The following is a 57,671-nucleotide window of genomic DNA, read 5'->3' as shown; positions in this document are numbered from 1 at the left end:
TGACCAGCCAGGCCGCCACGGTCGGCTTGCGCAGCGCGGCAAGGCGTTTCGCCGTCTCCTTGTCGCCGGCCCGCCGCGCCTCGGCCACCGCCGCGGCCCGGCCCGCGACGAACCCGTCCGGCGGCGCCTCATAGAGCGCCCGGATCAGCTCCTCGGTGCTGGCCGGCACGTCAGTCGAGGGTCGTGCCCGGCGCGACGTGCGCGTACCTGGTGCCGCCCAGCCGCTCCAGGTGCCCGTCGGAGATCTGCGCGCCGGTGCCGGTGAGCAGGTGGTCGTGCAGCGCGAAGGCCCGGTCCGGCCGGACCGCGCGAACGAAGTCGATCGCCTCGCTCAGCTTCATCCAGGGCGCGTTCAGCGGCACGAAGAGGGTGTCGACGTGCTCGTCGGGCACCGTGAACGAGTCGCCAGGCGTGTAGACCGAGCCGGTGCCGTCGGAGATCAGGTAGCCCAGGTTGGCGATCCGCGGTATGTCCGGATGGATGACCGCGTGCTGACCGCCGTACGCGCGGACGCTGAGGCCCGCCGCCGTGAACTCCGTTCCGGGCTCCACGGCCGTGACCACGTCGGCGAACGCGGTCAGCTTGGGCAGCACCTGCGGATGGGCGTACACCCGCAGGCCGGGGCGCTGGGCGAGCGCATCGGCCAGCCCCTCGATGTCCAGGTGGTCGAAGTGCTCGTGCGTTATCAGCACCGCGTCCGCCCCGGCAAGGGCGGACCGTTCGCTGAACGCGCCCGGATCGACGACGAGGACGGCGCCGCCGTCTTCGATGCGTAGGCAGGAATGCGTGAACTTCGTGACGCGCACGGGACCCCTCCGGTGCCGAATCGTGACCGCTCACCCCGCAGTCTGCCGGAACCGGCGCAGGCGCGCCGCGCGTCCCAGGGTGCAGCGCTCAACCGGCATCGGAGGATCCATGCGTGCAGGACGAAAGATAACGGCGGCCATAGGTGCCGCCGGACTGGCCTTGACACTCGCGCTGGCGGGTTGTGGCGGCGACGGCGCGGACGACGCGCAGTCTTCCTCCGCGGGCGGCGCGCCCGACCTCGCCGGGCCCGCGGCCGAGGCTCCCGCGGCCGCGCAGGGGCAGGACAGCGCCGAGCAGGGCAAGGACACGACGGCGCAGGCACCGAACCTGAGCGTCGACCAACGGTCGATCATCTACACCGGCTCGATCACCGTACGCGTCGACGACGTGAACATCGCCGCGGCGAGAGCGTCCGGCATCGCCACGGCGTCGGGTGGCTTCATCGGCGGCGACAAGCGCAACAGCGGCACCGGCTCGTCGGACGCCACCCTGGAGTTGCGCATTCCGGCGGCGAAGTTCTCCGCCGTGGTGAACCAGCTCGCGGAGCTGGGCGTCGAGGAGCAGCGCGGCATCAACACCGAGGACGTCACCGAGCAGACCATCGACCTGAACGCCCGCATCGCCACCCAGCAGGCCCGGGTGGACAGCGGCCGCAAGCTGCTCGCACAGGCGAACTCCCTGAGCGACCTGGTGATGCTGGAGCGCGAGGTGGCCACGCGCGAGGCGGACCTGGCGTCGCTGCAGGCGAAGAAGCGCCACCTGGCCGACCTGACGGCCCTGTCGACGATCACCGTGATCCTGCTCGACCCGGAGGCGGCGGCGAAGCAGGCGGAGGACGGCCCGCCCGGCTTCCTCGCGGGCCTGGAGAACGGCTGGAAGGGCCTGCTTGCCTCGCTGGCCGTACTGCTGACCGTTCTCGGCTGGCTGCTGCCCTGGGCGCTCGCCATCGGGCTGCCGGCCTGGGCGATCCTGCTGGCCTACCGGCGCTACCGCCGTTCACACCCGGCCGTGCCCGCCTACGCGACGCACGGCCCGCTACCGGGGTACCCGGTCTACCCGGCGCACCCCCAGTCGGCGCCCACGGCACCGCAGTCGGCGCCCCCGGCTCCCCCGGCCTCGCCGGACCCGACGGACGAGGAGGACTCGAAGTAGCCGCCGGCCCTGTCGCTTCACGCCGAAGCGGCAGGGCCCTGTTCTGTCGGCGCGCAGCGGCGACGAGCGCGACCACTCACGCACCCGGAAGGGAGCGGAGCGACCGGGGCCCGCGGGAGCGACGGCCGGTGCCATGCACGACCGTGGCAAAAAGGCTCTTGACCGGCTTAAAAGGCCCCGGTCGACAGGGCGGCGAGCGCGGTGTGCACCATCACCCGCACCCCGTAGCCGATGCACCTCTCGTCGACGTCGAAGTTCGACTGGTGGAGATCGGCGTGCACGTCCTGGCCCGGCGACCCGGTCCCGAGCCGGATCATCGCGCCCGGCACGTCCTCCAGGTAGAAGGCGAAGTCCTCGCCGCCCATGCTGATCTCGGCCTCGACGACCCGGTCGGGGCCGAGCGCCGCACCGGCCGCGCCCGCGATCACCGCCGCCGCCATCCGGTCGTTGATCACCGGCGGGACGCCGCGGTTGTACTTGACCTCGACCTCGGCGCCGGTCGCGGCGACCACGTCGTGGATCAGCTTGGTGATCAGCTCGGGGGCCTCGCGCCAGGCCTCGCGGTTGAGGATGCGGACGGTGCCGAGCACCGAGCCCTCGCCGGGGATCGCGTTGAACGCCTGCCCGGCCCGCACCGCACCCCAGACCATCGAGACGCCGGCGCGCGGGTCGACCCGGCGGTCGAGCAGGGCGGGCACGTCGACGATGACCCGGCCCAGCGCGTGCACCAGGTCGGCCGTCAGATGCGGGCGGGCGGTGTGCCCGCCGGGGCCGCTGAGGCACACCTCGACGGTGTCGGCCGCGGCCGTGAACGGGCCCGAGCGAACCCCGACCAGGCCGGCCGGCAGCTGGGGGTAGCAGTGCAGCGCGTAGATCGCCGCGACGTCCTTGAGCGCGCCGGACGCGATGACCTCGGGCGCGCCGGACGGGACGCACTCCTCGGCGGGCTGGAAGATCAGCCGGACCCGGCCGGGGAGCTCGCCCTGCTCGTTCAGCTGGGCCAGGGCGAGGCCGAGGCCGAGCAGCACGGTCGTGTGCACGTCGTGACCGCAGGCGTGCGCGACCCGCTCGACCGTCGAGCGGTACGGCACGTCCTTGGTGTCCTGCAGCGGCAGCGCGTCCAGGTCGGCGCGGAACGCGATCACCCGGTCGCCCTCGCCGATGTCGCAGATCAGGCCGTTGCCCTTGGGCAGCAGCTGCGGGCTCAGGCCGGCGACGGCGAGCTCGCGGGCGACCAGCGCGGCGGTCTCGAACTCCGCGTGCGAAGGCTCCGGGTGCGCGTGGATGTGCCGCCGGATCGCTACCAGCTCGGCGCCCCGGGAGGCGAGCCAGCGGTCGAGCTGGCCGGGCAGGGGGTCGGCGCCGGGAGGCGGGCCCGGGAACGGCCCCAGCTGGGAGCTGTCGGGCACGGTCAATGCACTCGTCACGTCGGAATCTCTATCGCTCTCGTCAACTGAACCGGTTTCCGCAACGCGCGACAGCTTAGACCTCATTAGGTGACGCTGTGCAACGCCATTCCCGCAATGATCAACCCTCGCCGTGTCACTAAAGCCCTGATAAGGGCCTTTTGCGGGCGGCATCAGTTCACCATCTCCTACAACGGGTAACGAAACGCGAAGGAAACGCGGTTCAGGGCCGGCCGGAGACCTCGATCAGAAGTGTTCCACCGGGTGATACACGCCCCACACGTCGCGAAGTGTGCGGCACACCTCGCCCACGGTGGCACGCAGCCGCAAGGCGGCCCGCATCGGGGGCAGGACGTTCTCTGTGCCCTGTGCCGCCTTCCGCAAATCCTCGAGTGCCGCCTCGACGGCGGAGGAGTCGCGCTCGGCGCGCAGCCTTGCCAGGCGGCCGGCCTGATCCGCCTCGATCGCGGGGTCGACCCGCAGCGGCTCGTACTTCTCTTCCTCGTCGATGCCATACCGGTTTACGCCGACGACGACCCGTTCCCCGCTGTCGATCTGCTGAGAGATCTTGTACGCCGAGGTCTCGATCTCCTGCTTCTGGAAGCCCTGCTCGATCGCCTCGACGGACGAGCCGAAGCTGAAGACCCGCTCGATAAGCGCGGTCGCGGCGGCCTCGACCTCGTCGGTCATGGCCTCGATGACGTACGAGCCGGCGAACGGGTCGACGGTGTCCACCAGGCCGCTCTCGTAGGCGAGCACCTGCTGGGTGCGCAGGGCGAGCCGGGCCGACTTCTGCGTCGGCAGCGCGATGGCCTCGTCGTAGGCGTTGGTGTGCAGCGACTGGGTGCCGCCGGCGACCGCGCCCAGCGCCTGCACGGCGACCCGGACCAGGTTGACCTCCGGCTGCTGCGCGGTGAGCTGCACGCCGGCGGTCTGGGTGTGGAACCGCAGCATCAGCGACTTCGGGTTCTTCGCGCCGAAGTCGTCGCGCATGATCCGGGCCCACATCCGCCGGGCCGCGCGGAACTTGGCGATCTCCTCGAGCAGCGTGGTGCGTGCGACGAAGAAGAACGAGAGCCGGGGTGCGAAGTCGTCGACGGCGAGCCCGGCCGCGATCGCGGCGCGCACGTACTCGATGCCGTTGGCCAGCGTGAACGCGATCTCCTGCGCGGGCGTCGCACCGGCCTCCGCCATGTGGTAGCCGGAGATCGAGATGGTGTTCCACTTCGGGATCTCGGCGCGGCAGTACGCGAAGGTGTCGGCGACCAGGCGCAGCGACGGCTTCGGCGGGAAGATGTACGTCCCGCGGGCGATGTACTCCTTCAGGATGTCGTTCTGGATCGTGCCGGTCAGCGCGGAGCCGGGCACGCCCTGCTCCTCGGCGACGAGCTGGTAGAGCAGCAGCAGCAGCGAGCCGGGCGCGTTGATCGTCATCGACGTGGAGACCTTGTCGAGCGGGATGCCGTCGAAGAGCTGCCGCATGTCGTCGATCGAGTCGATGGCCACGCCGACCTTGCCGACCTCGCCGTGCGCGATGGGGTCGTCGGAGTCGTAGCCCATCTGGGTCGGCAGGTCGAAGGCGACGGAGAGGCCCATCGTCCCGGCCGCCAGCAGCTGGTGGTAGCGGGCGTTGGACTCGGCCGCGGTGCCGAAGCCCGCGTACTGCCGCATCGTCCACGGGCGCTGGGTGTACATCGTCGGGTAGACGCCCCGGGTGTACGGGTACTGCCCGGGCTCGCCGAGCCTCCGGTCGACGTCGGGCGCCACGTCACCGCTGCCGTAGACCGGCTTGATCTCGAACCCGGATTCTGCGTTCACAATGGCGATCCTAAAGCAGCGTTAAGCACGCGCGCGTGAGGTATTTTGCACTCTCCGTCCGAAAAGTTCCACCCTGTGCGACAGGACGGCTACCCACGGTCGAGTTCTGGATAACACCCCCTCGGCGACTTTCCGAAAAGGGGTGGGAACCGGCAAGATAGCCTGGTTGGCCGACAGCCCCCCTACCCCCTTCGGTGGCATCTCACGTGACTCAGATTCCGACCTGGAGCGGTGGCAACTCTGCTCCGACCAGCGGACGCGCGGCCCCGGGCACGCTCATCGGCGGGCGCTACACGCTGCGCGCCGCGGTCGGCCATGGCGGCATGGGCACGGTCTGGCGGGCCGCGGACACGCTGCTGCGCCGCGATGTGGCCATCAAGGAGGTCATCCTCCCGCCCGGCCTGGCACCCACCGACCGCGACTCGATGTATGAGCGGACGATGCGCGAGGCGCGGGCCGCCGCCGCCCTGCAGCACCCGGCGGTCGTGCAGGTCTACGACGTGGTGCACGAGAACGGCCGCCCGTGGATCGTCATGGAGCTGCTCGAGGCGCGCAGCCTCGCCGACATGGTCATCGAGGACGGCCCGGTCGCGCCCCGCGTGGTTGCGAAGATCGGCATCGCGCTGCTCGGCGCGCTCGAGGTGGCGCACGCGCACGGCGTGCTGCACCGCGACGTCAAGCCCGCCAACGTCCTGATCTGCACCGACGGCCGCTGCGTGCTCACCGACTTCGGTGTCGCCCGGATGCCGACCGACGTTCAGCTGACCACGCCCGGCATGGTGCTGGGCTCGCCGCACTTCATCTCGCCCGAGCGGGCGATGGGCAGCGAGTTCGGGCCGCCCAGCGACCTGTTCTCGCTCGGCGTCACGCTCTACACCGCGATCGAGGGCCGCCCGCCGTTCGACAAGGGCGACCCGATCGAGACGATGCACGCCGTCGTCGAGGACCCGCCGACCCCGGCGGTGCGCGCGGGCTCGCTGACCCCGGTGCTGATGGGGCTCCTGGAGAAGGACCCGGCCCGGCGCTTCGACGTGCAGAACGCGCGGACGATGCTGCGCCAGCAGCTGGCCGGCCCGCTGGCCAGCAAGGCACCGCCGCACATGATGACGGACCCCTACTCGGTGGTCCCGTCGCAGCGCCCGCCGGCGGCCGAGACCCAGCCGATCCCCCCGCCGCAGCAGCCGAAGCCGTCCGGCCAGATCGGCGGCCGGGCCATGCTCGCGCCCGGCGAGTCGCTGACCGGGCGCCTGTCCAAGCTCAAGCAGGGCGGCACCGGCGGTGGCCGGCGCCGCGCACCCGAGGCGGAGCCCGCGGACACGCCGACCGGCGCCTACCCACCGCCGCCCGGCCTCGACAACAACCGGACCAGCGTCATCCCGCCGCCGGGCGCCTCGGAGAGCGACGCGACAAGCGTGCTGCCGCCTCGGCGGCAGTGGGACGGCGCCCGCGCGGCCCGCGATCCGATGCCCGGCACGGTCGTGACGAGCCCGGCCGCGAAGCGCCGCGCCATGATCGACAACGCGGTCGTCACCGTCCGCGAGACCACCGCGAAGGCCGTCGCCACCGCGAAGGGCTGGCCGCGCCGCACCCAGCTGGCCGCCGGTGGCGGCGCGCTGGCCGTGCTCGTGGTGCTGGTGCTGGTGTTCTCGCTGGCCGGCGGCGGCGACCCGGCACCCCCGCCCGACCAGCCGGCGACCGGCGACCAGGTCGTGCCGGCATCGCTCGCGACCCAGGACTACAAGGGCGACAAGGCCGTCACGGTCAAGGTTCCGAAGGGCTGGACCCGCGCCGCGACCGGCAACTGGGTGGACTACGCCGACCCGGACGACAAGTCGACAAAGGTCCGGATCCTGATCGAGCCGGGTTCCATCGCGCCCCGCAAGTTCGTCGAGACCACGGCGCCGGGCACGCTGAAGAAGTCGAAGGCCTGCGCGAAGCCGTTCAACCACCTCGGCGCGACCGACGTCGAGATCTCCGGGCTCCCGGCCGCCCAGTTCGAGTACACGTGCGGCGAGGGCGACGGCATGCGGCACGGCATCTGGCGGCAGACCACCACCGACGGCAAGATGTACTCCTTCTACCTCACCACCACCGAGGCACAGTTCGCCGACCGCCGCCAGTACTTCGACGAGATGGCCAAGACCTTCACCCTCAAGGCAGGCTGACCCGGCTCGCCGTGCTATCCACTGAGCATGGCAACTGACGACCTTCGCAGGCTGGCCGAGACCTGGCTCGCCGACGATCCCGACCCGGCCGCGCGCGACGAGATCCGGGAACTGCTCTCCCGGCTACCCGGCAGCGCGGATGAGCTCGCCGACCGGTTCGCCGGCCCGCTGACCTTCGGGACGGCCGGCCTGCGCGGCCGGCTGCGCGCCGGGCCGAACGGCATGAACCTCGCGGTCGTCACCCGGGCGGCCACCGGCCTGGTCGGCTGGCTGGGCGCGCAGGGCGGCCAGGGGCCGCTCATCATCGGGTACGACGCCCGCCACGGCTCACGGGAGTTCGCAGAGCAGACCGCGCGGGTGGCCACCGGCGCCGGGCGGGCGGCGCTGCTGCTGCCCCGGCCGCTGCCGACGCCGGTGCTGGCGTACGCCGTGCGGGCCCTGGACGCGGTCGCCGGGGTCATGGTCACCGCCAGCCACAACCCGCCGCAGGACAACGGCTACAAGGTCTACCTGGGCGCGCAGCTCGGCGGGCCGGGCGGTGCCGGTGCGCAGATCGTCCCGCCGGCCGACACGGGCATCGAGGCCGCCATCCAGGCCGTCGGCTCGGTCGCCCGGGTACCGCTCGGCGAGCCCGGCACGGTCCTCGGCGAAGACATCGTCCAGGGGTACGTGGACAGCGCGGCCGCCGTGGTCGCGCCCGGCGCGCGCGACCTGAGGGTGGCCTACACGCCCCTGCACGGCGTCGGCGGCGAGGTGCTGGCGGCGGCGTTCGCCCGCGCGGGCTTCCCGGCACCCGGCGTGGTCGCCGAGCAGGCCGAGCCGGACCCGGAGTTCCCGACCGTCGCGTTCCCCAACCCGGAGGAGCCGGGCGCGATGGACCTGCTGCTCGCCCTCGCCTCGGCGCTGGACGCCGACCTGGCCATCGCCAGCGACCCCGACGCCGACCGCTGCGCCGTGGCCCTGCCGGGCGCGGAGCCGGGCAGCTGGCGCCCGCTCAGCGGCGACGAGCTCGGCATCCTGCTCGCCGACCACCTGATCCGCCGTGGCGCGGCCGGCACCTACGCCACCACGATCGTCTCGTCCACGCTGCTGCGCGCGCTCTGCGCCGCCCGCGGCGTGCCGTACGCCGAGACCCTGACCGGCTTCAAGTGGATCGTGCGCGGCGCCGAGAAGCTCGCGTACGGCTACGAGGAGGCGCTCGGCTACTGCGTGGCGCCCGACCTCGTACGCGACAAGGACGGCATCACGGCCGCGCTGACCGTGGCCGAGATGGCAGCCGCGCTCAAGGCCGACGGAAAGTCCCTCGCCGACCGGCTCGCCGACCTGGACACCGAGTTCGGCGTCCACCGCACCGGCCAGTTGTCGATGCGGGTGGAGGACCTCGGCGAGATCACTCGCGCGATGGCCCGGGTCCGCGCGAACCCGCCCCGGACGCTGCTCGGCGACGAGGTCACCGGAGTCGAGGACCGGCTGCCGGACGCCGACGTGCTGACCCTGCGGACGGCGCGGGCCCGCGTGGTGATCCGCCCGTCGGGCACCGAGCCGAAGCTCAAGGCGTACCTCGAGGTGGTGGAACCGGTCGCCGACGGCGACCTGGCCGCGGCCCGGCTCCGCGCCGAGGCCGCGCTGGACCGCGGGCTGCGCCCGGAGGTCGCCACCGCGCTCGGTCTGGACTGACGAGGGGCGGGTCCGGGGCCGCCCGGCCCCGGGACCGCCGTCAGGCCTTCGGGGCGCCCAGGGCCGCGGAGATCGCGCGGCCCAGGGTGGCCACGACGAGTGCGACGCTCGGGCGCACGATGGAGTCCTCGAGGTTCATGGTGCCGTAGAAGCCGGCGCCGCTGGCGATCTGCTCCAGCCGCTGGTGTGCCCGCGCCGCCTCCTCGGGCGGCAGGCGCAGGGCCGGCTCCATCCGGGCCGCGATGAGCAGGGTGGCCAGGGCCGCCGTCCGCTCGTCCGGCGGCGCGTCGGTGATCAGGGCCTCGGCCAGCCGCTTGCGGATCTCGGCCTCGAAAGCGGGGTCCGCCGTCGGGTAGCGGTGCACGTGGATGTGACCCATCTGGGTCTCGTCCACGTCGCGCACGACGCCGCGGGCGATCAGGTCCTGCAGGACCCGGTTGCGCAGGTTGTGCCGCAGCCGCTGTACCCACTGCGCCGGGGTGTGTGGCTCGTCCGCCGCGGCCTTGGCGAGCACCAGGTCCGCGATCGGCTCGCCGATCGGCGTGGGGTCGTTGACGACCAGGTTCCCGTTCACGTAGGCGATCCGGCCAGCCAGCGCAAGGTCCACCAGCACGGCCGCGGACATGCCGAGGTCGAGCCCGATGCGGGAACCGGTCGCCTTGCCGGTCTGGTCGTCGTACGCGAGGAGGAGGAGTTCCTCAGCGAGCGCGATGGAGGTCATGGCGAAAACGATAGTGGCCGGTGTCACCAGAGCAACGACCAGCCGTCTGGATAAACGGCTACTTCTTCACCACGCCCATTGCCTCGGGCCATTTGCCGCCCTCGAACACGTTCGCATAGCTCTCGCTGATGTGCCCGATGTCGATCGCCCAGCGGCCCGCCTGCGCCAGCTTCGCCGCCAGGAGGGTGCCCGTGGGGCCCAGCGCGATCAGGAACAGCTTGTCCGGATCAGCCGCCTCCAGCAGCGGCATCAGCCGCGGCAGGTCCGCGTACGCGTTGACCGGCTTCGAGTACACGAACTCGATCGACTTCGCGTTGTCGAACAGCGCCGGCTCGAGGACGAACCGCGAGCCCTCGCCGGTGACGATCACGATTTCCTTGGCGTCCCAGACGTCCCGCCACAGCTGCACGCCCTGGCGGCCGAGGTGGATGAAGTACTGCGGGCGGGAGACGTGCGCCATGCCCCAGGTGAGCGAGGTGTCCAGCAGCGGCTTCACCTCGGGCCAGATGTCCAGCCACACCCCGGTCCAGTGCACGTTGCGGAACGTGTACGGGAACGCGACCATCAGCTTGTCGCGGTCGTAGCCGTCCATCCGCAGCACCTGCCGCAGGTCACCGGCGAGCGCCGCCGACCAGGGCTGGAAACGCAGGTTGAACTCCGGCCGCAGCATGGTCTTGAGCTCGCCGTCGCCGAAGCGGGCCAGGCTGATCCGCTCCCGGGCGACCTTGCGCACGGTGTCCTCGAAGCCGAGCTGGCAGGCCTCGGTGAACTCGCGGATCTCGGCGAACGTCTCCCGGGCCGCCAGCGCCCGGAAGCCCTCGAGGTACTTGCGCTGCTCGCGCATCTCCCAGCGGATGTCCGTGAGCAGCTGGGTGGTGGACTTCTCGTGCTTGCGAACCTCGGCGGCCTGCTTCTTCGCCTCCGCCGACTGCTCCTTGAGGGCCTTCAGCAGGCGGGTCTCCGGCCGCGGGCTCCCGGCGATGCGGCGGCGGACCTTGTGCCATACCGTCGCCTTCGTCGGTTCGCTCATCTCGTTCTCTCCTGCTTTCCGGCGGCCAGCATGCCGTCGATCAGACGCCCGGTGGCGGCGCCGTCGTCAAGGTCGCAGCCCTTGGCCGCGAAGGCCGTGTATCGGTCGGTGTAGCGGGCGGCGACGGCGTCGATGTCCCGGATCGCAGCCACCACCTCCTCCGACGTCGAGAGCAGCGGGCCGGGGGCCTCCTGCTCGAAGTCGAAGTAGAACCCGCGAAGCTCGTCACGGTAGTGCGCGAGGTCGTACGTGAAGAACAGCATCGGGCGCCCGGTGTTGGCGAAGTCGAACATCACCGAGGAGTAGTCGGTGATCAACAGATCCGCCGCGGCAAGCAGGTCGGCCATGTCCGGGTACGTCGACATGTCGTAGACGAAGCCGTCGCCGTTGCCCGGGATCTCGTCGATGACGTTCGGGTGCCGGCGCACGAGAAGCGCGTGGTCGTCACCGAGCTTCTCCGCGGCGTCCACGATATCGATCTTCATGGAGATCTGGTAGCTGCCGGCGCTGTACTCGTCGTCGCGCCAGGTCGGCGCGTACAGCACGAGCTTGCGGCCCTCGGGGATCCCGGCCGCCTTCCGGACCCGCTCCTTGATCTCGTCCCGGTCCTTGAACAGCAGGTCGTTGCGGGGGTAACCGATCTCCATCAGCTCGCCGTCGTACTTGAAGGCGCGGCGCAGGATCGGCGTGCTGAAGGTGTTCGGCGAGACCAGGAAGCTCCAGTTCGGGGCCTCCAGCTCCAGCTTCTCCAGGTAGCGGCGGTCGGTGAACTGCACGTCCGCGATGTCGAAGCCGATCCGCTTGAGCGGCGTGCCGTGCCACGTCTGCACCACGACCTGGCCGGGGCGGCGCTCGAACCACTCCGGCAGGTGCTGGTTGGTGACGATGTAGCGGGAGGTGGCCAGCGACTCGTACCAGCGGCGGCTCCAGAGCGCGACCGGCTCGGCACTGTGCGGCAGGGGTGCCTGACCGTCGACCGTGACCCACTGGTGCTCCAGCTTGGCTCCGCGCGCGACCAGCTCCTCGTGCACCGCCCGCGGGCTGTCCGAGTACTGCCGGCCGGTGAAGCTGTTGTAGAGCACGACATCGCGCAGCGGCTGCGCGCGCAGCGCCGGATATTCCTTGTCGCGCAGCCGGGCCTGGTGGGCGCGGCCGCGTTCGTCGTCCTCGAGCGCCGGACGGACCCGCATCACGACCCGCTCGTCGGTCAGCCACTCGAGCGAGACCCGGGGCGCGTCCCCGGCCAGCGGCAGCGGCAGGCTCGCCATCGCCTCGGCGACGGCCGGCAACGGCTGCACCGGCCCGTTGCCGTCGCGGTACAGCACGTTCCACATGCCGGTCCGGACCCGGACGTGTGCGTCGAAGTTCGGCACCGCGATCGGGTCGACCTCGGCGTGCCAGGTGTCGCCGTCGACCTGCGCGGGGAAGGTCCAGGTCTCGCGCGCGTTGAACGGCCGCAGCACCAGCTTGAACTGATCGACCTGGCCGTGGATCCGGCCGGTGAACCGGAACTTGCGGTCCGCGGTGCTCACCCCGGTCAGCACCGGGCCGGTCGGCATGGTGACCAGCTGGGCCTCGCCGGAGAGCGCGGCGTGCACGTGAGCGCTGAGGACGCCGAGGTCGACCGGCTCCCAGGCGAAGTCGTCGGCGACACCGCAGGCGACCATCCCGCTGCGCTTGGTGCCGACCGCGAGGTCGATCCGGAACCGGTCGGTCGGCTCGGCGATTCGCAGCGGCTGGTAGGTGACACCGTCACGTTGCAGGTCACGCACCGGGATCCGGAAGCGGAACCGCTCGCCGTCGAGCTCGACGGGGTAGCGGCGCCAGGTCAGGCCCTCGATGCGGGACAGGGTCACGCTGGTGACCGGGGCGTCGCCATGCAGCCTGCCCTCGACCTCCAGGTGGTCGTCGCGCAGGCGTCCGCCGGTCAGCCGGGCCGGGACGCGCTCGACCCGGACCCGCAGCCGGCCCTGCTTGATGAACGGGGTGATCCGGACGTCGTCGCCGACGTCCAGGCCGGTGAGCTTGACCGGGTTGGCGGGCTGGCCCACCTCCAGCGAGCCCTTGCTCATCCGGCCCAGGCCGACGACGCCGGTCACCACGGTCCAGGTGCCGGTCTTCCAACCACCCTCGGGGGTACGCAGCCACTGCGGGTCGATGACGGCGTCGAAGCCGGACCAGTCGTAGTTGTTCTGCGGGGTGCCGTGGTCGGCGGTGGCGTCGGCGCAGCGCCGGGTGATCAGCGGCGTGCGCTTGGTACGCCGGCCCGAGCCCTCCTTCAGCCAGATGAGCCGGGACGTGCTCCACGGCCGCGGCGAGGACTGTCCGGGGATGAACGCGTGCCCGCGGATGTGCAGCTTGCCGTCGCGCCAGGAGACGTCGTGCACCTTGGTACGCGGCCGCGGCGTGCCGGCCGCGAACAGCTCGGGCGGCAGCTGCGGCAGCTTCTCGTGGTACAGGTCCATGTCGTGGTAGCGGCGCAGGCCCTTGCGGGCGATCCGGCGCTGCTTCTTCATGACCGGTACGAGCTCGATGACCTCGCGCAGCATCCGGTTGCGGATCAGGGTCCAAAGCACCCGCTGGTTCGCCGGCAGCTCGAGGATCGCCTCCGGGTCGATCGTGTCGAGGTACTCGTTGGTCCGCTCCATGAAGATCCGGCGGTACTCGTCGTCGACGGTCGGCAGCACCTTGGCGAAGATGAACAGGTCGCCGGTCAGCACGGACTCGTCGTAGAGCCGCTTGGTCGCGTGGTGGCCCGACTCGCCCAGCAGGCGGCTCACCTGCCAGCAGCCCTCCAGCCGGTCGATGAAGTTCTTGAGCTCCTCGCGGCGCTGGGTGATCGACTTGTCGTCGCCCTCGCGCTCGCGCCAGTAGTAGATCGGTGCGTCGATGACGTCGACGCTCTTGGCGAGCACGTGCAGGGGGACGGTGACCGGGGTGTCCTCGTACAGCACGCCCTCGGGGAAGCGCAGGCCCTGCGCGTCCCAGAAGGTCCGGCGGTAGACCTTGTTCCACGCCGTGCGGTCGCCGAGCAGCACCGGCTGCTGGTCGACGTGGGTGCGCAGCTTGGTGTTGTTGAAGATGTCGCGGTGCATGCCGGACTGGATCAGGCCCTTGCTGCTGAGCCGCATCACGTTGCCGCAGGCGAAGTCCGAGCCGGTCTTCTCGAGGATGCCGACGAGCAGCTCCGCGGTGTACGCCGGCAGCGCGTCGTCGCTGTCCATGAACATCAGGTAGTCGCCGGTGATGTGCTCCAGGCCGGTGTTCCGCGCCGCGCCGAGGCCCGCGTTCGCCTTGTGCACCACCTTGAACCGGGGGTCCTTGGCCGCGAACCGCTCGGCGATGTCACCGCTCGAGTCCTTCGAACCGTCGTTGACCAGGATTACTTCCAGCTGATCACGGGTCTGCGCGGCGATGGACTCAAGGCACTCGTCGAGGTACGGCGCCACGTTGTAGATGGGCACCACGATGCTCAGCACGGAACTCGCCATTCCAGCAGGATAGGGGGCCGCTACACCCGCTACACAGACACCGTCTACGTGAGTGACTTTCAGTCGATGTATTAAGGTGCGCCGCCGTGCACGCGATTCTCGCAACCCTGGGTTACCTGACGTCTCCGGACCGCCGGAAGGTATTGATGATCCGCCGGGACACCCGGCCGGACGACATCCACTTCGGTTACTACAACGGCCTCGGCGGCAAGCTCGAGCCCGACGAGGACGTCGTTGCGGGTATGCGCCGGGAGATCCGCGAGGAGGCCGGCCTGGAAGCCCTCTCCGTGGAGCTCGCCGGCACCATCTCGTGGCCCGGTTTCGGCCGCAACGGCGAGAACTGGTTCGGCTTCCTCTTCCGCGTCCCGTCCTGGAGCGGCACCCCGCTGCCCGGCAACGAGGAGGGCAGCCTGCACTGGGTGGACGTCGCCGACGTGCTGGCCGGCAGGCTGCCGATGTGGGAGTCCGACCGGCACTTCCTGCCGCTGGTCTTCGCGGCCGATCCCAAGCCGTTCCACGGCGTCATGCCGTTCGCCGGCGGCCGGGCGCAGAGCTGGTCCTACGCGACCTAGCGGCTAGAACCGGGGCATGCCGCCGAACTGTCGGTCGCCGGCGTCGCCGAGGCCCGGGACGATGTACATCTTCTCGTTCAGGCCCTCGTCGATGCTCGCGGTGACCAGGCGCAGCGGCAGCCCCGAGTCGCGCAGCCGCTCGATGCCCTCGGGGGCGGCGAGCACGCAGCAGACGATGACGTCGGTGCAGCCCCGGTCGACCAGCAGCTGACAGCAGTGCACCAGCGAGCCGCCGGTCGCCAGCATCGGGTCCAGGACCAGCACGGGCAGGCCGGCCAGATCGCCGGGCAGCGACTCCATGTAGGCGCGCGGCTCGTAGGTCGCCTCGTCGCGGGCCAGGCCGACGAAGCCCATGGACGACTCGGGCAGCAGGCCGAGGGCGGCGTCGGCCATGCCAAGGCCGGCCCGGAGCACCGGGACGATCAGCGGCGGGTTGGCCAGCCGGGTGCCCTGTGTCGGCGCGACCGGCGTGTTGATCGGGAACTGCTCGACCGCGAAGGAGCGGGCGGCCTCGTACACGACCATCGTGGTGAGCTCGTGCAGTGCGGCGCGGAAGGCTCCGGAGTCGCTCTCCGCACTGCGCATGACGGTGAGTCGGGACTGGGCCAGCGGGTGATCAACGACGAGTACGTCCACGCCGATCAACCTACCGGGGTTCTCCAAGATCAATTGCTGGAGGGCCGCGTAGAATCCTTCTCATGACTGCGACAGCGACGTCGAGACTGCCCGACGTGTCCGGTTCCGCCTTCAACCTCCGGTCTTTCCTGCACGGACTGCCCGGGGTCGACAAGGTCGGCGTCGAGGCCCGGGCGGCCGCCCTCGGCACCCGGTCGGTGAAGACGACCGCGAAGGCGGCGGCGATCGACCTCGCCATCCGGATGGTCGACCTGACCACGCTCGAGGGCGCGGACACCCCCGGCAAGGTCCGGGCGCTGTCGGCCAAGGCGATGCGCCCCGACCCCGCCGAACCGTCCTGCCCGAGCGTCGCGGCGGTCTGCGTCTATCCGGCCATGGTCCCGGTGGCGGCCGAGGTGCTGGCCGGCTCGGGCGTGCACCTGGCGAGCGTGGCCACGGCCTTCCCGTCCGGACAGGCCCCGCTCGAGATCAAGCTCGCCGACACCCGGGACGCCGTCGCCGGCGGCGCCGACGAGATCGACATGGTGATCAGCCGGGGCGCGTTCCTCTCCGGCCGCTACGACCACGTGTACGACGAGATCGTCGCGGTCAAGCAGGCGTGCGGCTCCGCGCACCTCAAGGTGATCCTGGAGACCGGCGAGCTCGGCACCTACGACAACGTCCGCCGCGCCTCCTGGCTGGCCATGCTCGCGGGCGCCGACTTCATCAAGACCTCGACCGGCAAGGTGCCCGTCGCCGCGACGCTGCCGGTGACGCTGGTGATGCTCGAGGCCGTCCGGGACTTCCGGGCACAGACGGGCCGCCAGGTCGGCGTGAAGCCCGCCGGCGGCATCCGCACGACCAAGGACGCCATCAAGTACCTGGTGCTGATCAACGAGACGGTCGGCACCGACTGGCTCGACCCGGACTGGTTCCGGTTCGGCGCCTCCTCACTGCTCAACGATCTGCTCATGCAGCGGACCAAGCTCGCAACCGGCCACTACGCCGGCCCGGACTACTTCACGCTGGACTGAGGCCATGCCACCCACCGGCGGCATCGCCGCATTGCAAGGAGAGACCAGCAGGATGTTCGAATACGCCCCGGCGCCCGAGTCCCGCTCGGTCGTCGACATCGCACCCTCCTACGGCCTGTTCATCGACGGATCCTTCGTGCCCGCCTCGCCCTCGGGCGGCGTCTTCAAGACCGTCAACCCCGCCTCGGAGGAGGTCCTCGCCGAGGTCGCCTCCGCCGGCGCCGACGACGTCGACCTGGCCGTCGCGGCCGCCCGGCGCGCCTTCGGCACCTGGTCGGCGCTGCCCGGCGCCGAACGCGCCAAGTACCTCTTCCGGATCGCCCGGATCATCCAGGAGCGCTCCCGCGAGCTGGCCGTGCTCGAGTCCCTCGACAACGGCAAACCGATCAAGGAGTCCCGCGACGTCGACCTGCCCCTGGTCGCCGCGCACTTCTTCTACTACGCGGGCTGGGCCGACAAGCTGGCGTACGCGGGCTTCGGCCCGAACCCGCGGCCGCTCGGCGTCGCGGCCCAGGTGATCCCGTGGAACTTCCCGCTGCTGATGCTGGCGTGGAAGATCGCGCCGGCGCTGGCCGCCGGCAACACCGTCGTGCTCAAGCCGGCCGAGACCACGCCGCTGTCGGCGCTCTTCTTCGCCGACATCTGCCGGCAGGCCGAGCTGCCGCCCGGGGTCGTCAACATCATCACCGGCGCCGGCGAGACCGGCCGCGCGCTGGTCGAGCACCCCGACGTCAACAAGGTGGCGTTCACCGGCTCGACCGAGGTCGGCCGGCAGATCGCCCAGTCCATCGCGGGCACCCGCAAGCGGCTGACCCTCGAACTGGGCGGCAAGGCGGCGAACATCGTCTTCGACGACGCGCCGATCGACCAGGCCGTCGAGGGCATCGTCAACGGCATCTTCTTCAACCAGGGGCACGTCTGCTGCGCCGGTTCGCGGCTGCTCGTGCAGGAGTCCGCGTACGACGAGGTGCTCACCGCGCTCAAGCGCCGGATGGCGACGCTGCGGGTCGGCGACCCGCTGGACAAGAACACCGACATCGGCGCGATCAACTCGGCGGCGCAGCTCTCCCGGATCCGCGAGCTGTCGGAGATCGGCGCCTCCGAGGGCGCGGAGCGGTGGTCGCCGCAGTGCGACCTGCCGTCGCAGGGCTACTGGTTCGCGCCGACCATCTTCACCGGCGTGACACAGGCGCACCGGATCGCCCGCGAGGAGATCTTCGGTCCGGTGCTGTCGGTGCTGACCTTCCGCACGCCGGACGAGGCGATCGAGAAGGCGAACAACACGCCGTACGGGCTCTCGGCCGGCGTCTGGACCGAGAAGGGCTCGCTGATCCTCGCCATGGCCGACCGGCTGCGCGCGGGCGTGGTGTGGGCCAACACGTTCAACAAGTTCGACCCGACGTCGCCGTTCGGCGGCTACAAGGAATCCGGTTACGGCCGCGAGGGCGGCCGGCACGGCCTGGAGGCGTACCTTGCCTGAGTCCTCTTCCCCGACGAAGGCCACGCGCGCCGCCAAGGGCGCAACGGCCAAGGCCGGGCGCAAGGCGAGAGCCGCCGCCGAGTCGCCGGCCGCGCCCGCCGGCACTGCGCCGGGCGGGCCGGCCGAGGCGCACGCCGCGCGGCCCGGCCGGCTGTCCGTGCGCAAGACCTACAAGCTGTACATCGGCGGGGCGTTCCCGCGCAGCGAATCAGGACGGACCTATCTCGTGGACGGCGACAACGTGGCCCTCGCCTCCCGCAAGGACGCCCGCGACGCCGTCGTGGCGGCTCGCAAGGCGCAGGCCAAGTGGGGCGGCGCGACCGCGTACAACCGGGGTCAGGTGCTCTACCGGGTCGCCGAGATGGTCGAGGCCCGGCGCGACGAGTTCATCGCGCGGGGCGTGCCGGCCGCCGAGGTCGACGCGGCCGTCGACCGCCTGGTCTGGTACGCGGGCTGGTCCGACAAGATCGCCCAGGTGCACGGCGGTGCGAACCCGGTCGCCGGCCCGTTCTTCAACATCTCCGCGCCCGAGCCCACCGGCGTGGTCGGCGTGGTCGCGCCGGCCTCGTTCCTCGGACTGGTCAGCGTCATCGCGCCCGCCATCGTCACCGGTAACACGGTGGTGGTGCTGGCCTGCGCCCCGCAGGCGGCCGTGACCCTCGCCGAGGTCCTGGCGACCTCGGACCTGCCCGGCGGCGTGGTCAACATCCTCACCGGTCGGCCCGCCGAGACCGCGCCGTGGCTGGCGTCGCACGACGACGTCAACGCACTCGACCTCACCGGCGTGTCCGACCCGGAGCTCGCCGCCGACCTGGAACGGGCCGCGGCGGGCAGCCTCAAGCGGGTCCTCCGGCCGCCGGTGGACGCGCCCGATTTCACCGCCGATCCCGGCCTGCACCCGATGACGGCGCTGCTGGAGACCAAGACCGTGTGGCACCCGAAGGGTTTCTGACCTCGGTCGGCCGCCGCTCAGGGGAGCACACTAAGGTGTGTGCCCAGACTCACCGTCCGAACAGCTCACTTGAACCAACCCGGAGGTCACCGTGACCAGCCAGTCGCCCGAAGAGGGCTCGACGGTCAAGGACGAGAAGGCCGTCCTCAAGGACGACCTCTCCGGCCGTGAGCTGTGGGACGAGGTACGGATCTCGCCCGTCGAGATCGCGATGCCGGGCGGCGTCGGCCTGACCCTGCGCGCGTACCGGCTCGCGTCCGAGCTGACGCCGACCGAGATCGAGGCGGACGAGGACGACCCCTTCGAGGCCCGGGAGCGCGCGGCCGCGGCCCGCGCCGCCGAGGAGGAGGACGAGTTCGCGGCCTTGGCCGTCGAGGGCGACTCGGGCACCAAGGCCGGGCGCAAGTCGGACGGGACGGTGACGAACGAGGACGGCGAGATCGTCGACGAGCCCGACCCGGCCGACTTCGCCGACGAGCCCGAGGAGGCCGAGGAGGAGGAGCCGGAAGACGAGGAAGTGCCCATCTTCCTCAGCCACCGTGGCAAGCTACTCACCTTCAAGACCCCCGAATCGCTGACCTCCTTCATCCGTTCGGGTGCTCCGCACGACCTGGCACAGCTCGACACCTGGGCGACCGTCGCCGAGCGGGTACAGTCGTCCGACGTCGACCCCGCACCGGACGACCGCTACGAACTGGATCTCGTGGTGGAGAACCTGCGCGGCGGGCACGACACGTGGGACCTGCCGTTGCTCATCGCCGCTGGCGAGCTGGCCCGAGACCTGGGCCACGCGCTGCGCTTGAAGCCGGTGATCCTGGCGCTGTCGCCGGGTTCGCCGCTCGATGACCTGGACGAGTCCCTGCGGTCAGCCGAGAGTGGCGGAATGGGCGGTTTCTTTGGACGCCGGAAGCTCCGTAAAATCGGGGCACAACAGGCGAGTCTGGGCTGGCGTTCGATTATCGGCAAGATCTCTGCCGCTGTGGACTGGCGCGACTGACCCCTCAACAGGGACCATCAGTCCTTGGCCGAATACAGCAGTCCCGGGGAGGAGGACGACGCCGTGGCGCTCGTGCGCGTGTACTGCGGTCTGGCGTCGGCTGATGAGACGGTGCGGACGGCCTCGGCCGGCTCGCAACTGACCATCGCCGTGGTGGACGACGCGGGAAGGCTGCTCGGAGTCCACGAGATCAGCGACGACCCGGCGGGCTACGCCCAGCTCGGCACGCTGCTCGTGGAACGGACGAGCGGATTCGCGGACGCCGCGGTCGCCGCCGACAGCGACGACCACATGGTCACGTCGCTGCTGACCGCAGCCGGCCGTCCCCTGGTAGTGGCCGACGACGACTCAACCGACGACTTCGCCGAGCGGTTCGCCGACGACGACTCCCCCGAGGAGATCTCGGCCCCGCCGGCCGCCCGCCGCGCGGTGGGCCTGGCCCGCGCGCTGCAGGCGGGCGCGATCGCGGCCGTCACCATCCCGGCACCCCGCGAGCTGATCAGCTACAAGCCCGTGCTCGCGGCGCACGTCACGATGCTCAACGGCCGGCACGCCGCGGCCAGCGCGCTGCGCGAGGTGCTGCGCGAGCTCTACCCCGCCGCCCTCCGGGCATATCCGGACCCGGCGCATCCGCTGGCCCTGGCCGTGCTGGACGCGCTGCCGGAGCCCGGGCGGCTCACCGGCCGCAGCCAGGACGCGGAGCAGGTCGCCGAGGACGTGGCCGCGGAACTCACCCGCGCCGGCGCGGGCACCGACGACCAGGTCGTCGCCGCCGTCACCGCGCTGGTCGTGGCGATCGGCGAGTCCCCGCGCCGCGGTGGTGTCAACAAGGCGCTGTCGCCGGCCGCGGCGGACACCGTCCGGCACGCCATCGGCGCGGTGCGTTCCTGTGACGCCGCGTGCGAGGCGCTCGTCGGCACGCTCGCCGCCCGGGTCAGCACCCAGTCCGGCGCCGGCGCGCCCGGCCGCCGTCAGGCCGGAGCGCGCCGCGCCACCGAGCCGGCCGGCGGACTGCCGCTGCGCCCGTCCGACACCGGCGCCCGGATGAGCCGCCGCGGCCGGCCCGAGCCCGCCGCCGCGAACGGTTCACCCGTGACGCCGCGCCCCCTGACCAGCCCCCCGGTCGCTCCCGAGCCGGTCATGCCGCCGCCGCTGGCGCCTCGCCCGGTCGCTCCCCCGCCGGTCGCGCCGGCCGCGGCCGCGGGCCTGCCGAGCCGCACCCCGAACCCGGCACCGTCCAGCCGCCCTGTCTCGGTTCCGCCGCCCCCGCCGGGCATGACGCCGATCGTGCCGGGCTCACGCCCGTCCTCGGTCCCGCCGGCGGACAGCGGTCAGCCGTTCCGGCCGACCCTGACGAACGCGGCGATGAGCAGCGCCCGCGCCGAGCGGCAGCGCACGGTCATCCCGGCCCGGCCGAACACGCGCACCTCGCCGCCCCCGGCCGCGAACGGCGCGACGGACTACTCCCTGCCGATGCCGACCCAGCGCGCGCAGGACATGCCCGAGCCGGGCTCCCGCGCCAACTGGCCGCTCATGAACAGCAACGACGACGCTGCTGCGACGCCTCCGGCCGCCGCGGTGAGCAGCCCGCCGGCCGACGGCCGGGTGCGCCCGCCCTGGCAGGACATGCCGAAGGAGCCGCCGGCGCTGCGCCTGGTGGAGTCGCAGCTCGCCGGCCTGGCGAACACCCCGGCCGACGTCACCGCGGTCTCCGAGCCGCCGCCGCTGCGGCTGGTCGACGACCGGGGCGGTCGCAACGGCCGGGCCACGGCCCGCCGCACGACGCTGACCGCGCTGGACCGCAGCACCACGCCACCGGTTCCGGCCGAGGGCGACGGCGACCTGCTGATCTTCGCCGCGGCCCGGTCCGCCTGGTTCACCGGCCACGACGAGGAGGCCGCGGAGAACCTGGACTGGACGAACGCGTCCGACACCGGCTGGCGCGCGGCCGAGAAGGCCTCCAGGCCGTCCGTGGCGGCGGAGACGTCGGCCGGACTGCCCAAGCGCGTGCCCCAGGCCAACCTGGTGCCCGGCTCCCCGCTGCGCGAGGAGCGCCCGCTGCGCATCGTCCGCGACGCGGCGAGCATCGCGGCGCACACCACCGGCTACTTCCGGGGCTGGCGCCGCGGGCAGGAGATCGGCGGCTACGCGATCGGTGGCCGCCCGGGCCGCGAGGCGGCCGGCGGCTGGGACTTCAGCCGTGACGGCGGCACCCAGGCCGAGGAGTACCACAACGCGGGGTACCGCAGCAGCTGAGCCGCGGTCCCGGACCGCATCTAGCAAGTGGATCGGCCACGCTCCCGTCGGAGCGTGGCCGATTTCTCGTACGGCCGGACGGCCGGTTCGCCGGCGCGGGAGCGGCGGCGCGGGAGCGGCAGCGCGGGAGCGGCAGCGCGGGAGCGGCAGCGCGGGAGCGGCAGCGCGGGAGCGGCAGCGCGGGAGCGGCAGCGCGGGAGCGGATTCCGTGGTGCACCGGATGGCCGCGGATCCTCCGCGGGTGCGGCCGAGCCGGGCGGCGCGGCGCGGGTCTCTACAGGGTCGAGGCCAACTCGGCGGCGGCGGCCAGGGAGGCGCTGAGCCGTTCGCGGGCGTCCGGGGTCAGTGAGACCCGTCCGGCGCGATTCAGAACCTCCTGGGCCGTCTCAGGGTCGCGCAGGGCCATCGCCAGCTCGGCCCGGTAGACCAGCGCCTCCACGTAGGCGACCGGGTCGTCGGGCGCGTCGGTGCGGCGCAGGCCGCCGTCCAGGATCTTCGCCGCCTGGGCGTGGTCGCCGTGCGAGTCGCCGAGTACCACCGCGTTCTGCAGCGTCGTCGCCAGCCGGCCGACGGGCTCGGCCGGGGCGGGGTCCGGCTTCGCCGCCGTGACCCGGATCCAGTTCCCGCCCGGGTCGACCAGGCTGAAGCCGGTCACACCGCCGCCGTTGCGCCGCGGGCGTGGCCTTGTCATCCGGGGAATGCCCGACACCGGCACTCTGCCGTAAGCGGTCCGCAGCCCCGCGGCGAACGCCGCGTGCAGCGCCTCGATGTCCGGCACCACCACCAGGCAGGTGCTGTACGAGTCTGCCGGCACGTAGTTCGGCATGCCGAAGAAGTGCAGGTTCAGGTCCTCGCGTTGCAGCGCCACGTACGGGTTCGGCTTCTGCTGGCGGTACGTCGGCCGGAAGCCCAGCGCGCCGTAGAAGTCGGCGATCTCGTCTATCGAGCTGCAGGGCAGGAGCGGAACCGTGACTTCGTTTGCCATCCCACCTTCCTAGCGGGAAGGCGGGCCTTGACGCACATGAAAAGTCTCCGGGCATGCAAAAGTCCCGCTCTGTCGGCAGAGCGGGACTTTCAGCAGCCTGTCAGGCCGGCGCTACCGCGCGCGAGCGACGCATCGTAAGGACGTACTCGACAAGCGAGATGAGTACGTTCTTCGTCGACTCACGGTTACGGGCGTCGCAGCTCACCACGGGCACGTCGCTGGAGATCGCGAGCGCGTCGCGAACGTCCTGCGCGTTGTGGTACTGCATACCGTCGAAGCAGTTTATGGCGACCAGGTACGGCAGCCGTCGGTGCTCGAAGAAGTCTATGGCGGCGAAGCAGTCGGCGAGCCGACGCGTATCCACCATGACCACCGCACCGATGGCACCCCGGACCAGCTCGTCCCACATGAACCAGAACCGCGTCTGGCCAGGCGTGCCGAACAGGTACAGGATCAGATCCCGGTCGATGCTGATACGGCCGAAGTCCATTGCCACCGTGGTGGTCGTCTTCCCCGGCACCTGCCGGTTGTCGTCGACACCCACACCGGCGGAGGTCATGATCGCCTCAGTGGTCAGCGGGGTGATCTCAGAGACCGACCCCACCAGCGTCGTCTTACCGACACCGAAGCCACCGGCGATGACAATCTTCGCCGATGTCACACGCCCGGCGGCCGGCCGGCGCGACATGTCAGAGCCTGCGAAGTCCACTCAGCACCCTTTCCAGCAGTTCCGTACCCACCGCATCGGTTTCATCCTCGAGCGATGTCGGCTCGTACACCGCGACAAGACCATCGGTGGCCATGTCTGCGACGATCACTCGAGCCACCCCGAGCGGTAGTTGCATGCGTGCGGCGATTTCGGCCAGCGACTGAACTCTGCCGCCGTCACACATCGCCGCGATGTACTGGTGTTCGCTCCCGCCCCTGCCCGCTCCGGTGGAGCGGCCACGAACGGTGGTCTCGACGAGCGCTTCCAGCGCTATTTCCAGCTTCGGCCGGGTTCGGCCACGGGTCACGGCGTACGGTCTTACCAGCGCGCCGGTCGGCTCATCGCGTTCGGGCAACGTCACCGCTCACCCCATCCCTTGGCCCATAGAAGTGTCTCTTGTTGTAAAGCTTTTGGACAGATGCCGGACGGAGCCGACAAACCATCCGTTCAGCCGAGCACTCCGGCCGCGGAGCGCGGCGCGGGAGTGAGCGCCTCGCCGACCCGGTCGACCAGGAGCGCCATCTCGTAGCCCACCTGACCGACGTCACAGCTGCGGGCCGCGAGCACCGCGAACGACGAACCGTCAGAGATCGACATCAGGAAGAGGAACCCGTTGTCCATCTCGACGACCGTCTGCAGTACCGCACCACCCTCGAAGCACCGTGCGGCGCCCTGGGTCAGGCTCACCAGGCCGGAGGCGATGGCCGCCAGCTGATCAGCACGGTCCCGCGGCAGGTCCCGCGAGGCCGCGAGAAGCAGACCGTCGGCGGAGACCGCGATTGCGTGCGCCACCCCGGGAACGCGGTCGGCAAAGTTGGCCAGCAGCCAACCAAGATCCTGCGTACTTGTCATGCTTCATGCTCCTTGCCAGCCTGCGAGGACTGCTGCCCTCCCGGAGTCTCCTCCGAGTTGGTCGAATTTTCCTTCGTGCGACCCCGCTGCACACCTCGGTGGTAAGCGGACAGTAGCCCGCGAACCGCTTCTGGGGTGCGGCGTTGAACGGAGGTCTCGGCCCGGTCGACACCACCCGGGACGAGTTGTGCCATCGGCGTACGGCGCGGAAGACCGGCCGTCGTCGTCGTGTCGACCGGCATCTCGGCGGCCTTGCGGGCCGCCTGCCAGCCGTCGTCGGCCGCGGTCTGCCACGGGTTGGACCCGTTGCCGTTGACCGAGCCGTTGGACGAAGCCGCTCCGACGGTGGCCGGGTCCCGATCACGGGCCGGCTCACGCTCGAACGCGGGATCGCCGTTCAACTTCTCCGGGGAGACCGCCTGCTGCGGTACGCCGACCGAGCGGGCCGGCTCTCCGGTGGAGAATCGCTGCGTGGTGACCACCGAGTCGGCATCGGCGGGCGGCGCCGACTTCGGAGCCGCGGGCGGCGCCGACTTCGGAGCGGCGGACGCCTCCTGCTTGGCGGGCGCCTGCTTCGCCGGCTCGCTGGGCCGGGCGGTCGTGAACCAGGCCGACTCGAGCTCCCGGAAGATCGGCAGCTCCATCGTCTCGTCGGCGAACTGCGCCTTCGAGTCGCCGGCCGCACGCTGACGGGCGGCCGCCTGAGCGGCGGCGATCTGCGCGGCGGCGGTCGCCTGTGCGGCGGCTGCCTGCGCTTCCGCTACCTCGTGAGCCGCCGCGGCGGCCGCGGCGGACCGCTCCGCCTCGGACTGCGGCGTCGCGTTCTGCGGGTTCGTCGGGCGGGCCACCTGCGGCTGAGTGCCGGTGGCGCCCGCATTCGGGCGGTACCGCGGCAGCTCCGCCGTCATGTCCAGGGCGGCCGCGAGGCTCTCCGGGACGAGCGGCGCGTTGCCCGGGTCGCGGTCGGCGGTGACCGGCGGCCACGCCGGCGGGGCCGACTGCGGCGCGGGCGGCGCCGAGTAGGGCCGGTTCTGGCTCGGCGGCGCGGAGGTCGGCGCACCCTGGACGGGCGGCGACGACACCGGGCGACCGCCACCGTACGGCGGCGCGGACGGCACCGGCGGCGCGGAGACCGGCGGAACCGGGGGCGCCGACACCGGCGGCACGAACTGGCCCCGGCCCTGCGTCTCCGGGTGCGACGGCAGCTGACGCGGGATCGTGTGGCCGTACTGGCCGGTGTCCTGCTGCTGCTGGTAGCCCTCGGCGTTGCGACGCTGCGGCAGGCCGTCCGGACCGGCGAAGCCCTGCGGGCCCGAAGGCGCCTGCGACTGCGGCAGCGGCGGGATCGGCTCGTTGCTGCGCGGGCCGTGGTAGCCGTTGGCCCCGTTCGCGCCGTTGCCGCCGAAGCCGTTGGGACCGCCGAATCCGTTGCCACCGGGCTCGAAGCCGTTCGAGGGCGCGCCGGTCAGGTCGGACCAGGCGGGCACCGAACGGTTGCCACCGGCGCCGAGCATGCCACCGCCGTGCATCGGCGGGTTCGGGTCGAACGGCCGGCCGGTCGGGTAACCGCCGCGGCCGTTGGAGCCGCTCTCGAGCGCCAGCGGCGGCTCGGTGAGCGCCGGACGCTGCTGGTCGTGGCCGTAGGGGTGGTTGGCACCGGACGCCAGGCGGGCGGCCATCGAGGACGAGACCATCACGCTGACCGGCAGGCCGACGTCGGCGACCGTGCCGCGCTCGGTGTCGGCCGGGCGGAGCTCGACCTTGACGCCGTGCCTGTTCGCCAGGCGGGCGACCACGACCAGGCCCATCATCCGGGAGACGGCGACGTCCACCATGGGCGGCTGGGCCAGGCGCTCGTTGAGGTCGCGCAGCTGCTCGCGGCTGATGCCGATGCCACGGTCCTCGACCGAGAGCACCGCGCCGTCGCCGAGGCGCCGGGCCTCGACGATGACGTGCGAGTTCGGCGGCGAGAACGCGGTCGCGTTGTCGAAGAGCTCGGCGACCAGGTGGACCATGTCGTTGACCGCGTGCGCGGACACCTCGATGTCCCGGTCGATCATGCCGAACTCGATGCGCGTGTAGTGCTCGACCTCGGACTGTGCGGCCCGGAGCACGTCGATCAGGGCGGCGGGCTCGCGCTGCACGCGGGTCGAGTCGGCGCCGGCGAGAACCAGGAGGTTTTCGTCGTTGCGGCGCATTCGGGTGGCCAGGTGGTCGAGCTGGAAGAGCTCGGCCAGCCGGTCCGGGTCCTCCTCGCCGCGTTCGAGCCGGTCGAGGTGGCCGATGAGCCGGTCGACCAGGATCTGCGAACGACGGGCGAGGTTGACGAACATCGTCGCAACCGAGGACCGCAGGGCGGCCTGCTCGGCGGCGGTGCGGACGGCCTCGAGGTGAACCGCGTTGAAGGCCTCGGTCACCTGCCCGAACTCGTCCCGGCTGCGCACCGGCAGCGGCTCGGCGACCTGGTCGGCCACCTGGGCCGGGGTCAGCGAGCCGGTCAGCGCCGGGTCCCGCAGCCGCTCGACCGCCTGGGGCAGGCCGAACTGGGCGACGTTGAGCGCGCCCTGGCGCAGTTCGCGCAGCGAGCGGGCCATCGAGCGGGCCACCAGCCAGGCGAAGGCGATGGCCAGCAGGAGCATGCCGAGCAGGATGCTGGTCTCGATGAAGACCCGGGTCTGCACGTCGTCGCGGATCTCGGTGGCCTGCTCGACGATCTGCTTGTCGAGCCTGTTCTCCACACTGCGGAACAGGTCGTTGTAGCCGATCATCGCGGTGTCCCACTGGTCGCGATTGAACGCGATGTCCCTGGACCGCTCGGGGCTGAGACCCTGCAACGGACCGCTCAGGTTGGTGGCAGCGCGCTCAGCCGGGCCGCTGACGACCCGGTCGAAGAGCGCCTTCTCCTCGTTGGTGGCGACCTCGCGCATTGAGGCTTTGGCGATGTCGTACCCGGTGGCGGTGACCAGCATGTCCCGCCGCAGACTGGCGTTGAAGTTGCCTTCACCGAGAACCTTGAGGCCGACGCCGCGCTGCCGGGCGATGTAGTCCTTGGCCCGGGCCACGGCGGCGACCACCCGGAGGCGGTTACTCAGCGTGGTGTCCTGGGCGAGCTGGGCCGATGCGTCGCGGACGTTGAGCAGGTCGTCGATCAGCGGGTTGTAGTTGTCCTCGATGTCCTTGAGCTTGAAGCTCGAGTTCGCCGTCTGGCTCCTGATCGAGGGCAGTTCCTCGAGGTTGCGGTCCAGGCGCAGGAGTAGAACCGAGACCTGGTCCGGCACCTCGTCGAGGGCGGCCTTCTGCTGCGAGTAGGGCAGCTTGGCCGCGTCCACCTTGGGGTGCTCGCGCTTGTAGGCAAGATCCGCGGCGGCCCGCTCCGCTGACCTGGGCTGCGTGGTCGCGATCATCACGCCGTAGGCACGTTCGCTCTGCAGGTGATCGACGAGACCACCAGCTGCCTGCGACAGCACCGAAAGGGTGCGTGCACGCTCGGCGTCGCTGGCCTCGTTGATGTGGTCGATCAGGCCGCTGGTGCCGACGATGACCGTCGCCAGGGTGGGCACGAGCATGATGAGCCCGAGCTTCGACCAGATCGGCAGATCCCGCAGCCGGCCGGCCGGCCGGCGGAGACGCGACATGACAGCGTTCGCCGTCTTGGGGCGCTTGCTCACGTCACCGTCCTCCTGATTCGGACCCGGCATTCGGATCGCCGGGCACCGCACACGGCCGACTCACCGGTCGGGCCCCCGAGATTCCATCACGACGAGTGTCAAAGAGAAAGAGCAGCCTGACCCGGACCGTTTGTGTGATGCGATGTTGCGTCCGAAGAGTTGGACATCGCCGGTCGGTCATCACTGCTCGTATATGGGTGCGTCTCTTAAAGTCACTCGCCCCGGGCAACGCCACGGGGATCCCGCACACGCCGCTCCGGCCCGATCCACCATCAATCGCGGCAGGACAGACGATGGCTCGCGGTTGGGCCGACGGCAAGGCAAGATGCCGGATTGTGCAGTGTTTGAGACAGCAATCTGACCGAAAGGATGAGGCGGCTGACCGAATCGGTAGTTTCGTGGGACGAAGGTACGGACGTGTCGCCAATGCCGCCTTAAAGCGGACTTCAGGCCAACAACTTCGCGTAAGCCGGCTTGATCACATCGGTGATGATCGCCAGCCGCTCGTCGTACGGGATGAACGCTGACTTCATCGCGTTGATCGTGAGCCACTGCAGCTCACTCCAGCCCCAGCCGAACGCCTCGACCAGCAGCGCCATCTCCCGCGACATCGAGGTGCCGCTCATCAGCCGGTTGTCCGTGTTGACCGTGACCCGGAAGCGGAGATCGTGCAGCAGCCCGATCGGGTGCTCGGCGATCGAGGGCGCCGCGCCGGTCTGCACGTTGGAGGACGGGCACAGCTCGAGCGGGATGCGCTTGTCCCGCACGTACGACGAGAGCCGGCCGAGGGTCGTGCCGACGATGTCGTCCACGATCCGCACGCCGTGACCCAGCCGGTCGGCGCCGCACCACTGGATGGCCTGCCAGATCGACGGCAGCCCGAAGGCCTCGCCGGCGTGGATGGTGAAGTGGAAGTTCTCCCGCTGCAGGTACTCGAAGGCGTCGAGGTGCCGGGTGGGCGGGAACCCGGCCTCCGCGCCGGCGATGTCGAAGCCCACCACGCCGGTGTCGCGGCACCGCACGGCCAGCTCGGCGATCTCCTGGGACCGGGCGGCGTGCCGCATCGCGGTCAGCAGCGTCCCGATCCGGATCTGGTTGCCCCGCGCCGCCGCCTCGGCGCAGCCGTCCCGGAAGCCGGCGTGCACCGCCTCGACGACCGCGTCGAGGCTCAGGCCGCGCTCCAGGTGCTGCTCGGGCGCGTAGCGGACCTCGGCGTAGACGACGCCGTCGGCGGCGAGGTCCAGGGCGCACTCCCGGGCGACGCGGTGCAGCCCCTCCTCGGTCTGCATCACCGCGACGGTGTGCGCGAACGTCTCCAGGTAGCGTTCCAGCGACCCGGAGTCGGCCGCGGCCACGAACCAGTCACCCAGCCGCTCCGGATCCTCCTCGGGGAGGCGATGCCCGACCTTGGCGGCGAGTTCCACGATCGTCGCGGGCCGCAGCCCACCGTCGAGGTGGTCGTGCAGCAGCGCCTTCGGGGCCTGGACGATATCGGCGTGGGAGATGGCGACCATCACCAGATGCTAGTAGGAAGCAGCCAATGATCGACGGAGCATTGCCGTACCTGCGGTGTCCGGTGTGCGGCGAGACGCTGGAGCGGGCCGGCGATCAGGGCCTTCGCTGCCCCCGCGGGCACAGCTTCGACATCGCGCGGCAGGGCTACGTGAACCTCGCGGCGGGCCGTTCGCCCCATTCGGGCGACACCGCCGAGATGATCGGGGACCGCGAGGCCTTCCTGGCGGAGGGCCACTACGACTTCATCGCGGCCGCGCTGGCCGAGGCGGTACGCCCGGACGACGGCCTGGTCCTCGACGCCGGCACGGGCACCGGCCACTACCTCGCCCGCGTGCTGGACGCCCTGCCGGACGCGCCGGGCCTGGGCATCGACGTCTCCAAGCCCGCCCTGCGCCGCGCGGCCCGCGCACACCCCCGGGCCGGCGCCGCACTTGCCGACCTCTGGCGGCCGCTGCCGCTCGAGGACGCCTGCGTCTCAATGCTGATCAACGTCTTCGCCCCCCGCAACGGCCCGGAGTTCCGCCGCGTCCTGCACTCCGACGGCCTGCTCCTCGTGGTCACCCCGGCCCGGGACCATCTGGCGGAACTCGTCGACGCCTACGGCCTGATCGGCGTGGACCCGGACAAGACCGCCCGGGTCACCGGCGCCCTCGGCGGCGACTTCCACGAGCAGGGCACCACCACCCTGCGCCACCGGATGCGCTTGACCGCGGCGGAGACCCGAACCCTGATCGGCATGACCCCGAGCGCACGCCATATCCCGATCAAGGACATCGAGGCCTCGGACATCACGGCGACGGCCGCCGTGGAATTGACTCTCTACGGCCCGGCCTAGCCGGTCTTTGAGCTCAGCCGCTCACGCAGCCGGCAGGGAGCGAAGCGACCGGTCTCGGCGGGAGCGACGGTCAGATCCATGCAACCAGGCACGACATGAATCAGATCTTGAAGTTGATCTTCAATTCGCCCTCAGACGGAGAGATCGACTTCTTCCCAACCCGGCGGCGCCTCGTGGTAGGGGCCGGAAAACACCACCGCCCACTCAAGCCCCCACCTGCGCTGGCCGATGGCGTTGCTGTCGACCTCGCCCGGCACGGGCACCCCGCCCTTGTCGGCCTCCTGGAAGGCCCAGTCCAGGCAGTAGTAGAGATCCAGCAGCACCGCGGCCTCGATGGCGTCCCGGGGCGCGACCAGCGACCGCGACCGCCACTGGTCGAACGACTCCCCCGCCGGCAGGTCCGGCATCTGCTGCATGAGCCGCTCCTCCGGCGGCACCGTCGGATCGAGGTGCCGGCTCAGGCCGAGCAGCCACGCCAGCGCGAAGACCGCGTCGTGGTGCAGCACGAACGACCGGTGGTCGCCCCTGCCGCCGGCCACGAACTGCCACTCCGGCGGTGTGACGAAGTCCACCAGGTGCGAGCCCAGCAGCCAGCTCATGGCCGCCTCGGTCGGCATGCCGAAGCAGCGCGCCACCACCACGTGCAGCACCGCCGCCCGGGCCTCGATCTCCCCGGTCGCGCGCAGTGACACGCCGTCGCCCGGCTCCCAGACCAGCGGGAACGCCGGTGGCGGCAGCGGCAGTCCGAGCCGTTCGAGCTCGTCCAGGCTGGCGTCGCGCACCGCTCGGGGATCGGGGGCCGCCTTCATGACCGCTCAGGCTATGCGGTCGATGAGCAACGGCGCAGGGGCAGACGCGCCCTGTCCGATCCGGATCGCGCCGTCGGCGGCCGCCAGCGCGGCGGAGATCCTGGACCCGTCATCGGTACGGAGCTCCAGCAGCGGATCGCCGGCGCGGACGGTGTCGCCGGGCCGGACCTTGAGCATGATGCCCGCACCGAAGCTGACCGGATCCTCCTTGCGGGCCCGGCCGGCGCCGAGCCGCCAGGCGGCCAGGCCGATGTCGAGCGCGTCGATGCCCTCGACCACGCCGTCGGTGCCCGCGCGGAGCACCTCGGTCTCCCGCGCGGTGGGCAACGGCGCGTCCGGGTCGCCGCCCTGCGCGCGGATCATCGCCTTCCACGAGTCCATCGCCGCGCCGGACTCGAGGGCCTTCGCCGGGTCGGCGTCCAGGCCGGCCGCCGCGAGCATCTCCCGGGCCAGGGCCAGCGTCAGCTCGACCACGTCGGCGGGGCCGCCGCCGGCCAGCACCTCGAGGGACTCCTCGACCTCGATGGCGTTGCCGACGGCCAGCCCGAGCGGCGTGTTCATGTCGGTGAGCAGCGCGACCGTTCGCACGCCGTGCGCCGTGCCCAGCTCGACCATCGTGCGCGCCAGTTCACGGGCCATGCCGACGTCCTTCATGAAGGCGCCCGTGCCGACCTTGACGTCCAGGACCAGCGCGCCCGTGCCCTCGGCGATCTTCTTGCTCATGATCGAGCTGGCGATCAGCGGAATGGCCTCGACGGTGCCGGTGACGTCGCGCAGCGCGTACAGCTTGCGGTCGGCCGGGGCGAGGCCGTCGCCGGCGGCGCAGATGACCGCGCCCACGTCCCGCAGCTGCCGGACGAACTCGTCGTTGCTCAGCGCGGCCCGCCAGCCGGGTATCGACTCCAGCTTGTCGAGGGTCCCGCCGGTGTGTCCGAGGCCGCGCCCGGAGAGCTGCGGCACCGCCGCGCCGCACGCGGCGACCAGCGGCGTGAGCGGCAGCGTGATCTTGTCGCCGACGCCGCCGGTGGAGTGCTTGTCGACGGTCGGGCGGGACACCGCGGACAGGTCCAGCCGCTCGCCGCTGGCGATCATCGCCGCGGTCCACCGGGCGATCTCGGCGGACGTCATCCCGCGCAGCAGGATCGCCATGGCCAGCGCGGACATCTGCTCGTCGGCGACGACGCCCTTCGTGTACGCGTCGACGACCCAGTCGATCTGCGCGTCGGACAGGCTCAGCCCGTCCCGCTTCGCCCGGATAACATCAACCGCCGCATACTCGCTCATGCCGTCGCCTCCGCTTGCGCTCCAGCGACGACATGAGTCAGACACTGGCCTGATGATTCGCTCGCAAGCTCGCTCATGATTGCTCCCACCTAGTACCGATCCCTTCGGGCGGCTCGCCCTCGCCCGCCCAGGACAGGCCGCCGTCGGCGTCCACCACCACGATCCTCGGGGTGCGGGTGAGTCCCCAGGTCACCGCGGCGCCGGCGGTCGGGAAGATGGGGGCCTCCTCGAGGATGCCCTTCTCGGCGTCGATCTCGTCCGGGCTGCCCGCGGAACGCTCCCAGTAGCCCGTCCAGACCTGCTCGCCCCCGGAGAGATCGGGGTGCACGAAGACGGTCCCGCGCCCCCGCCACTTGGCCAGCTGTGCCGGCACGGCCGGCACCGCGGACGGCCCGGTGACCTTCTCGATGTCGTCGGGGCCGAACGCGTTCGGCAGCAGCTGTGCCAGGGTCAACGGCCGGGGCAGCGCCTCGACCAGGCACTCGGCGCCACCGTGCTCGTAGAGCAGCTGCCGGCAGCGCCCGCAGGGCATCAGCGGCAGGCCGTTGGCGTCGACGCAGGACACCGCGACGAGGCGGCCCCCGCCGGTGGCGTGCAGCGAGCTGACCAGACCGCACTCGGCGCAGAGGCCGATGCCGTACGAGGCGTTCTCGACGTTGCAGCCGACGACCACCCGGCCGTCGTCGACCAGCCCGGCCACCCCCACCGGAAAGTCGGAGTAGGGGGCGTAGGCATGCCGCATCGCCTCGATGGCGGCGGCGCGCAGCGCGGGCCAGTCGATCTCCATGCCGCCGATTCTGCACCACCACCGATCCCGCCTGATGCGGCTCCCCTGAACGGCTAGCTCTTCACGTAGGGCTGTCCGTCGGCCGCGGGTGCGCGTACGCGGCCGACCAGGCCCGCCACCGCCACGATCGTCGCGAGGTACGGCAGCATGTTCAGGAACTGGCTCGGCACCGAGCTGCCCGCCACGCTCAGATACGTCGCGAGCTTCTGCGTGAAGCCGAAGAACAGCGCCGCACCCAGCGCCCCGAACGGGGTCCAGCGGCCGAAGATCAACGCCGCCAGGGCGATGAAGCCCGCGCCGGCCGTCATGTTCTTGTTGAAGCTGCCCGTCGCCACCAGCGTGAAGTACGCGCCGCCCGCGCCCGCGACCAGGCCGCCCACCAGCACGTTCGCGTACCGGAGGCCGCGGACGCGGATGCCGACCGTGTCGGCCGCCGTCGGGTGCTCGCCGACCGCCCGGGTGCGCAGGCCCCAGCGGGTCCGGGTGAGCCCGAAGTGGATCACGAACACCAGGATCAGGGCGAGCCAGACCAGCAGGTTCGCCTCGAACAACACCGGGCCGACGACCGGGATGTCGGCGAGGCCGGGGATGCGCCACTCGGGCATCCGCGGCGGCTCGTTGTACGACTGCGCGTCGGGCTGCATGAGCCGCTCGTAGAGGAAGCCGGTCATGCCCACCGCGAGCAGGTTGAGCACGATGCCCACCACGACCTGGTCCACCAGGTAGCGGATCGCCAGCACCGCCAGGATCGCCGCGATGAGCAGGCCGCCGATCGCGGCGCTGAACAGGCCCAGCCAGACGCTTGTCGCCATCGTGCCGACCAGGGCCGCGCCGAACGCTCCCATCAGGAACTGGCCCTCGATGGCCACGTTCACCACGCCGGAGCGCTCGCCCAGCACGCCCGCGAGCGCGCCCAGCAGCAGCGGCACCGCCAGTTCGAGCGTGCCGCTCGCCGTGTCGACCAGCGGCAGGAACTTGCCCGCCACCTGCCAGCACAGGAACGACAGGACGAAGGCGAGGATGCCGAGGGTGAGCACGAACGTCTGCTGCCTGCGGGCCACGCCGGCCAGCAGGACCGCGCCGGCGCCGAGCGCGACCAGGCCGAACACGATCGCGCCGACCTGACCGTTGATGGTGAGCGCGGCGCCCTTGGCGTCCTCGCCGAGGGTGAAGCGCGCCGTCTTGGACGGCGAGAGCGGGCCGAAGACCCCGATCGCCACCAGGCCGATCAGCACCAGCGCGGCGCCGAGCCGCCGCTGCCGGTCCCAGAATCTCTTCGGGGCCGTGGCCTCCGTCAGCTCCTCCACTGTCGCCGTCGACACCGGGGTCACCAGCCCTTCGCCATCGATGCGCCGAGCCGCGCGGAGCGGGCGGCTCGCAGGTGGAAGATCGCCTTCACCAGGGCCGGTGCGGCGATGAAGATGACGATCAGCGCCTGTAGCACCGTCACCAGCTCCAGGGAGATGCTCGAGAACGACTGCATCCGGTTGCCGCCGGCGCGCAGCGCGCCGAAGAGGATCGCGGCGAGCAGCGTGCCCCACGGTCGGTTGCGGCCGAGCAGGGCGACGAGCAGGCCGTCGAAGCCGATGTTGCCGACCACCTGCGTGGTCAGGGCGTGCGCGGTGCCGAGTACCTGGGTGGCGCCGCCGAGACCGGCGAGGCCGCCGGCCGCGACCATGAGCAGCGTGTAGGTCTTGCCGACGCTGATGCCCGCGGTCTTCGCGGCGGCCGGGTTGGCGCCGACGGCCCGCAGCTCGAAGCCGAACGACGACCGGTTGAGCAGCCAGGCGACCGCGGCCGTGGTCAGCACCGCGAGCACGATGCCCAGGTTGACCCGGACCTCGCCGCCGACGGCGAGCAGCTGCGCCGACTCGTCGACCGGCTCGCTGATGGCGTCGCTGCGGCCGGTCGCCTGGATGCCCTTCTGCAGGATCAGCCAGCCCAGGAACAGGCTGGCCGTGTAGTTCAGCATGATCGTGACGATGACCTCGTGCGCGCCGGTCCGGGCCTTGAGGATGCCCGGCACGAAGCCCCACAGCGCGCCGCCGAGCAGGCCGGCCAGCAGCGCCGCGACCAGGTGGATCACCGGCGGCAGCGGCAGCAGGAAGCCGGCCAGCGCGGCGAAGACCGTGCCCATGATCGCCTGGCCCTGGCCGCCGATGTTGAAGAGGCCGCCGCGGAACGCCAGGGCCACCGAGAGGCCGGTGAAGACCAGCGGGGCCGCATAGGTCAGCGTCTCCGAGATCGGGAAGAACACCTGCTTGAGGGTCCCGGTGCCGTTCGCCCAGGCGGTGACGGCCGCCGGGTCGACGATCGCGCCCTTGAACAGGTCCGCGTACGCGTTGCTGACGACGGTCCAGCTGGCGTTGAGGGCGTCGGCCGGGCGGGCGGTCAGGTACGAGAACGTCTGCAGCACCGCGGGGTCGGAGACGATGATCAGGATCGCGCCGATGAACAACGCCAGCACGATGGAGAGCACCGTCACCGTGACCGTGTTGGCGGACCACAGATTGTGCAGGAAGTGACTCATGAACGAGTCGTCGCCGCCCGGCTTCGCCTTGCCGGGAGCGGCGGCGGGCGCGGCCTTGGCGCCCGTTGCCGGCTTCGGGGCCGGCTCGTCGGCAGGCGGCGGTGCGCCGACCGGTCCGTCCGTGGTCACTTGGTCCCCTTCTCTGCAACCCCGTCGCCGTCGGCGTCGTCCGCATCCGGTACCGGCACGACCGCGTCCGGATCAGTGATTCCGGCCATCAGCAGGCCGATCTCCTCGCGCGGCGTGTCCGGGGAGACGATCGCCAGGATCCGGCCCCGGTACATGACCGCGATCCGGTCGGCGAGCCCCACGACCTCGTCCAGTTCGCTGGAGACCACCAGTACGGCCGTGCCGACGTCCCGCTCGGCCACGATCCGCCCGTGGATGAACTCGATCGAGCCGACGTCCACGCCGCGGGTCGGCTGCGACGCGATGAACAGCCGCAGCGGCCGGGACAGCTCGCGGGCAACGACGACCTTCTGCTGGTTGCCGCCCGACAGGGTGCTCACCGCCGAGGACGGCGACGACGTGCGGATGTCGAACTGCTCGACCCGCTCCCGCGCCGCCGCCAGGACGGCCGCCGGGTTGAGCCGGAAGGCGTTGCCGTACGGCGCCCGGTCGTACTGGTCGAGCACCAGGTTCTCCGCGACGGAGAACTCCTTGACCACGCCGTCGAGGCTGCGGTCCTCGGGCACGTAGCCGATGCCGGAGCGCAGGATCTGCTTGGTGCTCATCTTGGTCAGGTCCTCGTTGTCGACCGTGATCTCGCCGCCGCGCGGCTGGCGCAGGCCCATCACGGCCTCGACGAGTTCGGTCTGCCCGTTGCCCTGCACGCCGGCGATGCCGAGCACCTCACCGGCGCGCACGACCAGGTCGACCCCGTCGACGGCGCGCACGCCGCGGTCGTCGTCCACGATCAGGCTGGAGATCTTGAGAACCTCCCGGCCCGGCTCGGACGGCGCCTTGCTGACCTCGAGGCTGACCGCGCGGCCGACCATGAGGGCGGCGAGCTCGTCCTCGGGGGTCGAAGGCTCGGCGGTGCCGACGGTCCGGCCGCGCCGGATCACGGTGATCCGGTCGGCGATCGACTTGACCTCTTTGAGCTTGTGGGTGATGAAGACGATCGACTTGCCGGCGGCGGCGAGCCCGCGCATGACCGTGAGCAGCTCTTCGGTCTCCTGCGGGGTCAGCACCGCGGTCGGCTCGTCGAGGATGAGCAGGTCGACGTCGCGGGTCAGCGCCTTGACGATCTCGACGCGCTGCTGCGCGCCGACGGGCAGGTTCTCGACCAGGGCGTCGGGGTCGACCGGCAGGCCGTACCGCTCGGAGACCTCGAGGACCTCGCGCCGGGCCCGGCGGCGGTCCAGGAAGCCGGCCCGGGTCTTCTCCGCGCCCAGCGCGATGTTCTCCGCGACGGTGAAGACGGGCACGAGCATGAAGTGCTGGTGGACCATGCCGATGCCGGCGGCGATGGCGTCGCGGGGGCTGCGGAAGGTCCGCACCTCGCCGTCTACGAGCACCTCGCCCTCGTCGGGCTGCAGCAGCCCGTAGAGCTGGTTCATGAGGGTGGACTTGCCGGCACCGTTCTCGCCGAGCAGGGCATGCACCTCGCCGGGCTCGACGGTCAGGTCGATGTGGTCGTTGGCCACCAGGTCGCCGAAGCGCTTGGTGATGCCGCGCAGTTCGAGTCTCAGCGGAATCTCCTGCAGACGAGAGGCTGGTGATCAACGGGGGGACGTTAGCAGCCTGAGCAGAGCCGCCGCGCAGGCCGCGGAAACCCGCGACCGCGCGGCGGCCGGAATGCTAGATCTAACCGCGGATCACTTGGGTGCGTTGGCCGACTCGACCTTGACCGTGCCCGCGATGATGTCCGCCTTGAGCTTGTCGATCTCGGCCTTGAGGGCGGGGTCGACCTTGCTCTCGAACTCGTGGTACGGCGCGATCGAGACGCCGTTGTTCTCCAGCGTGCCGAGGTAGCCCGGGGTCGCGGCAAGCGGCTTGCCGGTCGCACCGTCCACGACGGCCTGCTCGACGGCGTCGGTGATGTTCTTGACGACCGTGGTCAGGAAGACGCCGCAGTACTGCTCGGCGCTCTTGCAGCCGTCCTGGTCGACCCAGATGACCGAGACCTTGCCGTTGGACGCCTTGGCGACGTCCGCGGTGCCGAGGCCCGTGCCGCCGGCCACCGGCATGACGACGTCGGCGCCCTGCGCGACGAACGTGTTGGTGATCGACTTGCCCTTGTTCTGGTCACCGAAGTTCTCGGCGAACGTGCCGTTCTGCTTGGCCTTGTCCCAGCCGAGCACGGCGACGTTCTTGCCCTTGACCTTGTTGTAGTGCGCGACGCCGTCGGCGAAGCCGTCCATGAAGACGGTCACCGGCTTGATCTTCAGGCCGCCGTAGGTGGCCACCTTGCCCGACTTGGAGAAGCCTGCGGCCAGGTAGCCGGCCAGGAACGCGGCCTGCTCGGTGGCGAACTGCATCGGGAAGACGTTGGTGACGCCCGGGATGGCGCTGTCCACGATGCCGAACTGCTGGCTGGGGTTCTCCTTCGCGACCTTCTCGGTGGCGCCGCCCATCAGACCGCCGACCGAGAGGATGAAGTTGCACTTCTGCGTGACGAACTGCCGCAGGTTGGGCTCGTAGTCGGCCTCGGCAGTCGACGCCACGTACTTCGGGTCGACGCTGCTCTGTGCTTCCTTCGCGGCCTGCAGGCCGGCCCACGCCGAGGCGTTGAACGACTTGTCGTCGATGCCACCGGTGTCGGTGACCATGCAGGCCTTATATGCCGCCGCGGTGCTCGCGCCGGAGCCGCTCGGGGTCTCTTCAGGGGCGTCGCCACAGGCAGCGGCGGCGAGCGAGAGCCCACCCGCCGCGAGAATCGCAACGATTCGCTTCCCACGTACTGGGCGCAAGACGCCCTCCTTCCACAGCGCACCGACACCTCGCGGTGCGTCTCTGGCGGGAGCGTAGCCGCAGGCCAGGGCGGCGGCAGGAAATCGGCCCGGACTGTTGGCGCACCGTTATCTGGATGCAATCGCGTCGGCTCCTTAACGCCTCTTTAGCAGGCGTGGGGCGGCAATTGCCCGGTTGGCCGGGTAACCGGCCATCAATCTTCCGGCACCGGCCCGCCCGTGGCGGCGCTTTCTCCGGCGTTACGCGGGCGCGGGGCCGCCTTACGCCAGGCGCGGACGCCGAGCACGCCCACCGTCGTGCCGATGAGGAGCGACGCGCCGATGAGCAGGGCGTGCACCCAGAGGAACGACGTCGGGGCGCCGCCGGCGAAGGACCGGTCGTCCTTCCAGATCGCCACCCCGAACCGGGGCCAGATCAGCCAGGTCCAGACACCGACCGCCACCAGGAACGCCGACCACCGTCGCGAGAGCACCACGCCGAGCAGTATGCGCGCGCCGGGGGCGGCCGTCCGGCGCCGCCCCGGCGATCCGCCACGCCTCAGAGCGCCAGCGCGGGCTCGCGCTCCACCGGGACCGGCGCGACCTCGGCGGCGGGCCCGGCCAGCCCGCGCCGTCCGACCGCGACCAGAACCAGACCCCCAACCGCGTACGCGCAGAGCACCCAGATCGCGGCGCCGGCACCGTTACCGTCGAAGTAGGCGACCGAGCGGAGCAGCGTCGAGCCCGCGCCGATCGGCAGGAGCTGCCCGACGGCTCCCCACGGCTGCGGCAGCAGCTCCGCGGCCGAGCTGACGCCGGAGAGCGCGTTGCCGACGAGGAACACGGTCAGGGCGCCGAGCGCCAGCCCGGCCCGGTCCAGGACGGCGGCCAGCCCCGCGACGGTCCCCGCCACGGCGAGCCCGAACAGGCCCATCACGGCCGCGTTGCTCAGATAGTCGCCGGGCAGCACGCCGAGCCAGTACTGCTGGACCGCCGCGCCGCACAGGCCGGCGAGGACGGCGAACGTGCCGAGCGCGAGCAGCCGGGCGCCGCGGCGCTTGACGAGCAGGAAGGTCAGGATCCCGGCGAGCAGGCTGGTCATCGCGAGCGGCAGGAAGCCCGAGCCGAACCCGGCGCCGCGCGGGTCGTCCGCGTCGGCCGGCACGACGTCGACGACCGGAACCGGCCGGCCCTCGCCGAGCGTTGCGGTGGCCTGGGTCAGCAGGCTCGCCACGGTCGGCCCGGCGGCGGAGGCGACGTGCAGCGACGGCCCCTGCGGCCCGAGGACGATCGCGCCGTAGACGTCGCGGTTTCTGATCGCCGCGTCGGGGTCGGCGACCACCCGGACGTCGAAGGCGCCGGGGTGTGCCGCCGCGAGCCGCGCGGCGAGCTGGTCGGCCGCGGGCGCCGGGCCCGCGACGGCGATGGGCAGGTCGCGCGGCTCGAGGTTGGCAGCCGGCCCGGCGAACAGCGGCACCAGCAGGGCCTGAAGTGACACCGCGGCCACGGCGACGAGGACGGCCAGGGAGGTTGCTTTCGGCAGCCTGGACATGTCGGTCTCCTAAAACGAATGCTCGTTCTCTATGCTCGACAGCTTGCCCCCGGCGGCCAGAGGTGTCAAGAATGAGCGTTCGTTTTACACTGTGCGGCGTGCCACGCGTATCCGAAGACCACCTGACCGCACGCCGCGAGCAGATCCTCGCCGCGGCCCGCCTGTGCTTCCTGCGTAACGGGCTGCACAACACGTCGATGCAGGATCTGATCCAGGAGGCCGGCCTGTCGGTTGGCGCGGTCTACCGCTACTTCAAATCGAAGAACGAGATCATCAGCGCCATCTCCCAGAGCGTCGCGGGCCGCCTGGTCGTACAGCTCGAGGAGGTCGCGGCGCTGGATCTGAGCGTGCAGGAGGCGATGAGCCGGGTGCTGGACCTCGCCGACGCACAGGCCGGCCCGGACGGCTTCTTCCCGCTGGCGCTGCAGGTCTGGAGCGAGGCGGTCCTCGATCCCGCGATCGGCGCGATCGTCCGCGAGCGCTACCTCGAGCTGCGGCAGCCCTTCCTGACGATCGCCCGGCGGGCGGTCGAGCGTGGCGAGTTCGGCCCCGACACCGACGTGGCGGCCATGTCGGCCGTGCTGTTCGGCATGATCCCGGGCTATGCGCTGCAACGTCAGCTCGTCGGCCACCCGGACAAAGAGACCTACCTGATCGGCGTGCGCACCCTGCTCGGCTGACCGGGCGCGGCGCCGCCTGGGCGGATCAGCCGCCGGCGGTCAGCTTCGCCGCGATGCGGCCGAAGCCGGCGCGCACCTCGGCCCGGGACGGCGGGCGGCCCGGGGTGGTGCGGCGCGGCTCGTCGCCCGCGGTGATGTCCTCGGCGTCGAGCCCGGGCTCCTGCCCGAACCGGGCCAGCTCGATCTCGTCGCGGATCGCCGCCACGTCGGCGAGCGGCAGCAGCGGCTCGACCACCGCCATCAGGTCCTCGTCGGCCACGACGGCCTGGGCCAGCGCGAGGGCGTGCGGCCGCTCGTACGGCCCGCAGACCAGCGGAGCCCACTCCTCCTCGTCGTCGAGCGCGCCGATGGTGATGATCCACGGCAGGTCCGCCACCGGTGAGTCCGGCGGCAGGTGCAGCGTCACGAGGGTGCCCACCCGCTCATCATTGCGGCCGGTCGTGCCGAATCCAGGTATTTTGCCCCACCGGAGCGTTTTTATCGTCGGCGGACAGGTCCACCACGCGGCCGTGCGGACTGGTCGCCGCCCAGGCCGCGCCGAAGAGCAGCAGCTGATTGAAGACATAGAGATAGACCAGGACGCCGACGGCGCTCGCGACCAGGGCGTACGCCGGATTGCGCTCGACCAGGTTGACGAAGAACCTGCCGACGGTGTTCAGCAGGGTGATGCCGATGCCGACCTGCAGCACCGGCGGGAGCATCCGGCGCGCGGTCATCCGCAGGCGTGGCACCGCGGCCAGCAGGGCCGCCGCGAGCACCATGTTGATCGCCACGGTCAGGATCAGGTTGACGGCGGAACGCAGGATCGGGGCCCGGTCGCCGGCGATCCACTCCAGCAGCTCCTCCAGGCCGTACACGGCGAACACCGAGACGGCGAGCAGCAGGAGGATGCCGATCAGGACCAGCAGGTCGACGGCCTGCCGGACGCCGATGTAGCCGGGCTGCTCGTTGAGGCGCCAGATCAGCCGCTGCGAGGAGCGGATCGCCTCGACCCAGCCGATGCCGGTGAAGATCAGGCCGACGATGCCGACGATGCCGACGGTGCGTCCGCTGTCGACGATGGCCTGCACGTCCAGGAACGGCAGGTTCTGCTCCAGGAACTCCTGCACGACCTCGAACAGGTCGACGTTCGAGTTGATCAGGAATCCGAAGACCGAGTAGCCGATCAGGGTCAGCGCGAACACCGCGAAGAAGCCGTAGTAGGCGATCGCCGCCGCGAGCCGGCCGCCCAGCACCGCCTCGTAGCGAAGCCAGGCCCGGCAGAAGTGGTCGAACTGTGGGGAGCGGTGCCGCAGGGCCATGATCCGGGACTCGACCGCCGCGTACGCCCGGTCGATGGCGTTCACGCCGCCGACCGTACCCAATGGAGTGGTTGCTGTCTCTGCAGGCCCGCCCGCGTTTTCCGCGGTCTCGTCCGGCGGGGGAGGCTCGCTAACGCAGGCCGCCCAACGGATAGTCCCGGCGGCGCTGCCACGGGCCCTCGCCGCCGTGTGAGAAGAGGGTGAACGAGCCGACGTCGAAGCGCGCCGAGAAGCCGGCGAGGTCCTCGAACACCGCGTCGAGGGCGTCGCTCGGCACGTCCTGCGCGACGGTGACGTGCGGGTGGTACGGGAACCGGGTGTCGCGGTGTATCCCGTCGGCGGCGGCGATGGCGGCCGCGAGCAGCTCACACTCGCTGATGCCGACGGCCAGGGTCACGAAGACGACCTCGGTGATCGGCCGGAAGGTGCCGGTGCCGCGCAGGTGGATGGTGAAGGGGTCCTGCGCCGAGGCCACCGCCTCGAGGTGCTTCTCGACGGCGGGCAGCGACTCGGTGGAGATCTCGGTCGGACCGAGCAGCGTGACGTGCGCCGGCGTGTATGCGGCCTGCGGATCGCCGGCCTCGCCGCGGCGCCGGGTCAGCTCCGAGCCCCACGGCTCGGGGATGTCGATCGCGACGCCGATGCGCGTCGTGCCCTCGGCCACCTGGGTCAGGCTCCGCGCGAGGGGCTGAGGAAGCCGATGTGCTGGTACGCGCTCGCCAGCGTGACCGCCGAGACGGCGCGCGCCTTGTCGGCGCCGACCGCGAGGATCTTGTCCAGGTAGCCCGGGTCCTCGAGGTAGGCGCGGGTGCGCTCCTGGATCGGCTTGACGAACTCGACCACGATCTCGGCGAGGTCCTTCTTGAGGTCGCCGTAGCCGCGGCCGTCGTACTGCTCGAGCAGTTCGTCTATGGTCCGGCTGGTCAGCGCGGCGTAGATGGTCAGCAGGTTGCTGATGCCCGGCTTGTTCTCCTCGTCGTAGAGGATCTCGCGACCGGTGTCGGTGACCGCCGACTTGATCTTCTTGGCCGAGCGGGCCGGCTCCTCGAGCAGCTCGATGATGCCGTTCGGCGACGACGCGGACTTCGACATCTTCGACGTCGGGTCCTGCAGGTCGGTGATCTTCGCGGTGTCGCGCACGATGTAGGCCGACGGCACGGTGAACGTCGGGCCGAAGCGGGTGTTGAAACGCTGCGCCAGGTCGCGGGTCAGCTCGAGGTGCTGACGCTGGTCCTCGCCGACCGGCACGGCGTCGGCCTGGTAGAGCAGGATGTCCGCCGCCTGCAGGATCGGGTAGGTGAACAGCCCGACGCTTGTGGTGTCGGAGCCCTGCTTCGCCGACTTGTCCTTGAACTGGACCATCCGGCCGGCCTCGCCGAACCCGGTGATGCAGCTCATCACCCAGGCGAGCTGGGCGTGCTCGGGCACGTGTGACTGCACGAACAGGGTGCAGCGTTCGGGGTCCAGACCCAGTGCGAGCAGCTGCGCGACCGAGAGCCGGGTGCGGGCGCGCAGGGCTACCGGGTCGTGCCCCATGGTGATGGCATGCAGGTCGACGACGCAGTAGAAGGCGTCGGCGGTCTCCTGCATCGCGACCCAGTTCCGGACCGCACCGAGATAGTTGCCGAGGTGGAATGAGTCGGCAGTCGGCTGGATGCCGGAGAGCACCCGAGGACGGTGGTCGGCGTCGGACATGAGCGCCATTGTGTCAGTCTCGGCTGGCTTTCCGTCAAACGCCCGGCTACCGATGGTCTGATGTTTGAATCTGTTGACTTATGAGCGTTCTTGGTGGAAAGCTAAGCTAGAGTTTCCGCGTCCGTCAAGCACGCGCTACGAAAGGTCACGACGTGAAACTGCTCGTCACGGGAGGCGCCGGCTACGTCGGCAGCGTCACCAGCCGGCTGCTGCTCGACGCCGGGCACGAGGTCACCGTGCTGGACAACCTCAGCACCGGCTTCCGGGAGGCTGTCGCCCCCGACGCGACCTTCGTGCAGGCCGACATCTCCGAGGCCGGCAGCGTACTGACCCCGGACGCGGGCTTCGACGCCGTGCTGCACTTCGCCGGCCTGATCGCCGCCGGCGAGTCCATGGCCAAGCCGGAGCTGTACTGGGACCACAACGTGGTCCGCTCCCTGGCCCTGCTCGACGCCGTCCGGGCCGCCCGGGTGCCCCGGTTCGTCTTCTCCTCCACCGCCGCCGTCTACGGCAACCCTACCGAGCTGCCGATCACCGAGGGCGCGGTCAAGGCGCCGACCAACACGTACGGCGCGACCAAGCTCACCTTCGACCACGCGCTGACCTCGGAGACGTTCGCGCACGGCCTCGCCGCGGTATCGCTGCGCTACTTCAACGTGGCCGGCGCATTGATCCGCCCCGACGGCACCGCCATCGGCGAGCGACACGACCCGGAGACCCACCTCATCCCGATCGCCCTGCAGGCCGCCGCCGGCAAGCGCGACAAGCTGCAGCTCTTCGGCGACGACTACCCCACCGTCGACGGCACCTGCGTGCGCGACTACATCCACGTACAGGACCTGGCCCGGGCGCACCTGCTGGCGCTCGACGCGGCCACCGGCGGCGAGCACCGGATCTACAACCTCGGCAACGGCAACGGCTTCTCCAACCGGCAGGTCGTCGAGGCCGTCCGCGAGGTCACCGGCGCCGACCTGCCGGTCGAGATCGCGCCGCGCCGCGACGGCGACCCGGCCACCCTGGTCGCGTCCTCGCAGCGGGCCCGCGACGAGCTCGGCTGGGTCCCCGAGAAGAACACCCTGAACGACATGATCGGCGACGCCTGGGCCTTCTACCGCAGCCACGTCGCGTGATCTGATCGTCGCCATGACTGACGCCTCCGCAGCCTTCGCCGCCGCGTTCGCAAGCGAGCCCACCGGCCGTTGGGCGGCGCCCGGGCGGGTCAACCTGATCGGGGAGCACACCGACTACAACGACGGCTTCGTGCTCCCGTTCGCCCTGCAGGAGCGGGTCGTGGCCGCCGCGGCCCCGTCGCCGGTTCCCGGCTGGACGGTGTGCTCGGACTTCGCGCCCCAGCCCGTCACGTTCACCTCCACCGACCTCGGCGCGGTCGAGGGATGGGCGGCGTACGTGGCCGGGGTGGTCTGGGCCCTGCGCGACGCGGGCTTCGAGGTGCCGCCGGCCCGGATCGCGATCTCCTCGGACGTGCCGGTCGGCGCGGGCGTCTCCTCGTCGGCGGCGCTGGAGTCGGCGGTGCTCACGGCGCTGGTGGACCTCGGCGGCCTCGACCTGCCCGTGGCGGCGCGCCCGGCGCTGGCGCAGCGGGCGGAGAACGTCTACGTCGGTGCGCCGACCGGGATCATGGACCAGTCGGCCTCGATCCGCTGCGAGCAGGGCAGTGCGTTGTTCCTGGACTGCCGGTCGCTCGCGGTCGAGCAGATCCCGTTCGACCTCGCGGCCGCCGGCCTGGCCATCCTGATCGTCAACAGCAACGCGCCACACCGGCACGTCGACGGCGAGTACGGTGCCCGCCGCAGATCGTGCGAGGAGGCGGCGCGGATCCTCGGCGTGCCGGCCCTGCGCGACGTGAGCCCGGACGAACTGGACGAGGCGCTCACGAAGCTAGACGACGAGGTGATGCGGCGCCGGGTCCGGCACGTCGTCACCGAGAACCAGCGGGTGCTGGACACCGTGGAGTTGCTGCGCGCGGGACGGATCCGGGAGATCGGCCCGCTCATGACGGCATCGCACGCCTCGATGCGCGACGACTTCGAGATCACGGTCCCGGAGGTCGACGTGGCGGTGCGGGCGGCGCTGGCGGCGGGCGCCTACGGGGCCCGGATGACCGGCGGCGGGTTCGGCGGCTGCGTCCTGGCCCTGATCGACGCGGACCGGGCGCAGGCGACGACGGCGGCGGTGGAACGCGCCTACGCCGAACACGGCTTCACGGCACCGGCGACCTGGTCGGCCACCCCCGGACCGGGCGCCACCCGCCTGGCCTGACCAACAGGACGCCAACCGGCCGTGTGCCCTACCTGAAGACGCGTCACCCCGCCGGGCCGGGAGCCGGGCGGGGTGACGTTTCGATCCGGAGATCTACTGGGCTTCGATGATCATTCCGGCGCCGACCGTGCGGTTGGTCGCCTCGTCGATCAGGATGAAGCCGCCCGTCGTGCGGTTGCGGCGGTACTCGTCGGCCAGCAGCGGGACCGTGGTGCGCAGCTTGACCCGGCCGATCTCGTTCAGGGACAGCTGCGGCGCGCTCTCGTCGCGGTGCAGCGTGTTCACGTCGAGCCGGTACTGCAGGCCGCGGACCACCGTGCGGGCCGAACGGGTCGTGTGCTTGATCGTGTACTTCGCACCCACGCGCAGCGGCGCCGTCTCGTCCATCCAGCAGACCATCGCCTCGACGTCCTGCGCGACCGCCGGGGCGTTGTGCGGCCGGCAGATCATGTCGCCGCGCGAGATGTCGATCTCGTCGGTGAGCCGGACCGTGACCGACATCGGCGGGAACGCCTCGTCGACCGGGCCGTCCGCGGTGTCGATCGCGGCGATCTTGCTGGTCATGCCGGACGGCAGCACCATCACGTCGTCGCCGGGCTTGAGCACGCCCGAGGCGACCTGGCCCGCGTAGCCGCGGTAGTCGGTGACGACGGTGGACTGCGGGCGGATCACGTACTGCACCGGGAAGCGCACGTCGACCAGGTTGCGGTCCGAGGCGATGTGCACGTGCTCCAGGTGGTGCAGCAGCGACGGGCCCTCGTACCACGGGCTCTTCTCCGAGCGGGAGGCGATGTTGTCGCCCTCGAGCGCCGAGACCGGGATGATGGTCAGGTCGGGGATCTCGAGCTTGGCCGCGAACGAGGTGAACTCGTCGGCGATCTTCTCGTAGACCTCGCGGTCCCAGTCGACCAGGTCCATCTTGTTGACGCAGAGCACCAGGTGCGGCACCCGCAGCAGCGAGGTGAGGAACGCGTGCCGGCGGGACTGCTCGACCAGGCCCTTGCGGGCGTCGACCAGGATCAGCGCCAGGTCGGCGGTCGAGGCGCCGGTGACCATGTTCCGGGTGTACTGGATGTGCCCCGGGGTGTCGGCGATGATGAACTTGCGCCGCGGCGTCGCGAAGTAGCGGTACGCCACGTCGATCGTGATGCCCTGTTCCCGCTCCGCGCGCAGCCCGTCGGTGAGCAGCGCCAGGTTGGTGTACTCGTCGCCACGCGCGGCGCTGACCGCCTCGACGGCCTCGAGCTGGTCGGAGAAGAGCGACTTTGTGTCGTAGAGCAGCCGGCCGATCAGGGTCGACTTGCCGTCGTCCACGCTGCCGGCGGTCGCGAACCGCAGCAGGTCCATGCTGCGGGCGGCAGCCTCGTCGGACTCCAGAACTGCCTGACTCATCAGAAGTAGCCTTCCCGCTTGCGGTCTTCCATCGCGGCCTCGCTGACCTTGTCGTCGCCCCGGGTGGCGCCGCGCTCGGTGATCCTGGTCGCCGCCACCTCGTCGATGACCTTCTCGACCGTGTCGGCGTCGGAGAGCACCGCGGCGGTCTGCGACGCGTCGCCGACCGTGCGGTAGCGCACCGTGCGGGTCTCGACCTTCTCGCCGGCCCGCGGGACGATGAACTCGTTGACCGCGTAGAACATTCCGTCGCGCTCGACGACCTCGCGGTCGTGCGCGTAGTAGATGCTCGGCAACGAGAGCCGTTCCTTGGCGATGTAGTGCCACACGTCCAGCTCGGTCCAGTTCGAGAGCGGGAACACGCGGATCGACTCGCCGGGGTGGTGCCGGCCGTTGTACAGCGACCACAGCTCGGGGCGCTGGTTCTTCGGGTCCCACTGGCCGAACTCGTCGCGGAAGCTGAACATCCGCTCCTTGGCCCGGGCCTTCTCCTCGTCGCGGCGGGCGCCGCCGAAGAGCGCGTCGAAGCGGTACTTCTCCACCGCCGCGAGCAGCACCGGGGTCTGGATCCGGTTGCGGGTGCCGTCGGGCAGCTCGCGGACCAGGCCGGAGTCGATGGACTCCTGCACGCTGGCGACGACCAGGTTCAGCCCCAGTTCGGTGACCCGGGCGTCGCGGTACTCCAGGACCTCGGGGAAGTTGTGGCCGGTATCGACGTGCATGACCGGGAACGGTATGCGCGCCGGCGCGAACGCCTTCTCCGCGAGGCGCAGCATGACGATCGAGTCCTTGCCGCCGGAGAAGAGCAGCACCGGGCGCTCGAACTCCGCCATGACCTCACGCATGACGAAGACGCTCTCGGCCTCGAGAGCGTCGAGATGCGAGACGCGGTATGGCTTTGTCTGGCTCATCGGTTCCAGACCTTTCGGGTGTCGGCCGAGCTGTTTGCGCGGGGGTCAGGTTACGGGAGGTGACGCTGCAACGCTGCAAGCAACCGGGGAGCGAGATCCTTACGACAGACCACCAGATCCGGCAACTTAGGATCGGCCTGGTTGTATTTCAACGCAGTCCCGTCGATTCGGGAAGCATGTAGTCCAGTGGCCGACGCCACAGCCACCGGGGCGGCGCTGTCCCACTCGTACTGCCCGCCCGCGTGTACGTACGCGTCGGCCTCGCCGTTGATCACCGCGGCGATCTTCACCCCGGCCGATCCCATCGGCACCAGCTCGGCGCCGATGTCCTCGGCGAGGGCGGTGACGAAGGCCGGCGGCCGGGTGCGGCTGGCGGCGATCCGGATCGGCCCGCCGGTCGCGGCCTCCAGCGGCAGCGGCGGGTACGCGGGCGGCACGTCGGTGGCGAGCGTGCGGTGCCGGGCCGGCATCGCGACGGCACCCGCGGACAGGCAGTTCGGGCGCGAACAGTCGGCGGTCCAGAGCGCCACGTGCACGGCCCAGTCGGTGCGGCCCTCCTCGGAGAACTCCCGGGTGCCGTCGAGCGGGTCGACGATCCAGACCCGGGAGGCGTCGAGCCGGTCGGGACGGGCGGCGTGCTCGCCGCTCTGCCACGCGATGCGGGAGTGGTCGTCCTCCTCCGACAGCACCGCGTCGGCGGGACGCCAGCGGGCCAGCTCGGTACGCAGCAGCTCGTGCGCGGCCTTGTCACCGGCGGCCTTGAGCGCCGCGCCGTCGGCGTACCCCATCTCGTCGCGGACCCGGAGCAGCACCTGGCCGGCGCGGTCCGCCAGCCAGCGCGCGAACGCCGCGTCGATGACCGGCGGCGTGCCGCCGTCGGCGACCGGGTCGCGCTGACCGGTAACGCGCGCCGACGTCCTTGTCTGCTCGCCCATCGTCTCGCCTCTCATAGATGATCAGTACGCTCCAGATGAGCGAACAACCGCCGTCATGGTCCGCAAAAGGATCACCAGGTCCAAGCTGAGCGACCAGTTCTCCACATAGCGCAGGTCCAGCCTGACCGCCTCCTCCCAGGGCAGGTCCGATCGCCCGGAAACCTGCCAAAGGCCCGTCATGCCCGGCTTGACCGCGAGCCGGCGGCGCACGTCGTCGGCGTATGCGGCCACCTCCTCCGGCAGCGGCGGCCGCGGGCCGACCAGCGACATCCGCCCGGAGACGACGTTGAGCAGCTGGGGGAGTTCGTCCAGGGAGAGCCGGCGCAGCCACCGGCCCACCGGGGTCACGCGCGGATCGTCACGGATTTTGAAGAGCACACCGTCGTGCTCGTTGAGATGCCGGAGCTCGGCCAGCCGGGCCTCGGCATCGACGTACATGCTGCGGAACTTGAAAATGCGGAACTCGGACCCGTCACGCCCGACCCGCACCTGCCGAAAGAGTACCGGCCCGCGTGATGTCAACCGGACGCAGAGTGCGACGGCTAACAGCAGCGGGCCGAAGACGATGAGCAGGGCGAGGGCGCCGAAGCGATCGAAGAGGTCCTTCACGATGCGCGCGCCGCCGTGCAGCCGCGGGTGCTCGACGTGCAGCATCGGCAGGCCGTCGAACGGCCGGATCGTGGTTCGCGCGCCGGCCACGTCGACGAGCGCGCTGGCGACGACCAGGTCCACCTCGTCGCGCTCGAGGCGCCAGGCCAGCCGGCGCAGCGCGGTGCCGTCCAGCTCCGGGCAGCTCAGCACGACCACGGTGTCCGCGTCCGCGAGGTCGACCGCGCTCGCGACGTCGTCGAAGGTGCCGAAGACCGGCAGGTCGATCACGCCGTCGTGGTCCGGCGGCAGACACGCGCCGACCACCTCCAGGCCGTGGTACTTCTCCCGGCGCAGCTGACGGGCCGTACCGATGACCGACAGTTCGTGCCCGACCACCAGCACCCGACGCAGGCTCTCCCCCCGGGCCCGGGACATGTGCAGCCGCTTGCGCAGGACGAACCGCAGCACCACGGCGGCGCCGATCGCGGTCGGGAGCGCGACGAGCACGTAGGAGCGCGCCAGGTCCAGATCGAGCGCGTACGAGAAGACGGCCACCCCGGCGATCAGGCCGACGCCACCCCGGAGCACCCGCTGGTATTCGTCGGTGCCGACGAACAGGAACCGGCGCTCGTACGCCCGGCTCACCACCAGCACCGCCAGCAGCACCACCGGCAACAACGCCGACAGCAGCAGGTACCAGCGGTTGTAGGTGGTCACCTCGTCGCCGAAGCGCAGCCCGAACGTCACCCCGCCCGCCGCGATACCCGCCAGCAGATCGCAGGCGACGAGGGTGCGCACGTACCGCCGCTCCCAGCGCTGACGCCGGGACATCGCCGCATGGCGGCCGCGGACCCGGACGAAGGGCCGGGCGGCCGGCCGCGCGGCGGACGACCGGTTGGGCTCGGGCGACCACAGCCGCTCGATGGCCCGGTTGCGGGCCTGCTCGGCCAGGATGAGCCCGCCCGCGCCGGCCAGCGGCGCGGCGTTGTCGACGGCCTCGCCACCGAGCCGCGACGGCAACACGACCTTGGCGTTGCGGGACCGGTTCTGCAACGGCCGGTGCGCGTGCGGGCCGCGGTTGGTAGGCGGATGGTTGGCCAGGCCGTGACTGTCGGGGTACTGCTCCGCCTGCTGGACGTCGCGTACCTGCACCGTCGGGAGCAGCACCGTCGGCTCGCTCAAAGCCGCCTCGTGGCCCTCGGACAGGTCCTGTTGCACCCGAACCTCCCCCGCACCGCACGTGTCCGCACCGTTTCGGTGCGCTACGTGACCAACGCGCCAACCCGGGCGGCGTCACGGTTCGAAAGGCGGACAAGACGGATGAAAGGATCTATCCGTTTTGCCATCTTTACATCAGCTTCCGTGGTATTTGTTCTGCGCCCACTCCACGCCCTCGAGCACTACCGCCTCCACCACGTCGGCGGCCCGGTCGACCAGGAAATCCAGCTCCTTGCGCTCCGCACCGGAGAAGTCCGAGAGCACGTAGTCCGCCGGATCCTGCCGCCCCGGCGGGCGGCCGATACCGACGCGGACCCGCGCGTACTCCTTGCCGCCCAGCGATCTCGACATCGAGCGCAACCCGTTGTGGCCGCCCTCGCCGCCGCCGCGCTTCGCCCGCACCTGCCCGTACGGCACGTCCAGCTCGTCGTGGACGGCGATCACGTTCTCCAGCGGCACCTTGTAGAACTGGCTCAGCGCCGCGACCGGGGCGCCCGCCAGGTTCATGAACGTCAACGGCTTGGCCAGGATCAGCTTCGGCCCGCCGAAGCCCAGCCGGCCCTCCGCCGCCTCCGCCACCGCGCGCTTGTGCCGGCCGAATTTGCCGCCCACCCGCGACCCCAGCAGGTCGGCCACCATGAACCCCACGTTGTGCCGGTTGCCGGCGTACTCCCGCCCGGGGTTACCCAGGCCGACCACCAGCCACGGTGCGTCGTCGGTCATCTGCCGCGCCTCCTCTGTCGGCCCTTGCGGTCGGTCAAGACCCCGCACTACGAAAAGAGGGAAAGTGCCGGTCGGCACTTTCCCTGCAGATCGCGGTTCTTCGGGTCAGGAAGCGGATTCCCCGGAAGCCTCGGTCTCGGCGGCCGGGGCCTCGGCGGCCTCGCCGGTGTCGCCCTCGAGCTGCTCGGCGGTCTGCGCCGCGGACACGATCGCCAGCACGAAATCGGGGTCGACGGCGAGCTCGGTGCCCTTCGGCAGCGTCACGTCACCGGCGGTGACCTGCGAACCGGCCTCCAGGCCCTCGATCGAGACCTCGAAGCCGCTCGGCAGGTGCATCGCCTCGGCGACCACGGCCAGCGTGTTCGACTCGTTGACGACCAGGGTGTTGCGGGCGGCCTCGCCGACCAGCGTCACCGGGACGTCGACCTGGACCTTCTCGCCACGCTTGACGATGATCAGGTCCACGTGCTCGTAGGTGTCCTTGATCGGGTCACGCTGGATCGCCTTCGGCAGGGCGAGCGTCGCGCCCGTGCCACCGACGACGTCGATCGTGAAGACCTGGTTGAGGCCGCCGTGGCGGATCGCCGCGGCGAACTCACGGGCGGGAAGCGCGATGTGGACGGGGGCTTCGCCGTGGCCGTACAGCACGGCGGGCACGAGGCCGGCCCGGCGCGTGCGGCGGGCACCACCCTTGCCGAACTCGGTACGGGGCTCGGCGCTGATCTTTACCTCGGACACGGGGAAACTCCTGAAAACGTTGGAACGGGCGGCGTGAAAGTCGGCGTGCTGCGGGCAATCGGCGCTCGGCGAAGGGGGCGCGCGGGCACAGGCCCGGAGCACCGCGTCGATCACGGTGCCTCAAGCGAACTCCGCAGAATTGCAGCAGACCGCGTGGCACCCTCGCCGTGGCAACCGCACCAGCTTACCTGTCGCGTTGACAGGGAAACCGGCGGGTCCGGTCGGATCACCCTCCCTGTGAAAATTTCACTCGGAAGATGCAACTTGCATGCCCAGCTCAGCGCCGTTGCGGGCGCCCAGGAGCTGGGCCGGGATCAGCTCAGGCCACCGAAGAGCGTGGTCACCGAACCGTCGTCGAAAACCTCCCGGATCGCCCGGGCCAGCAGCGGGGCGATCGACAAAACAGTGATCTTGTCGAGCTGCTTCTCCGGCGGCAGCGGCAACGTGTTCGTCACCACGAGCTCGCTGATCCGGCTGTTCTTGAGTCGTTCGGTCGCCGGATCCGACAGCAACGCGTGCGTGGAAGCGACGATCACGTCGGCGGCACCCGAGTCGAACAGGATGTCCGCCGCCTTACAGATGGTCCCACCAGTATCGATCATGTCGTCGACGATCAGGCAGACCCGGCCCTCGACCTCACCGACAACGCGGTTCGCCACCACCTGGTTCGGCTTCAGCGGATCGCGCGTCTTGTGGATGAAAGCCAGCGGGCAGCCGCCCAGCCGGTCCGTCCAGCGCTCCGCCACCCGCACCCGGCCCGAGTCCGGCGCCACGACCGTCATCGGCCGGCCCTCGAACTTCTGCATCACGTGCTCGGCGAGGATGTCCATCGCGAACAGGTGGTCCACCGGGCCGTCGAAGAAGCCCTGGATCTGCGCGGTGTGCAGGTCGACCGTCAGGATCCGGTCGGCACCCGCGGTCTTCAACAGGTCCGCGACCAGCCGGGCCGAGATCGGCTCCCGGCCGCGGTGCTTCTTGTCCTGCCGCGAATACGGATAGAACGGCAGCACCACCGTGATCCGCTTCGCGGACCCGCGCTTCAGCGCGTCGACCATGATCAGGGTCTCCATGACCCACCGGTTCACGCCCTCGGTGACCGACTGGACGACGAACGCGTCCGAGCCCCGCACCGAGTCCTTGAACCGGACGAAGATCTCGCCGTTGGCGAACTCATACGAATCCGACGGGGTCGGCGCGACGCCGAGCACCTGTCCGATCTCCTCCGCCAGCTCCGGGAAGCCCTGGCCGGAGAAAAGCATCAAACTCTTACGGTTCTCCGCGACGATGCTGCCCATCGGCTCGTCCGCTCCCGTGCAATCGAGGGGGTTGTCACCTGAAGTATTACCCGGAGCCTTCCCGGCGCCACGTGACGGATCCAGGGCGTGGGATGCCTCACCCCAGCTTGCGCCGACCGGGGCGAGTCCTGCTTGGTTTGCCGCCACGTGGGGCGCAAGCCGGGCAACGCTCAGGCGCCGGCGTCCCCGGCCGGCGGCTCCTCGGACCGCGCCGCGGCCTCCGCCGAGACGGTTCCCGGCCGCTGACGCGCCGTCCACCCCTCGACGTTGCGCTGCGGCGCCCGGGTGACACCCAGATTGCCCGCGGGCACGTCCTTCTGGATGGCGCTGCCCGCCGCCACGTACGCGCCCGGACCGATCTCCACCGGCGCGATCAGCACGGTGTCGCTGCCGACGAAGGCGGCCTCGCCGACGATGGTGTGGTTCTTGTTCACCCCGTCGTAGTTCGCGAAGATCGTGCCCGCGCCGATGTTCGCCTTCGGCCCGATCGTCGCGTCGCCCACATACGTCAGGTGCGGCACCTTCGCGCCAGCGCCGAGCTCGGCGTTCTTGGCCTCGACGAAGCCGCCGATCTTCGCCTTGCGGCCCAGCCGGGTGCCCGGCCGCAGGAAGGAGTACGGGCCGACGGTGGCGTCCGGGCCGACCTGCGCGCCGATCGACTGCGTCCGCAGCACCGTCGCGCCGGTCGCCACCACGGTGTCGATAAGCGTCGTGTCCGGCCCGATCACCGCGCCGGTCGCGACCGACGTCGAACCCTGTAGCTGCGAATTCTGATCGATGACGGCGTCCGGCTCGAGCTCGACGGTCACGTCGATCCAGGTGGTCGCGGGATCGAGGATCGAGACACCGGCCCGCATCCAGGCGGTGTTGACCCGGTCCCGCAGCAGCGCGCGCAAACGCGCCAGCTCGGCCCGGTCGTTGCACCCGAGCGTCTCCAGGGCGTCGGCGGCCACGTAGACACCGACCGGGTGCCCGACGGCGGCGAGCAGGCCGAACACGTCGGTCAGGTACTCCTCGCCCTGGTCGTTGTCCGTCGAGAGCTTGCCCAGCGCCTCGCGCAGCAGCGCGGCGTCGAAGGCGTAGATCCCGGCGTTGATCTCACGGACCGCCCGCTCCTCGGCGGAGGCGTCCCGCTCCTCGACGATGCGCTCGAGGTTGCCGTCGCCGTCCCGCACGATCCGCCCCAGCCCGGCCGGATCCGGCACCTCGGCGGCGAGCACCGTGGCGCCCCGACTGGTGGACTCGTGCGCGGCGACCAGCGCCTCGACCGTCTCCGGGCGCAGCAGCGGCACGTCGGCGTTGAGCACGACGACGGTGCCGGAGGCCTCCGGAATGGCGTCGAGGGCGATCCTGACCGCGTGCCCGGTGCCGTTCTGCTCGGCCTGCAGGACCGGGGTGGCACCCGGGGCGATCTCGGTGAGGTGCGCGCGGACCTGGTCGGCCTTGTGGCCGACGACGACGACGGTGCGGGAGGCCCGCGCGGCAGCGGCGGCGTGCAGAACGTGGCCGAGCAGCGTGCGGCCGAGCAGCGGGTGCAACATCTTGGGCGTTGCGGACTTCATCCGCTTGCCCTCACCGGCGGCGAGAACGACGACGGTACGGCTCTGGGCCTGGCTCACGCGGGACTCCATTGATCGCAGTGGCTATGCATGATCACAGTGACGTGCAGAACGGCGGCGTCGGCTCAGCCGCGGACAGAGAAGCTCCCGAGAGAGGATTCGAACCCCTATAATCACCACCAAAGGGTGACGTCCTGCCCTTAGACGACTCGGGAGGGCAAGGCGGACATAACCACGGGGTCATGTTCGCGGGCTACATCGTAACCTCTTCGATCGAATCGGTCTCGGCGGCAATCCCACCCATCAAGACCTCCGCCCTCCCGCACGCCGTCGAGTGTCTGGCACGTCCTCCACCACCGGACGGCCCCCGACAAGGTTCTCCGACATTGCGCCGAACCGTGGACGGATTGTGCGTCTTCTTCGGACGGGCGACGAAATCGCGAACGAACGTGCGGCGCGAAGGCGGCCGGACGCTTCAGGTCGTCACCGACGCCGCCGATGGTCCCGGAAGGCCCGAGCGAGGTCAGAAAGCGGGACCGGCCGAACTTCCGACACTCTGCGTCGACCACTTACGGTTCCGTAGGTTACGGTGACGTAGGCGTAAGTTATCGAACTCTCCCCCCGTGTTCCCACCTTTGTGAGGTGCCATGACTTCCGTACTCACCGGGCAGACGGCCGCCACCGGCCCCAAGCCGCTGACCGAAGGCCCGCAGAGCCGCGGCGTTCTGATCGCCCTCTACGGCTTCGTGATCGTCCCGTTCCTCGCGGTCTTCGCGGCCGTGCCCGTCGCCTGGGGTGGCTGGCTGAACTGGTCCGACGTCGCCATCGGCGCGGTCTTCTACCTCTTCTCCGGCCTGGGGATCACGGTCGGCTTCCACCGCTACTTCACCCACGGCAGCTTCAAGGCCAAGCGCTGGCTGCGGGTCACCCTGGCGATCGCCGGCTCGCTGGCGATCGAGGGCGGGATCGTCCAGTGGGTCGCCGACCACCGCCGCCACCACGCCTTCTCCGACCTGGAGGGCGACCCACACTCGCCGTGGCGCTTCGGCACCGGCTTCTGGGCGCTGACCAAGGGCCTCTGGTATGCACACCTGGGCTGGCTGTTCAAGCGCGAGCTCTCCAACCGCGAGCGCTTCGCCCCAGACCTGCTCGCCGACTCCGACATCCGCCGCGTCGACACCCTCTTCCCGCTCTGGGTGACCATCTCCACCCTGGGCCCGGCGCTGCTCGGCGGCCTGATCACCATGTCCTGGCAGGGCGCGCTCACCGCGTTCTTCTGGGCCGGCATCGTGCGCATCGGCCTGCTGCACCACATCACCTGGTCGATCAACTCGGTCTGCCACGTGTACGGCGAGCGGCCGTTCGAGGTCCGCGACGGCGACAAGGCCGCCAACTTCTGGCCGCTGGCGATCGTGTCCTTCGGCGAGTCCTGGCACAACCTGCACCACGCCGACCCGACCTGCGCCCGGCACGGCGTGCTGCGCGGTCAGATCGACCTCTCGGCCCGGGTCATCTGGCTCTTCGAGAAGACCGGCGCGGCGTACGCGGTCCGCTGGCCGAAGCCGGAGCGCGTCGCCGCCAAGCTGGCGAAGGCAGACTCCCCGGCGTGATCGACTGCACCGCGGCGAAGCAAGGGCCAGGAGAGCACGCCAAGGAAGGCACAGCGTGATCGACTGCACCGCGGCGAAGCAAGGGCCAGGAGAGCACGCCAAGGAAGGCACAGCGTGATCGACTGCACCGCGGCGAAGCAAGGGCCAGGT

48 protein-coding genes, 1 tRNA gene and 1 pseudogene (1 of these 50 cut by a window edge) are annotated in these 57,671 nt (G+C 71.0%); 14 read left to right on the top strand and 36 right to left on the bottom strand.

Annotated features, from left to right (window positions below):
- Together AB0B58_RS07185 and AB0B58_RS07180 are read right to left on the bottom strand one after the other, a co-directional pair.
- Positions 1 to 169, bottom strand: the beginning of a protein-coding gene (locus AB0B58_RS07185) for a hypothetical protein (protein ID WP_360218947.1). It extends 743 nt beyond the left edge of the window; only the first 169 of its 912 coding nucleotides appear in the window; its start codon is at positions 167 to 169; its stop codon lies off the left edge, out of view.
- 1 nt (position 170) lies between these two features.
- Entirely contained in the window at positions 171 to 806 is a 636-nt protein-coding gene (locus AB0B58_RS07180) for an MBL fold metallo-hydrolase (protein ID WP_360218944.1), read from the bottom strand.
- 160 nt (positions 807 to 966) lie between these two features.
- On the opposite strand from AB0B58_RS07180, the gene AB0B58_RS07175 reads away from it, so the two are divergent.
- A complete protein-coding gene (locus tag AB0B58_RS07175; RefSeq protein WP_360218941.1) occupies positions 967 to 1,959 on the top strand; it encodes a DUF4349 domain-containing protein in 993 nt (330 codons plus the stop codon).
- 167 nt (positions 1,960 to 2,126) lie between these two features.
- Here AB0B58_RS07175 and AB0B58_RS07170 read toward each other — a convergent pair whose 3' ends face one another.
- Entirely contained in the window at positions 2,127 to 3,386 is a 1,260-nt protein-coding gene (locus AB0B58_RS07170) for an amidohydrolase (protein ID WP_360218938.1), read from the bottom strand.
- A gap of 225 nt (positions 3,387 to 3,611) precedes the next feature.
- Positions 3,612 to 5,183 (bottom strand): methylmalonyl-CoA mutase family protein, encoded by a 1,572-nt coding sequence (locus AB0B58_RS07165; RefSeq protein ID WP_360218935.1) that lies wholly within the window; start codon positions 5,181 to 5,183, stop codon positions 3,612 to 3,614.
- A 206-nt stretch (positions 5,184 to 5,389) separates the two neighbouring features.
- Here AB0B58_RS07165 and AB0B58_RS07160 point away from each other — a divergent pair, with 206 nt between their 5' ends.
- Together AB0B58_RS07160 and AB0B58_RS07155 are read left to right on the top strand one after the other, a co-directional pair.
- Positions 5,390 to 7,348: a serine/threonine-protein kinase gene (locus tag AB0B58_RS07160; RefSeq protein WP_360218932.1), complete on the top strand. Its 1,959-nt coding sequence runs from the start codon at positions 5,390 to 5,392 to the stop codon at positions 7,346 to 7,348.
- A 27-nt stretch (positions 7,349 to 7,375) separates the two neighbouring features.
- Positions 7,376 to 9,025, top strand: coding sequence for a phospho-sugar mutase (locus AB0B58_RS07155; RefSeq protein ID WP_360218929.1), 1,650 nt, complete (start codon positions 7,376 to 7,378; stop codon positions 9,023 to 9,025).
- Between the two features lie 40 nt (positions 9,026 to 9,065).
- Here AB0B58_RS07155 and AB0B58_RS07150 read toward each other — a convergent pair whose 3' ends face one another.
- The 3 genes from AB0B58_RS07150 to AB0B58_RS07140 are packed head-to-tail and all read right to left on the bottom strand — an operon-like array spanning position 9,066 to position 14,267.
- A complete protein-coding gene (locus AB0B58_RS07150; RefSeq protein WP_360218926.1) occupies positions 9,066 to 9,746 on the bottom strand; it encodes a GPP34 family phosphoprotein in 681 nt (226 codons plus the stop codon).
- A gap of 58 nt (positions 9,747 to 9,804) precedes the next feature.
- Positions 9,805 to 10,776 (bottom strand): GT-D fold domain-containing glycosyltransferase, encoded by a 972-nt coding sequence (locus AB0B58_RS07145; RefSeq protein ID WP_360218923.1) that lies wholly within the window; start codon positions 10,774 to 10,776, stop codon positions 9,805 to 9,807.
- Positions 10,773 to 14,267: a bifunctional glycosyltransferase family 2 protein/CDP-glycerol:glycerophosphate glycerophosphotransferase gene (locus AB0B58_RS07140; protein ID WP_360218920.1), complete on the bottom strand. Its 3,495-nt coding sequence runs from the start codon at positions 14,265 to 14,267 to the stop codon at positions 10,773 to 10,775. The genes AB0B58_RS07145 and AB0B58_RS07140 overlap by 4 nt, the downstream gene beginning before the upstream one ends.
- 86 nt (positions 14,268 to 14,353) lie before the next feature.
- On the opposite strand from AB0B58_RS07140, the gene AB0B58_RS07135 reads away from it, so the two are divergent.
- Positions 14,354 to 14,839 carry an 8-oxo-dGTP diphosphatase gene (locus tag AB0B58_RS07135; protein WP_360218917.1) on the top strand — a complete coding sequence of 162 codons (486 nt, stop codon included), beginning with the start codon at positions 14,354 to 14,356 and terminating at the stop codon, positions 14,837 to 14,839.
- Positions 14,840 to 14,842: 3 nt separating this feature from the next.
- Here AB0B58_RS07135 and upp read toward each other — a convergent pair whose 3' ends face one another.
- A complete protein-coding gene (gene upp / locus AB0B58_RS07130; protein WP_360218914.1) occupies positions 14,843 to 15,475 on the bottom strand; it encodes a uracil phosphoribosyltransferase in 633 nt (210 codons plus the stop codon).
- A gap of 62 nt (positions 15,476 to 15,537) precedes the next feature.
- On the opposite strand from upp, the gene deoC reads away from it, so the two are divergent.
- The 5 genes from deoC to AB0B58_RS07105 all read left to right on the top strand — a co-directional run bounded on the left by deoC (position 15,538) and on the right by AB0B58_RS07105 (position 22,173).
- Positions 15,538 to 16,488 (top strand): deoxyribose-phosphate aldolase, encoded by a 951-nt coding sequence (gene deoC, locus AB0B58_RS07125; RefSeq protein ID WP_360218911.1) that lies wholly within the window; start codon positions 15,538 to 15,540, stop codon positions 16,486 to 16,488.
- Positions 16,489 to 16,540: 52 nt separating this feature from the next.
- A complete protein-coding gene (locus tag AB0B58_RS07120; protein ID WP_360218908.1) occupies positions 16,541 to 17,968 on the top strand; it encodes an aldehyde dehydrogenase family protein in 1,428 nt (475 codons plus the stop codon).
- A gap of 151 nt (positions 17,969 to 18,119) precedes the next feature.
- A complete protein-coding gene (locus AB0B58_RS07115) occupies positions 18,120 to 18,920 on the top strand; it encodes an aldehyde dehydrogenase family protein (protein ID WP_360219861.1) in 801 nt (266 codons plus the stop codon).
- Between the two features lie 172 nt (positions 18,921 to 19,092).
- A complete protein-coding gene (locus AB0B58_RS07110) occupies positions 19,093 to 19,917 on the top strand; it encodes a DNA primase (RefSeq protein ID WP_360219858.1) in 825 nt (274 codons plus the stop codon).
- Between the two features lie 24 nt (positions 19,918 to 19,941).
- Positions 19,942 to 22,173, top strand: coding sequence for a transposase (locus AB0B58_RS07105; protein ID WP_360218905.1), 2,232 nt, complete (start codon positions 19,942 to 19,944; stop codon positions 22,171 to 22,173).
- Between the two features lie 274 nt (positions 22,174 to 22,447).
- Here the strand turns inward: AB0B58_RS07105 and AB0B58_RS07100 are convergent, their stop codons facing one another.
- The 6 genes from AB0B58_RS07100 to AB0B58_RS07075 all read right to left on the bottom strand — a co-directional run bounded on the left by AB0B58_RS07100 (position 22,448) and on the right by AB0B58_RS07075 (position 29,901).
- Entirely contained in the window at positions 22,448 to 23,158 is a 711-nt protein-coding gene (locus AB0B58_RS07100) for a VOC family protein (protein ID WP_360218902.1), read from the bottom strand.
- A 100-nt stretch (positions 23,159 to 23,258) separates the two neighbouring features.
- A complete protein-coding gene (locus tag AB0B58_RS07095; RefSeq protein WP_184998575.1) occupies positions 23,259 to 23,846 on the bottom strand; it encodes an ATP/GTP-binding protein in 588 nt (195 codons plus the stop codon).
- Position 23,847: 1 nt separating this feature from the next.
- Positions 23,848 to 24,222: a DUF742 domain-containing protein gene (locus AB0B58_RS07090; protein ID WP_125805172.1), complete on the bottom strand. Its 375-nt coding sequence runs from the start codon at positions 24,220 to 24,222 to the stop codon at positions 23,848 to 23,850.
- Between the two features lie 92 nt (positions 24,223 to 24,314).
- Entirely contained in the window at positions 24,315 to 24,719 is a 405-nt protein-coding gene (locus AB0B58_RS07085) for a roadblock/LC7 domain-containing protein (protein WP_014447580.1), read from the bottom strand.
- Entirely contained in the window at positions 24,716 to 28,387 is a 3,672-nt protein-coding gene (locus tag AB0B58_RS07080) for a sensor histidine kinase (RefSeq protein ID WP_360218899.1), read from the bottom strand. The genes AB0B58_RS07085 and AB0B58_RS07080 overlap by 4 nt, the downstream gene beginning before the upstream one ends.
- Positions 28,388 to 28,833: 446 nt before the next feature.
- Positions 28,834 to 29,901: an adenosine deaminase gene (locus AB0B58_RS07075; protein WP_360218896.1), complete on the bottom strand. Its 1,068-nt coding sequence runs from the start codon at positions 29,899 to 29,901 to the stop codon at positions 28,834 to 28,836.
- Between the two features lie 26 nt (positions 29,902 to 29,927).
- On the opposite strand from AB0B58_RS07075, the gene AB0B58_RS07070 reads away from it, so the two are divergent.
- Entirely contained in the window at positions 29,928 to 30,737 is an 810-nt protein-coding gene (locus AB0B58_RS07070; protein ID WP_360218893.1) for a putative RNA methyltransferase, read from the top strand.
- A 131-nt stretch (positions 30,738 to 30,868) separates the two neighbouring features.
- Here AB0B58_RS07070 and AB0B58_RS07065 read toward each other — a convergent pair whose 3' ends face one another.
- The 9 genes from AB0B58_RS07065 to AB0B58_RS07025 all read right to left on the bottom strand — a co-directional run bounded on the left by AB0B58_RS07065 (position 30,869) and on the right by AB0B58_RS07025 (position 40,593).
- The gene (locus AB0B58_RS07065; RefSeq protein ID WP_360218890.1) at positions 30,869 to 31,546 is read right to left on the bottom strand and encodes a DUF4272 domain-containing protein; all 678 of its coding nucleotides are present in this window, start codon (positions 31,544 to 31,546) and stop codon (positions 30,869 to 30,871) included.
- 6 nt (positions 31,547 to 31,552) lie between these two features.
- Positions 31,553 to 32,830: a thymidine phosphorylase gene (locus tag AB0B58_RS07060; RefSeq protein WP_360218887.1), complete on the bottom strand. Its 1,278-nt coding sequence runs from the start codon at positions 32,828 to 32,830 to the stop codon at positions 31,553 to 31,555.
- Positions 32,831 to 32,903: 73 nt separating this feature from the next.
- Complete coding sequence (locus tag AB0B58_RS07055) at positions 32,904 to 33,617, bottom strand: cytidine deaminase (RefSeq protein WP_360218884.1); 714 nt, start codon at positions 33,615 to 33,617, stop codon at positions 32,904 to 32,906.
- A gap of 53 nt (positions 33,618 to 33,670) precedes the next feature.
- Positions 33,671 to 34,939, bottom strand: coding sequence for an ABC transporter permease (locus AB0B58_RS07050; protein ID WP_360218881.1), 1,269 nt, complete (start codon positions 34,937 to 34,939; stop codon positions 33,671 to 33,673).
- A 5-nt stretch (positions 34,940 to 34,944) separates the two neighbouring features.
- Positions 34,945 to 36,147 carry an ABC transporter permease gene (locus tag AB0B58_RS07045; protein ID WP_360219853.1) on the bottom strand — a complete coding sequence of 401 codons (1,203 nt, stop codon included), beginning with the start codon at positions 36,145 to 36,147 and terminating at the stop codon, positions 34,945 to 34,947.
- Between the two features lie 125 nt (positions 36,148 to 36,272).
- Positions 36,273 to 37,796, bottom strand: coding sequence for an ABC transporter ATP-binding protein (locus AB0B58_RS07040; RefSeq protein ID WP_360218878.1), 1,524 nt, complete (start codon positions 37,794 to 37,796; stop codon positions 36,273 to 36,275).
- 171 nt (positions 37,797 to 37,967) lie between these two features.
- Complete coding sequence (locus AB0B58_RS07035) at positions 37,968 to 39,062, bottom strand: BMP family ABC transporter substrate-binding protein (protein ID WP_360218875.1); 1,095 nt, start codon at positions 39,060 to 39,062, stop codon at positions 37,968 to 37,970.
- Positions 39,063 to 39,256: 194 nt separating this feature from the next.
- On the bottom strand, positions 39,257 to 39,538 hold the full coding sequence (locus AB0B58_RS07030; protein ID WP_360218872.1) for an SCO4848 family membrane protein: 282 nt from the start codon (positions 39,536 to 39,538) through the stop codon (positions 39,257 to 39,259).
- Positions 39,539 to 39,600: 62 nt separating this feature from the next.
- On the bottom strand, positions 39,601 to 40,593 hold the full coding sequence (locus tag AB0B58_RS07025) for an ABC transporter permease (protein ID WP_360218869.1): 993 nt from the start codon (positions 40,591 to 40,593) through the stop codon (positions 39,601 to 39,603).
- 98 nt (positions 40,594 to 40,691) lie between these two features.
- Between AB0B58_RS07025 and AB0B58_RS07020 the strand changes: the two genes are divergently transcribed.
- A complete protein-coding gene (locus AB0B58_RS07020; protein WP_360218866.1) occupies positions 40,692 to 41,273 on the top strand; it encodes a TetR/AcrR family transcriptional regulator in 582 nt (193 codons plus the stop codon).
- 25 nt (positions 41,274 to 41,298) lie between these two features.
- On the opposite strand, the gene AB0B58_RS07015 is transcribed toward AB0B58_RS07020, so the two are convergent.
- The 4 genes from AB0B58_RS07015 to trpS all read right to left on the bottom strand — a co-directional run bounded on the left by AB0B58_RS07015 (position 41,299) and on the right by trpS (position 44,269).
- Positions 41,299 to 41,691 (bottom strand): hypothetical protein, encoded by a 393-nt coding sequence (locus AB0B58_RS07015; RefSeq protein WP_360218863.1) that lies wholly within the window; start codon positions 41,689 to 41,691, stop codon positions 41,299 to 41,301.
- A gap of 7 nt (positions 41,692 to 41,698) precedes the next feature.
- The gene (locus AB0B58_RS07010; RefSeq protein ID WP_360218860.1) at positions 41,699 to 42,619 is read right to left on the bottom strand and encodes a YihY/virulence factor BrkB family protein; all 921 of its coding nucleotides are present in this window, start codon (positions 42,617 to 42,619) and stop codon (positions 41,699 to 41,701) included.
- A gap of 85 nt (positions 42,620 to 42,704) precedes the next feature.
- Complete coding sequence (locus tag AB0B58_RS07005; protein WP_360218857.1) at positions 42,705 to 43,238, bottom strand: 2'-5' RNA ligase family protein; 534 nt, start codon at positions 43,236 to 43,238, stop codon at positions 42,705 to 42,707.
- A 5-nt stretch (positions 43,239 to 43,243) separates the two neighbouring features.
- Positions 43,244 to 44,269 carry a tryptophan--tRNA ligase gene (trpS, locus tag AB0B58_RS07000; protein WP_360218854.1) on the bottom strand — a complete coding sequence of 342 codons (1,026 nt, stop codon included), beginning with the start codon at positions 44,267 to 44,269 and terminating at the stop codon, positions 43,244 to 43,246.
- A 152-nt stretch (positions 44,270 to 44,421) separates the two neighbouring features.
- Between trpS and galE the strand changes: the two genes are divergently transcribed.
- Both galE and galK read left to right on the top strand, forming a co-directional pair.
- Positions 44,422 to 45,399 carry a UDP-glucose 4-epimerase GalE gene (gene galE, locus AB0B58_RS06995; protein ID WP_360218851.1) on the top strand — a complete coding sequence of 326 codons (978 nt, stop codon included), beginning with the start codon at positions 44,422 to 44,424 and terminating at the stop codon, positions 45,397 to 45,399.
- Between the two features lie 13 nt (positions 45,400 to 45,412).
- Positions 45,413 to 46,549: a galactokinase gene (gene galK, locus AB0B58_RS06990; protein ID WP_360218848.1), complete on the top strand. Its 1,137-nt coding sequence runs from the start codon at positions 45,413 to 45,415 to the stop codon at positions 46,547 to 46,549.
- Between the two features lie 93 nt (positions 46,550 to 46,642).
- Here galK and cysN read toward each other — a convergent pair whose 3' ends face one another.
- The 9 genes and pseudogenes from cysN to AB0B58_RS06945 all read right to left on the bottom strand — a co-directional run bounded on the left by cysN (position 46,643) and on the right by AB0B58_RS06945 (position 56,126).
- Positions 46,643 to 47,941: a sulfate adenylyltransferase subunit CysN gene (gene cysN / locus AB0B58_RS06985; protein ID WP_360218845.1), complete on the bottom strand. Its 1,299-nt coding sequence runs from the start codon at positions 47,939 to 47,941 to the stop codon at positions 46,643 to 46,645.
- Positions 47,941 to 48,852 (bottom strand): sulfate adenylyltransferase subunit CysD, encoded by a 912-nt coding sequence (cysD, locus tag AB0B58_RS06980; RefSeq protein ID WP_360218842.1) that lies wholly within the window; start codon positions 48,850 to 48,852, stop codon positions 47,941 to 47,943. Before cysD ends, cysN begins: the two co-directional genes overlap by 1 nt.
- A gap of 50 nt (positions 48,853 to 48,902) precedes the next feature.
- On the bottom strand, positions 48,903 to 49,787 hold the full coding sequence (locus AB0B58_RS06975) for a 3'(2'),5'-bisphosphate nucleotidase CysQ (protein ID WP_360218839.1): 885 nt from the start codon (positions 49,785 to 49,787) through the stop codon (positions 48,903 to 48,905).
- A gap of 21 nt (positions 49,788 to 49,808) precedes the next feature.
- The gene (locus AB0B58_RS06970) at positions 49,809 to 51,596 is read right to left on the bottom strand and encodes a sugar transferase (protein ID WP_360218836.1); all 1,788 of its coding nucleotides are present in this window, start codon (positions 51,594 to 51,596) and stop codon (positions 49,809 to 49,811) included.
- Positions 51,597 to 51,731: 135 nt separating this feature from the next.
- Positions 51,732 to 52,319 carry an aminoacyl-tRNA hydrolase gene (pth, locus tag AB0B58_RS06965; RefSeq protein ID WP_360218833.1) on the bottom strand — a complete coding sequence of 196 codons (588 nt, stop codon included), beginning with the start codon at positions 52,317 to 52,319 and terminating at the stop codon, positions 51,732 to 51,734.
- Positions 52,320 to 52,424: 105 nt separating this feature from the next.
- Entirely contained in the window at positions 52,425 to 53,057 is a 633-nt protein-coding gene (locus tag AB0B58_RS06960) for a 50S ribosomal protein L25/general stress protein Ctc (protein WP_360218830.1), read from the bottom strand.
- A 314-nt stretch (positions 53,058 to 53,371) separates the two neighbouring features.
- A complete protein-coding gene (locus AB0B58_RS06955) occupies positions 53,372 to 54,352 on the bottom strand; it encodes a ribose-phosphate diphosphokinase (protein ID WP_360219850.1) in 981 nt (326 codons plus the stop codon).
- A 168-nt stretch (positions 54,353 to 54,520) separates the two neighbouring features.
- Positions 54,521 to 55,983 (bottom strand): annotated as a pseudogene (gene glmU / locus AB0B58_RS06950) (bifunctional UDP-N-acetylglucosamine diphosphorylase/glucosamine-1-phosphate N-acetyltransferase GlmU); the annotation flags it as partial.
- A 72-nt stretch (positions 55,984 to 56,055) separates the two neighbouring features.
- Positions 56,056 to 56,126, bottom strand: a tRNA-Gln gene (locus AB0B58_RS06945).
- A gap of 432 nt (positions 56,127 to 56,558) precedes the next feature.
- On the opposite strand from AB0B58_RS06945, the gene AB0B58_RS06940 reads away from it, so the two are divergent.
- On the top strand, positions 56,559 to 57,521 hold the full coding sequence (locus AB0B58_RS06940) for an acyl-CoA desaturase (protein ID WP_360218827.1): 963 nt from the start codon (positions 56,559 to 56,561) through the stop codon (positions 57,519 to 57,521).
- Positions 57,522 to 57,671 lie beyond the last annotated feature (150 nt).

This window comes from Actinoplanes sp. NPDC049118, assembly GCF_040648555.1.
In the GTDB taxonomy this organism is placed as follows: Bacteria; Actinomycetota; Actinomycetes; order Mycobacteriales; family Micromonosporaceae; genus Actinoplanes.
The sequence above is the reverse complement of the archived record's forward strand: the minus strand, read 5'-3'. Positions and strand labels throughout refer to the sequence as shown.

Bases quoted from the DNA above. Each gene is read 5' to 3' on its own strand.
- AB0B58_RS07155 (WP_360218929.1), top strand. From the start codon at position 7,376: ATGGCAACTGACGACCTTCGCAGGCTGGCCGAGACCTGGCTCGCCGAC.
- AB0B58_RS07150 (WP_360218926.1), bottom strand. From the start codon at position 9,746: ATGACCTCCATCGCGCTCGCTGAGGAACTCCTCCTCCTCGCGTACGAC.
- AB0B58_RS07145 (WP_360218923.1), bottom strand. From the start codon at position 10,776: ATGAGCGAACCGACGAAGGCGACGGTATGGCACAAGGTCCGCCGCCGC.
- AB0B58_RS07140 (WP_360218920.1), bottom strand. From the start codon at position 14,267: ATGGCGAGTTCCGTGCTGAGCATCGTGGTGCCCATCTACAACGTGGCG.
- deoC (WP_360218911.1), top strand. From the start codon at position 15,538: ATGACTGCGACAGCGACGTCGAGACTGCCCGACGTGTCCGGTTCCGCC.
- AB0B58_RS07120 (WP_360218908.1), top strand. From the start codon at position 16,541: ATGTTCGAATACGCCCCGGCGCCCGAGTCCCGCTCGGTCGTCGACATC.
- AB0B58_RS07100 (WP_360218902.1), bottom strand. From the start codon at position 23,158: ATGGCAAACGAAGTCACGGTTCCGCTCCTGCCCTGCAGCTCGATAGAC.
- AB0B58_RS07095 (WP_184998575.1), bottom strand. From the start codon at position 23,846: ATGTCGCGCCGGCCGGCCGCCGGGCGTGTGACATCGGCGAAGATTGTC.
- AB0B58_RS07085 (WP_014447580.1), bottom strand. From the start codon at position 24,719: ATGACAAGTACGCAGGATCTTGGTTGGCTGCTGGCCAACTTTGCCGAC.
- AB0B58_RS07075 (WP_360218896.1), bottom strand. From the start codon at position 29,901: ATGGTCGCCATCTCCCACGCCGATATCGTCCAGGCCCCGAAGGCGCTG.
- AB0B58_RS07070 (WP_360218893.1), top strand. From the start codon at position 29,928: ATGATCGACGGAGCATTGCCGTACCTGCGGTGTCCGGTGTGCGGCGAG.
- AB0B58_RS07065 (WP_360218890.1), bottom strand. From the start codon at position 31,546: ATGAAGGCGGCCCCCGATCCCCGAGCGGTGCGCGACGCCAGCCTGGAC.
- AB0B58_RS07060 (WP_360218887.1), bottom strand. From the start codon at position 32,830: ATGAGCGAGTATGCGGCGGTTGATGTTATCCGGGCGAAGCGGGACGGG.
- AB0B58_RS07055 (WP_360218884.1), bottom strand. From the start codon at position 33,617: ATGGAGATCGACTGGCCCGCGCTGCGCGCCGCCGCCATCGAGGCGATG.
- AB0B58_RS07045 (WP_360219853.1), bottom strand. From the start codon at position 36,147: ATGAGTCACTTCCTGCACAATCTGTGGTCCGCCAACACGGTCACGGTG.
- AB0B58_RS07025 (WP_360218869.1), bottom strand. From the start codon at position 40,593: ATGTCCAGGCTGCCGAAAGCAACCTCCCTGGCCGTCCTCGTCGCCGTG.
- trpS (WP_360218854.1), bottom strand. From the start codon at position 44,269: ATGTCCGACGCCGACCACCGTCCTCGGGTGCTCTCCGGCATCCAGCCG.
- galK (WP_360218848.1), top strand. From the start codon at position 45,413: ATGACTGACGCCTCCGCAGCCTTCGCCGCCGCGTTCGCAAGCGAGCCC.
- cysN (WP_360218845.1), bottom strand. From the start codon at position 47,941: ATGAGTCAGGCAGTTCTGGAGTCCGACGAGGCTGCCGCCCGCAGCATG.
- cysD (WP_360218842.1), bottom strand. From the start codon at position 48,852: ATGAGCCAGACAAAGCCATACCGCGTCTCGCATCTCGACGCTCTCGAG.
- AB0B58_RS06975 (WP_360218839.1), bottom strand. From the start codon at position 49,787: ATGGGCGAGCAGACAAGGACGTCGGCGCGCGTTACCGGTCAGCGCGAC.
- pth (WP_360218833.1), bottom strand. From the start codon at position 52,319: ATGACCGACGACGCACCGTGGCTGGTGGTCGGCCTGGGTAACCCCGGG.
- AB0B58_RS06955 (WP_360219850.1), bottom strand. From the start codon at position 54,352: ATGGGCAGCATCGTCGCGGAGAACCGTAAGAGTTTGATGCTTTTCTCC.
- AB0B58_RS06940 (WP_360218827.1), top strand. From the start codon at position 56,559: ATGACTTCCGTACTCACCGGGCAGACGGCCGCCACCGGCCCCAAGCCG.